Annotated in this window: 45 protein-coding genes, 4 pseudogenes and 1 riboswitch (1 of these 50 running past the window's edge); of the genes and pseudogenes, 29 read left to right on the forward strand and 20 right to left on the reverse strand. The window is 72.2% G+C overall.

What is annotated here, in order from left to right:
• Nucleotides 1–238: 238 nt before the first annotated feature.
• The 10 genes from AB0J21_RS30750 to AB0J21_RS30795 all read left to right on the forward strand — a co-directional run bounded on the left by AB0J21_RS30750 (nt 239) and on the right by AB0J21_RS30795 (nt 10,210).
• Nucleotides 239–847, forward strand: coding sequence for a CDP-alcohol phosphatidyltransferase family protein (locus tag AB0J21_RS30750; RefSeq protein WP_363149443.1), 609 nt, complete (start codon nt 239–241; stop codon nt 845–847).
• Nucleotides 848–916: 69 nt separating this feature from the next.
• Nucleotides 917–3,412 (forward strand): mannose-1-phosphate guanyltransferase, encoded by a 2,496-nt coding sequence (locus AB0J21_RS30755; protein ID WP_363149444.1) that lies wholly within the window; start codon nt 917–919, stop codon nt 3,410–3,412.
• Between the two features lie 112 nt (nt 3,413–3,524).
• Entirely contained in the window at nt 3,525–4,430 is a 906-nt protein-coding gene (locus tag AB0J21_RS30760) for a DUF881 domain-containing protein (RefSeq protein ID WP_363149445.1), read from the forward strand.
• A complete protein-coding gene (locus AB0J21_RS30765) occupies nt 4,427–4,759 on the forward strand; it encodes a small basic family protein (RefSeq protein ID WP_100597644.1) in 333 nt (110 codons plus the stop codon). The genes AB0J21_RS30760 and AB0J21_RS30765 overlap by 4 nt, the downstream gene beginning before the upstream one ends.
• 7 nt (nt 4,760–4,766) lie before the next feature.
• Nucleotides 4,767–5,573: a DUF881 domain-containing protein gene (locus AB0J21_RS30770; RefSeq protein ID WP_363149446.1), complete on the forward strand. Its 807-nt coding sequence runs from the start codon at nt 4,767–4,769 to the stop codon at nt 5,571–5,573.
• Between the two features lie 148 nt (nt 5,574–5,721).
• Entirely contained in the window at nt 5,722–6,579 is an 858-nt protein-coding gene (locus AB0J21_RS30775) for an FHA domain-containing protein (RefSeq protein ID WP_363149527.1), read from the forward strand.
• A gap of 74 nt (nt 6,580–6,653) precedes the next feature.
• Nucleotides 6,654–7,319, forward strand: a complete 666-nt coding sequence (locus AB0J21_RS30780) for a MerR family transcriptional regulator (RefSeq protein ID WP_363149528.1) — start codon at nt 6,654–6,656, stop codon at nt 7,317–7,319.
• A gap of 53 nt (nt 7,320–7,372) precedes the next feature.
• Nucleotides 7,373–7,846, forward strand: coding sequence for a bifunctional nuclease family protein (locus AB0J21_RS30785; protein ID WP_363149447.1), 474 nt, complete (start codon nt 7,373–7,375; stop codon nt 7,844–7,846).
• Nucleotides 7,847–8,143: 297 nt separating this feature from the next.
• Entirely contained in the window at nt 8,144–8,779 is a 636-nt protein-coding gene (locus tag AB0J21_RS30790; protein WP_363149448.1) for a MerR family transcriptional regulator, read from the forward strand.
• Nucleotides 8,780–8,866: 87 nt separating this feature from the next.
• On the forward strand, nt 8,867–10,210 hold the full coding sequence (locus AB0J21_RS30795) for a DNA polymerase IV (protein ID WP_363149449.1): 1,344 nt from the start codon (nt 8,867–8,869) through the stop codon (nt 10,208–10,210).
• A gap of 13 nt (nt 10,211–10,223) precedes the next feature.
• Here the strand turns inward: AB0J21_RS30795 and AB0J21_RS30800 are convergent, their stop codons facing one another.
• Nucleotides 10,224–10,604 carry a PRC-barrel domain-containing protein gene (locus AB0J21_RS30800; protein ID WP_363149450.1) on the reverse strand — a complete coding sequence of 127 codons (381 nt, stop codon included), beginning with the start codon at nt 10,602–10,604 and terminating at the stop codon, nt 10,224–10,226.
• Between the two features lie 224 nt (nt 10,605–10,828).
• Nucleotides 10,829–10,928: riboswitch (glycine riboswitch) on the forward strand.
• A 202-nt stretch (nt 10,929–11,130) separates the two neighbouring features.
• Between AB0J21_RS30800 and gcvP the strand changes: the two genes are divergently transcribed.
• A complete protein-coding gene (gene gcvP / locus AB0J21_RS30805) occupies nt 11,131–14,016 on the forward strand; it encodes an aminomethyl-transferring glycine dehydrogenase (protein ID WP_363149451.1) in 2,886 nt (961 codons plus the stop codon).
• 90 nt (nt 14,017–14,106) lie between these two features.
• Here the strand turns inward: gcvP and AB0J21_RS30810 are convergent, their stop codons facing one another.
• Both AB0J21_RS30810 and AB0J21_RS30815 read right to left on the reverse strand, forming a co-directional pair.
• Complete coding sequence (locus AB0J21_RS30810; RefSeq protein ID WP_363149529.1) at nt 14,107–14,307, reverse strand: DUF5999 family protein; 201 nt, start codon at nt 14,305–14,307, stop codon at nt 14,107–14,109.
• A gap of 372 nt (nt 14,308–14,679) precedes the next feature.
• Nucleotides 14,680–15,279 (reverse strand): hypothetical protein, encoded by a 600-nt coding sequence (locus AB0J21_RS30815; RefSeq protein ID WP_363149452.1) that lies wholly within the window; start codon nt 15,277–15,279, stop codon nt 14,680–14,682.
• A 514-nt stretch (nt 15,280–15,793) separates the two neighbouring features.
• Between AB0J21_RS30815 and AB0J21_RS30820 the strand changes: the two genes are divergently transcribed.
• Nucleotides 15,794–17,308, forward strand: a complete 1,515-nt coding sequence (locus tag AB0J21_RS30820; RefSeq protein WP_363149453.1) for a glutamate--cysteine ligase — start codon at nt 15,794–15,796, stop codon at nt 17,306–17,308.
• A gap of 95 nt (nt 17,309–17,403) precedes the next feature.
• On the opposite strand, the gene AB0J21_RS30825 is transcribed toward AB0J21_RS30820, so the two are convergent.
• Complete coding sequence (locus AB0J21_RS30825) at nt 17,404–19,173, reverse strand: substrate-binding and VWA domain-containing protein (protein WP_363149454.1); 1,770 nt, start codon at nt 19,171–19,173, stop codon at nt 17,404–17,406.
• 255 nt (nt 19,174–19,428) lie between these two features.
• On the opposite strand from AB0J21_RS30825, the gene AB0J21_RS30830 reads away from it, so the two are divergent.
• Nucleotides 19,429–20,229, forward strand: a complete 801-nt coding sequence (locus AB0J21_RS30830) for a CPBP family intramembrane glutamic endopeptidase (RefSeq protein WP_363149455.1) — start codon at nt 19,429–19,431, stop codon at nt 20,227–20,229.
• Nucleotides 20,230–20,239: 10 nt separating this feature from the next.
• On the opposite strand, the gene AB0J21_RS30835 is transcribed toward AB0J21_RS30830, so the two are convergent.
• The 4 genes and pseudogenes from AB0J21_RS30835 to AB0J21_RS30850 all read right to left on the reverse strand — a co-directional run bounded on the left by AB0J21_RS30835 (nt 20,240) and on the right by AB0J21_RS30850 (nt 22,546).
• Nucleotides 20,240–21,142: a PhzF family phenazine biosynthesis protein gene (locus AB0J21_RS30835; RefSeq protein ID WP_363149456.1), complete on the reverse strand. Its 903-nt coding sequence runs from the start codon at nt 21,140–21,142 to the stop codon at nt 20,240–20,242.
• A gap of 136 nt (nt 21,143–21,278) precedes the next feature.
• On the reverse strand, nt 21,279–21,629 hold the full coding sequence (locus AB0J21_RS30840; RefSeq protein ID WP_363149457.1) for a hypothetical protein: 351 nt from the start codon (nt 21,627–21,629) through the stop codon (nt 21,279–21,281).
• 160 nt (nt 21,630–21,789) lie between these two features.
• Nucleotides 21,790–22,029: pseudogene (locus tag AB0J21_RS30845) on the reverse strand (helix-turn-helix domain-containing protein); the annotation flags it as partial.
• A gap of 106 nt (nt 22,030–22,135) precedes the next feature.
• On the reverse strand, nt 22,136–22,546 hold the full coding sequence (locus tag AB0J21_RS30850; protein WP_363149458.1) for a VOC family protein: 411 nt from the start codon (nt 22,544–22,546) through the stop codon (nt 22,136–22,138).
• Between the two features lie 170 nt (nt 22,547–22,716).
• Between AB0J21_RS30850 and AB0J21_RS30855 the strand changes: the two are divergent.
• Nucleotides 22,717–23,289 (forward strand): annotated as a pseudogene (locus AB0J21_RS30855) (HEAT repeat domain-containing protein); the annotation flags it as partial.
• On the opposite strand, the gene AB0J21_RS30860 reads toward AB0J21_RS30855, so the two are convergent.
• Together AB0J21_RS30860 and AB0J21_RS30865 are read right to left on the reverse strand one after the other, a co-directional pair.
• The gene (locus AB0J21_RS30860) at nt 23,284–24,804 is read right to left on the reverse strand and encodes an FAD-dependent oxidoreductase (RefSeq protein WP_363149459.1); all 1,521 of its coding nucleotides are present in this window, start codon (nt 24,802–24,804) and stop codon (nt 23,284–23,286) included. The pseudogene AB0J21_RS30855 and the gene AB0J21_RS30860 sit on opposite strands and share 6 nt — an antisense overlap.
• A gap of 54 nt (nt 24,805–24,858) precedes the next feature.
• Nucleotides 24,859–25,581 (reverse strand): helix-turn-helix domain-containing protein, encoded by a 723-nt coding sequence (locus AB0J21_RS30865; RefSeq protein ID WP_363149460.1) that lies wholly within the window; start codon nt 25,579–25,581, stop codon nt 24,859–24,861.
• Nucleotides 25,582–25,711: 130 nt separating this feature from the next.
• Between AB0J21_RS30865 and AB0J21_RS30870 the strand changes: the two are divergent.
• A pseudogene (locus AB0J21_RS30870) lies at nt 25,712–25,893 on the forward strand (FAD-dependent monooxygenase); the annotation flags it as partial.
• 77 nt (nt 25,894–25,970) lie between these two features.
• Here the strand turns inward: AB0J21_RS30870 and AB0J21_RS30875 are convergent.
• Together AB0J21_RS30875 and AB0J21_RS30880 are read right to left on the reverse strand one after the other, a co-directional pair.
• Nucleotides 25,971–26,861 carry an aminoglycoside phosphotransferase family protein gene (locus tag AB0J21_RS30875; protein WP_363149530.1) on the reverse strand — a complete coding sequence of 297 codons (891 nt, stop codon included), beginning with the start codon at nt 26,859–26,861 and terminating at the stop codon, nt 25,971–25,973.
• A gap of 400 nt (nt 26,862–27,261) precedes the next feature.
• A complete protein-coding gene (locus AB0J21_RS30880) occupies nt 27,262–27,627 on the reverse strand; it encodes a VOC family protein (RefSeq protein ID WP_363149461.1) in 366 nt (121 codons plus the stop codon).
• Nucleotides 27,628–27,720: 93 nt separating this feature from the next.
• Between AB0J21_RS30880 and AB0J21_RS30885 the strand changes: the two genes are divergently transcribed.
• Entirely contained in the window at nt 27,721–28,686 is a 966-nt protein-coding gene (locus AB0J21_RS30885) for a WYL domain-containing protein (RefSeq protein WP_363149462.1), read from the forward strand.
• A 141-nt stretch (nt 28,687–28,827) separates the two neighbouring features.
• Here the strand turns inward: AB0J21_RS30885 and AB0J21_RS30890 are convergent, their stop codons facing one another.
• The gene (locus AB0J21_RS30890; protein ID WP_363149531.1) at nt 28,828–29,643 is read right to left on the reverse strand and encodes a class I SAM-dependent methyltransferase; all 816 of its coding nucleotides are present in this window, start codon (nt 29,641–29,643) and stop codon (nt 28,828–28,830) included.
• 467 nt (nt 29,644–30,110) lie between these two features.
• On the opposite strand from AB0J21_RS30890, the gene AB0J21_RS30895 reads away from it, so the two are divergent.
• The 4 genes from AB0J21_RS30895 to AB0J21_RS30910 all read left to right on the forward strand — a co-directional run bounded on the left by AB0J21_RS30895 (nt 30,111) and on the right by AB0J21_RS30910 (nt 33,985).
• Nucleotides 30,111–30,845, forward strand: coding sequence for a PadR family transcriptional regulator (locus AB0J21_RS30895; protein ID WP_363149463.1), 735 nt, complete (start codon nt 30,111–30,113; stop codon nt 30,843–30,845).
• Nucleotides 30,846–31,117: 272 nt separating this feature from the next.
• Complete coding sequence (locus tag AB0J21_RS30900) at nt 31,118–31,822, forward strand: Clp protease N-terminal domain-containing protein (protein WP_363149464.1); 705 nt, start codon at nt 31,118–31,120, stop codon at nt 31,820–31,822.
• 31 nt (nt 31,823–31,853) lie between these two features.
• Nucleotides 31,854–32,867 carry an EamA family transporter gene (locus tag AB0J21_RS30905; RefSeq protein WP_363149465.1) on the forward strand — a complete coding sequence of 338 codons (1,014 nt, stop codon included), beginning with the start codon at nt 31,854–31,856 and terminating at the stop codon, nt 32,865–32,867.
• A gap of 158 nt (nt 32,868–33,025) precedes the next feature.
• Complete coding sequence (locus AB0J21_RS30910) at nt 33,026–33,985, forward strand: DMT family transporter (RefSeq protein WP_363149466.1); 960 nt, start codon at nt 33,026–33,028, stop codon at nt 33,983–33,985.
• Nucleotides 33,986–34,048: 63 nt separating this feature from the next.
• Here the strand turns inward: AB0J21_RS30910 and AB0J21_RS30915 are convergent, their stop codons facing one another.
• Nucleotides 34,049–34,759: a pyridoxamine 5'-phosphate oxidase family protein gene (locus AB0J21_RS30915; protein WP_363149467.1), complete on the reverse strand. Its 711-nt coding sequence runs from the start codon at nt 34,757–34,759 to the stop codon at nt 34,049–34,051.
• Nucleotides 34,760–34,835: 76 nt separating this feature from the next.
• Between AB0J21_RS30915 and AB0J21_RS30920 the strand changes: the two genes are divergently transcribed.
• Nucleotides 34,836–36,173, forward strand: a complete 1,338-nt coding sequence (locus AB0J21_RS30920; protein ID WP_363149468.1) for an aminotransferase class I/II-fold pyridoxal phosphate-dependent enzyme — start codon at nt 34,836–34,838, stop codon at nt 36,171–36,173.
• 86 nt (nt 36,174–36,259) lie between these two features.
• Here AB0J21_RS30920 and AB0J21_RS30925 read toward each other — a convergent pair whose 3' ends face one another.
• The 6 genes from AB0J21_RS30925 to AB0J21_RS30950 all read right to left on the reverse strand — a co-directional run bounded on the left by AB0J21_RS30925 (nt 36,260) and on the right by AB0J21_RS30950 (nt 43,190).
• Nucleotides 36,260–36,694, reverse strand: a complete 435-nt coding sequence (locus AB0J21_RS30925) for a Rieske (2Fe-2S) protein (RefSeq protein WP_363149469.1) — start codon at nt 36,692–36,694, stop codon at nt 36,260–36,262.
• Complete coding sequence (locus AB0J21_RS30930) at nt 36,691–38,862, reverse strand: prolyl oligopeptidase family serine peptidase (protein WP_363149470.1); 2,172 nt, start codon at nt 38,860–38,862, stop codon at nt 36,691–36,693. The genes AB0J21_RS30925 and AB0J21_RS30930 overlap by 4 nt, the downstream gene beginning before the upstream one ends.
• Before the next feature lie 157 nt (nt 38,863–39,019).
• Entirely contained in the window at nt 39,020–40,300 is a 1,281-nt protein-coding gene (locus AB0J21_RS30935; protein WP_363149471.1) for a DUF2254 family protein, read from the reverse strand.
• Between the two features lie 5 nt (nt 40,301–40,305).
• Complete coding sequence (locus AB0J21_RS30940) at nt 40,306–42,006, reverse strand: SulP family inorganic anion transporter (protein WP_363149472.1); 1,701 nt, start codon at nt 42,004–42,006, stop codon at nt 40,306–40,308.
• A 55-nt stretch (nt 42,007–42,061) separates the two neighbouring features.
• Nucleotides 42,062–42,460, reverse strand: coding sequence for a DUF202 domain-containing protein (locus tag AB0J21_RS30945; RefSeq protein ID WP_363149473.1), 399 nt, complete (start codon nt 42,458–42,460; stop codon nt 42,062–42,064).
• Between the two features lie 49 nt (nt 42,461–42,509).
• The gene (locus tag AB0J21_RS30950) at nt 42,510–43,190 is read right to left on the reverse strand and encodes a GAP family protein (RefSeq protein WP_363149474.1); all 681 of its coding nucleotides are present in this window, start codon (nt 43,188–43,190) and stop codon (nt 42,510–42,512) included.
• Nucleotides 43,191–43,495: 305 nt separating this feature from the next.
• On the opposite strand from AB0J21_RS30950, the gene AB0J21_RS30955 reads away from it, so the two are divergent.
• From AB0J21_RS30955 to AB0J21_RS30990, 8 genes and pseudogenes are all read left to right on the forward strand, one after another.
• On the forward strand, nt 43,496–45,397 hold the full coding sequence (locus tag AB0J21_RS30955; RefSeq protein WP_363149475.1) for an alkyl sulfatase dimerization domain-containing protein: 1,902 nt from the start codon (nt 43,496–43,498) through the stop codon (nt 45,395–45,397).
• A gap of 257 nt (nt 45,398–45,654) precedes the next feature.
• On the forward strand, nt 45,655–48,225 hold the full coding sequence (locus tag AB0J21_RS30960) for a S8 family serine peptidase (protein WP_363149476.1): 2,571 nt from the start codon (nt 45,655–45,657) through the stop codon (nt 48,223–48,225).
• Nucleotides 48,225–51,158 (forward strand): FG-GAP-like repeat-containing protein, encoded by a 2,934-nt coding sequence (locus AB0J21_RS30965; protein WP_363149477.1) that lies wholly within the window; start codon nt 48,225–48,227, stop codon nt 51,156–51,158. The genes AB0J21_RS30960 and AB0J21_RS30965 overlap by 1 nt, the downstream gene beginning before the upstream one ends.
• 102 nt (nt 51,159–51,260) lie before the next feature.
• Nucleotides 51,261–54,629: an AAA family ATPase gene (locus tag AB0J21_RS30970; protein WP_363149478.1), complete on the forward strand. Its 3,369-nt coding sequence runs from the start codon at nt 51,261–51,263 to the stop codon at nt 54,627–54,629.
• Between the two features lie 91 nt (nt 54,630–54,720).
• A pseudogene (locus AB0J21_RS30975) lies at nt 54,721–55,440 on the forward strand (HipA family kinase); the annotation flags it as partial.
• 96 nt (nt 55,441–55,536) lie between these two features.
• Nucleotides 55,537–55,938 carry a DUF3037 domain-containing protein gene (locus tag AB0J21_RS30980; RefSeq protein WP_363149532.1) on the forward strand — a complete coding sequence of 134 codons (402 nt, stop codon included), beginning with the start codon at nt 55,537–55,539 and terminating at the stop codon, nt 55,936–55,938.
• 209 nt (nt 55,939–56,147) lie between these two features.
• Complete coding sequence (gene fabG, locus AB0J21_RS30985; protein WP_363149479.1) at nt 56,148–56,909, forward strand: 3-oxoacyl-ACP reductase FabG; 762 nt, start codon at nt 56,148–56,150, stop codon at nt 56,907–56,909.
• A 68-nt stretch (nt 56,910–56,977) separates the two neighbouring features.
• On the forward strand, nt 56,978–57,671 hold the 5' portion of the coding sequence (locus AB0J21_RS30990; protein ID WP_363149480.1) for an SDR family oxidoreductase. It continues 71 nt past the right edge of the window; the window shows 694 of its 765 coding nt (coding positions 1–694); its start codon is at nt 56,978–56,980; the stop codon falls past the right edge of the window.

A 57,671-nucleotide genomic window follows, 5' to 3' on the forward strand; every position in this document is an offset into this window, starting at 1 on the left:
GGGGGGACCCTGTGGGAGAGTAGGACGCCGCCGAACAATTTTTGCTGGGGAAGCCCCGCACCTTTATGGTGCGGGGCTTTTCCGCGTTCCGGGGGTACCAGCGGTTCCGGAAAGGCCAGGGGAGGCGGACGACCGTCGGCTGAGCCGTGGCTGCGCGGCCGCCCCTCCGTGAGAGCCCGCCGCGACGGAGGGTAAAGTCAGGGGGCAACGTTGGCATTTTCTCTCAGGAGGCCCCCGGGTGGAGGTCCAGGAGACCGCGGTCCAGACGGACCGGGTACTCACCATTCCCAACATCCTCAGCGCCGCGAGGCTCCTCGGGGTACCCCTCTTCCTCTGGCTGATTCTCCGCCCCGAGTTCGACGGGCACAACAGCGACGGATGGGCGCTCCTCGTCCTCGCCCTCAGCGGAATCAGCGACTACCTGGACGGAAAACTCGCCAGACGCTGGAATCAGATCAGCCGGCTCGGCCGGCTCCTCGACCCCGCCGCCGACCGGCTCTACATTCTGTCGACCCTGGTTGGCCTCACCTGGCGGGAGATTCTTCCGCTCTGGCTCACCTGCGTACTGCTCGCCCGTGAGCTGGTCCTTCTCGTCATGGTCGGCCTCCTGCGACGGCACGGCTTCCCGCCTCCCCAGGTGAACTTTCTCGGGAAGGCGGCTACCTTCAACTTGATGTACGCCTTCCCGTTGCTGCTGCTCAGCGACGGGAGCGGCTGGCTCGCGTCCACAGCGGCGGTTTTCGGATGGGCGTTCGCCGGATGGGGTACAACGCTCTATTGGTGGGCAGGAATCTTGTACGTGGTGCAGGTCCGCCGAGTCATCAAGGCGGACACCGCGGCCGATTGAGTCCGTAGCTGATTCCGTGCGGTCCCGGTCGGTAATTCAGTCGTCTCTTTCAAGGAGGACGCTTCCGACATGAAGGCCGTCGTGATGGCCGGTGGCGAAGGTACCCGGCTTCGCCCCATGACCTCAAGCATGCCCAAGCCCCTGCTCCCGGTGGCCAACCGGCCCATCATGGAACACGTGCTGAGGCTGCTCAAAAGGCACGGGCTGACCGAGACCGTGGTCACCGTCCAGTTCCTGGCCTCACTCGTCAAGAACTACTTCGGTGACGGCGAAGAACTCGGCATGGAACTCACCTATGCCAACGAGGAGAAGCCACTCGGCACCGCCGGCAGCGTCAAGAACGCCGAGGAAGCGCTGAAGGACGATGCCTTCCTCGTCATCTCCGGTGACGCGCTCACCGACTTCGACCTCACCGACCTCATCAACTTCCACAAGGAAAAAGGCGCCCTCGTCACCGTCTGCCTGACTCGGGTGCCCAATCCGCTGGAATTCGGCATCACCATCGTCGACGACGAAGGAAAGGTCGAACGGTTCCTGGAGAAGCCGACCTGGGGCCAGGTCTTCTCCGACACCGTGAACACCGGCATCTACGTCATGGAGCCCGAAGTCTTCGACTACGTCGAGGCCGACGTCTCCGTCGACTGGTCCGGGGACGTCTTCCCGCAGCTGATGAAGGAAGGCAAGCCCGTCTACGGCTACATCGCCGAGGGCTACTGGGAAGACGTCGGCACCCACGAGAGCTACGTCAAGGCCCAGGCCGACGTACTCGACCGGAAGGTCGACGTCGAACTCGACGGGTTCGAGATCTCCCCGGGCGTCTGGGTCGCCGAAGGCGCCGACGTCCATCCCGACGCCGTCCTGCGCGGCCCCCTCTACATCGGGGACTACGCCAAGGTCGAAGCCGACGCCGAGATCCGCGAACACACCGTCGTCGGCTCCAACGTCGTCGTCAAGACGGGGGCCTTCCTTCACAAGGCCGTCCTGCACGACAACGTCTACATCGGCGAACACAGCAACCTGCGCGGCTGCGTCGTCGGCAAGAACACCGACATCATGCGCGCCGCCAGAATCGAGGACGGCGCCGTCATCGGCGACGAGTGCCTCGTCGGTGAGGAATCGATCGTCCAGGGGAACGTGCGCGTCTACCCCTTCAAGACGATCGAGGCCGGCGCCTTCGTCAACACCTCCGTCATCTGGGAATCCCGCGGACAGGCTCATCTCTTCGGGGCGCGCGGGGTCTCCGGCATCCTCAACGTCGAGATCACCCCCGAACTGGCGGTGCGCCTCGCGGGCGCCTACGCCACGACCCTCAAGAAGGGGTCGACCGTCACCACCGCGCGTGACCACTCGCGTGGTGCCCGCGCACTCAAGCGGGCGGTGATCTCCGCACTCCAGGCCAGCGCCATCGACGTACGCGACCTGGAGAACGTGCCGCTGCCCGTGGCCCGCCAGCAGACGGCGCGCGGCAGCGCCGGCGGCATCATGATCCGTACGACGCCGGGAGTCCCCGACTCCGTCGACATCATGTTCTTCGACGGCAACGGCGCCGACCTCTCCCAGGCCAGTCAGCGCAAGCTCGACCGCGTGTACGCACGCCAGGAGTACCGCAGGGCCTTCCCCGGGGAGATCGGCGACCTGCACTTCCCCTCCAGCGTCTTCGACTCGTACACCGGCTCACTGCTGCGCAACATCGACACCACCGGCATCACCGAGGCCGGGCTCAAGGTCGTCGTCGACGCCTCCAACGGAAGCGCCGGACTCGTCCTGCCGAGCCTCCTCGGCAAGCTCGGCGTCGACTCGCTGACCATCAACCCGGGGCTGGACGAGTCCAGGCCCACGGAGACCGGCGACACCCGAAGGGCCGGACTGATCCGGCTCGGGGAGATCGTCGCCTCGGCACGGGCCGCCTTCGGCGTGCGCTTCGACCCGGTGGGCGAGCGGCTCTCCCTGGTGGACGAGAAGGGCCGGATCATCGAGGACGACCGGGCGCTGCTCGTACTCCTCGACCTCGTCGCCGCCGAGCGGCGCAGCGGGCGCGTCGGACTGCCGGTCACCACGACCCGTATCGCCGAACAGGTCGCCGCGTACCACGGCACCCAGGTCGAGTGGACGATGACCTCGCCCGACGACCTGACCCGGGTAGGCCGCGAGGACAGCACGATCTTCGGCGGTGACGGCCGCGGCGGCTTCATCATCCCCGAGTTCAGCAGCGTCTTCGACGGCACGGCCGCCTTCGTCCGGCTGCTGGGCCTCGTCGCCCGCACCCAGCTCACCCTCAGCCAGATCGACGCACGCATCCCGCGCGCCCACGTCCTCAAGCGGGACCTCGCGACACCGTGGGCCGTCAAGGGACTCGTCATGCGACGGGTCGTGGAGGCGGCCGGGGACCGGTCCGTGGACATCACCGACGGCGTACGGGTCGTCGAGACGGACGGACGCTGGGTCATGGTGCTCCCCGACCCCGCCGAGGCCGTCACGCACCTGTGGGCCGAAGGCCCCGACGACGCCTCCGCGCAGGCGCTGCTCGACGAGTGGGCCGCGATCGTGGACAGCGCCGGTCGCTGACACCCTGTGAACAACCCGGCAGGCCGGGCGGACGGGACCGTTCGACACGAACGGGACCGCCGCCCGGTCCGTCGGTGGGGCCATTCGGAGGAACGGGCCGCGACATGCGACGATGTGCGGCATGTCGCAGCAGCCCCCCGTCCGGAGCACCGCGCCGCCCCGGCGCCCCGATGCCTCCATGTCGCTGCTGACCAACGTCATGGACCACAGCCTCGACGAGGGCTACGCAGAGGCCGCCGCCCGCAAGAAGGAACAGGGGGCGCAGGCCGGGCTGCCCCGTAACCTGCGGGCCAGGCTCGGACTCGGTCTCGGCCTCGTCCTCGCGGCACTCGTCGTCACGATCGGCGCCTCGCAGGCGCGGGTCGCCGCCCCGGTCGTCGCCAAGGAACGCGAAGAGCTGATCGACCGGATCAACGACGAGAGCGGCAACGCCGACCGGCTCGAGGACCGCGTCGACGCCCTGCGTGAGGACGTGAGCAAGCGCCAGGACGCGGCACTCAAGAACTCCGGCGGCAGCGGTACCGCTCTCGTCAGCCTCCTGTCCGGCGCGGTCCCCGTGCACGGCCCGGGAGTGCGGCTCGTCGTGGACGACGCCAAGGAGGCGGACCAGGGCGGCGGAGGCGGGCCCCGGGAGAGCGCCGGGTTCTCCGACACCGGGCGGGTCCGCGACCGCGACATGCAACGCGTCGTCAACGGCCTCTGGGAGTCCGGCGCCGAGGCGGTGGCGATCAACGGCCGCCGGCTCACCGCCCTCTCCGCCATCCGCGCGGCCGGCGACGCGATTCTCGTCGACAACAAACCTCTCGTGCCGCCGTACACCGTGCTCGCCGTGGGCGACGGAGAACGGCTGAGCACGCGGTTCCAGAACAGTGTGGACGGCCAGTACCTGCACACGCTCAAGGAGAACTTCGACATCCGTACGAAGATCTCCGCGCAGGCAGACGTCCGGCTGCCGGCGGCGCCCAGTGTGACCGTCCGTTCCGCACAGCCGAAGACAGCAGGGAAGGGCACATCGTGATCGCCGTACTGGGCCTCGTCGTGGGAGTCGTGGTCGGACTGTTCGTCCGGCCCGAGGTTCCCGCGGTGGTCGAGCCGTATCTGCCGATCGCCGTCGTGGCGGCACTGGACGCCGTGTTCGGCGGTCTGCGGGCGATGCTCGACGGGATTTTCGACGACAAGGTCTTCGTCGTCTCCTTCCTCTCCAACGTCGTGGTCGCCGCGCTCATCGTCTTCCTCGGCGACAAACTCGGCGTCGGCGCCCAGCTGTCCACCGGGGTCGTCGTGGTGCTCGGCATCCGCATCTTCTCCAACGCGGCCGCCATCCGGCGGCACATCTTCCGGGCGTGACGCGCACGTGAGCCAGACACCGCCTCCCGAGGACGGCACCCCGCCCCCGGCTCCGGTCCCCGCCGAGCCGCCGCAGCCGCCCGCAGAGCCCCTGACGGGCCGTCAGCGGCTCGTCAAGGGCCTGTGGCCGCCACGCGTGACCCGGGCGCAGCTCATCGTCGCCCTGCTCCTGTTCGGTCTCGGCCTGGGCCTCGCGATCCAGGTCCGCTCGCACAACGACAGCAGCGCGTTGCGCGGCGCCCGCCAGGAAGATCTTGTCCGTATCCTCGATGAACTGGACGACCGTACTCAGCGTCTAGAAGACGAGAAGCAGAGTCTGGAAGGCCAGCGAACGGAGCTGGAGAACAGTTCCGACCAGGCCGAGGAGGCGCGGAAGCAGACGGTGGAGAAACAGCGGCAGCTGGGCGTCCTGGCGGGCACGGTGGCCGCCGAGGGACCCGGCATCACGATGACGGTGAGCGATTCCAAGGGGACGGTCGAGGCGGACATGCTGCTCGACGCGGTCCAGGAACTGCGTGCGGCGGGTGCCGAGGCGATCCAGGTCAACGACGTGCGGGTGGTGGCGGACACATATCTCTCCGACGCCTCCGGCAAGGGCATCCAGGTCGACGGAGCCACGGTGCGACCGCCCTACCGGTTCAAGGTCATCGGCAAGCCGCAGGACCTCGGACCGGCGCTGAACATCCCCGGCGGGATCGTGCAGACTCTGGAGAAGGAGCAGGCCGGAGTGGTCGTGACCGATGAGGAGAAGATCGTCGTGGCCGCCTTGCGGCCCGCGAAGGAGCCCGATTACGCTCGGTCGTCCTCGCGGTGAGGGGCCGGGGCATGCGTGGCCGTGGGCCACGGCATGAGCTTGCGGGGGGTCGACGCATCGTCAGAGGTGCGCGTGGTGGAAACTGTCCGGTGGTTGTGGACGTTGTAAAGATGTCCCGGACGGTCAATGTGTGCAATGAGGCTTCGTCCTGCCCCACGGGCGGGTCTGTTTCGGTCAAGGGGAATCGCCCGTGAAGTTTTTTGCGAAGTTGTTCGGCAAGAGCACACGCGAGGACGGTGCCAACCGGCACCGGGCCGGCCGTGGCGCCGAGGACGCGGGGGAGCAGGGCGCGGAACGCCCCCTGTTCCGTGACCAGCTGGGTGGAGCGGGCCCGTCGTCCGCTGACCCCGCCGGTGCGGGCCGCATAGGTGCCGGGGAACCGTCGGCCTCGGGTGCGGGTGGAGGGTTTGCCTCCGGGCCGTACCCCTCGAACGCTCCCGCGGGAGCGCCGCGGCAGGAGGACCCGTCCATGGCCTTTCTGGTCTGTACCAGGTGCGGTCACCAGAACCCGCAGGCCAGCCGCTTCTGCTCCAACTGCGGCGCGCCCCTGCGGCCCGGTGCGACCCCGGAGCGCGCCTCCGAGACGACGTCGACCATCTCCATCTCGGGGCTGGAGGCGTACGACCCGGAGACCACCGGGCAGACCGCTCTGCCGACGCTCTCCTCCGAGGCGCAGGCCGCGGTGGACGCCCTGCCGCGCGGATCGGCTCTGCTGATCGTGCGCCGCGGCCCCAACTCGGGCAGCCGGTTCCTGCTCGACGGGGAGCTGACCACCGCCGGCCGTCACCCGCAGAGCGACATCTTCCTGGACGACGTGACGGTCTCGCGCCGTCACGTGGAGTTCCGGCGCGTGAGTGACGGGTCCTTCACGGTCGCGGACGTGGGCAGCCTCAACGGCACCTACGTCAACCGTGAGCGCATCGACTCCGTGACCCTGGCCAACGGCGACGAGGTGCAGATCGGGAAGTACCGGCTGGTCTTCTACGCGAGCCAGCAGGGCATCTGACCCGCGAGGGAAGGACCGAGGTGAACAGAGGCAGGGGCGGTGCCGGTCTCGACACCGCCGCGGGCGGCCGGCCGGTGAGCATCGGCACGGTGCTCACGACGCTGCGCGAGGAGTTCCCCGAGGTCACGATCTCGAAGATCCGCTTCCTTGAGGCCGAGGGGCTCGTCGAACCGCAGCGGACCGCCTCCGGCTACCGCAAGTTCACCCCGCGGGACGTGGAGCGGCTGAGCCACGTCCTGCGGCTCCAGCGCGACCACTACCTGCCGCTCAAGGCCATCCGGGAGTACCTGGACGCCGTGGAGCGGGGGGAGCGGCCCCCGGCCCCCGCGGTCGGCCGGCAGAGCGCTCCGCCGGCCGCCGAGGAGGTCACGGTGCGCCGCCTGGGGCGTGCCGAGCTGCTGGCGGCGGCCGAGGTGGGGGAAGCGGACCTCCTCGAATGGGAGTCATACGGGCTCGTCGTACCGCTGCCGGGCGGGGACTACGACGCCCAGGCGGTCCGCGTGGCCCGGCTGGTGGCGGAACTCGGCCGGTTCGGCATCGAACCGCGCCATCTGCGGGCCACCAAGGCCGCCGCCGAACGCGAGGCCGGACTGATCGAACAAGTGGTCGCACCGCTGGTCAGGCACCGCAACCCGCAGACCAGGGCCCAGGCGGAGGAGCGGACCACGGAACTCGCCGGACTCGCCGTGGGCCTGCACTCGGCGCTCGTGCAGCTGGCCCTCGGCGTGCGGCTGCCGTGACCGGGACGGGGCCCGACTACCCAAACCCTCGGGTCACGTCCTAGGGTTGGTGTGTGAACGAGCTCGACGTCGTAGGTGTCCGGGTCGAAATGCCCTCCAACCAGCCGATCGTGCTCCTGCGTGAAGTGGGAGGCGACCGGTACCTTCCCATCTGGATCGGAGCGGGTGAGGCGACCGCGATCGCCTTCGCCCAACAGGGGATGTCTCCGGCCAGGCCGCTTACGCACGACCTTTTCAAGGACGTGCTCGACGCGATGGGTCAGGAGCTGACCGAAGTACGGATCACCGACCTCCGGGAAGGTGTCTTCTACGCGGAACTCGTGTTCGCCAGTGGAGTCGAGGTCAGTGCGCGTCCCTCGGACGCCATAGCGCTGGCCCTGCGGACCGGAACGCCGATCTACGGCAGCGACGGTGTGCTGGACGACGCGGGGATCGCCATTCCCGACGAGCAGGAGGACGAGGTGGAGAAGTTCCGCGAGTTCCTCGACCAGATCTCGCCCGAGGATTTCGGGACCAACAGTCAGTGAGCCGACCGGCCGCCCCACCGCCCCGCCTCGACGGGACGGTGGGGCGGCCGTCTGCTGTGCCGCTCATGTGCCCGGCGCCGTCACCGGCCGGTTCGGCCCGGAGGATTCCCGTCCGGCAGGTGGACACGTCCTTGATCCGGCCCCTGTGAACGTGCCATTCGGCTAGCCTTTCCCCGGCACAGGTCACGGAAAACCACTCTCTGGGTGATTATCACTCGGCGTGCCCAGCGTGGCGATCGTTGACGCACCCCGAGTGACTGCCTACCGTCGGGAGGCAGGTCGAGGACGGAGGTCGGCGTGAGAAGCAGCGGCGACAGCAGGGTGGGGGGCGCTCCCGGGCGACGTCCGGGGGAGAGCGGCCCGCTGCCGTTGCGCGGGAGCGCGCCCAGGCCCGCGGCGACGCGGCCAGGAGTGGTCCCCGAGACGCCCGCGACCGGTTCCCCCGGCGTCGGCTACCGGGGTCCCACGGCCTGTGCGGCGGCCGGGATCACATACCGCCAACTGGACTACTGGGCCCGTACCGGTCTGGTCGAGCCGAGCGTGCGGGCGGCCCAGGGCTCCGGGACGCAGCGGCTCTACAGCTTTCAGGACGTGGTCGTCCTGAAAATCGTCCGGCGTTTCCTCGACACCGGGGTCTCGCTCCAGAACATCCGCACCACGGTGCAGCACCTGCGGGACCGCGACGCGCGGGACCTGGAGGGCATGACGCTCATGAGCGACGGGGCGACGGTCTACGAGTGCACCTCCACCGACGAGGTCCTCGAACTCCTCCAGGGCGGCCAGGGCGTCTTCGGTATCGCGGTGGGGGTCGTGTGGCGGGACGTCGAGGCGGCGCTCTCCCAGTTGCACGGTGAACGGATCGACACGGGGGAGACGCTGATCCGCGCCAACCCCGGCGACGAACTGGCCCGCCGCCGCAACCGCGCGGTCTGAGCCCCGCGGCCCGGCGGTCCGGGTGATGCGTGCGGGGCCCAGCGTGGGCCGGGTGCGTTGTCAGTGGCGTGAGGGACGATCGGGTACGTGAGAAGCGCGCCCACCATCATGCATCTGGACATGGATGCGTTCTTCGCCGCGGCGGAACAGGCGGCGAAGCCGAGCCTGCGCGGCAAGGCGGTGGTGGTCGGGGGCCTGGGGCCGCGTGGCGTGGTCTCCACGGCCTCCTACGAGGCGCGGGCCTTCGGGGTCCACTCCGCGATGCCGATGGGCCAGGCGCGGCGTCTGGCGCCGCACGCCGCGTATCTCGTGCCGCGCTTCACCCTCTACCGCGAGATCAGCGAGCAGGTCATGCGGCTGCTGGGCGCTCTCTCGCCCCTGGTGGAGCCGCTGAGCCTGGACGAGGCCTTCGTCGACCTGGAGGCGGGGAAGGTGGCCTTCGACGCGCGCAGCGCGCGCGAGGCGGGCGAGCGGCTGCGCTCCGACATCAAAAGCGTCACCGGACTGACCGGTTCTGTCGGGCTCGCCGCCTCGAAGATGCTCGCCAAGATCGGCTCCGAGCGGGCGAAGCCCGACGGACTCGTCCTCATCGAGCCGGGAACGGAGCGGGACCTCCTCGCGCCTCTGTCGGTGCGCACGCTGCCCGGGGTCGGCCCGGCCACCGGGGACCACCTGCGGCGGGCCGGGATCACCAGCGTCGGTGAGATCGCCGAGGCCGGCTCGGACGAACTGGTCCGTCTGCTGGGCAGGGCGCACGGCGCCTCGCTGTACGCCATGGCCCTGGCTCTCGACGAGCGGCCGGTCGTGGCCGAGCGCGAGGGCAAGTCCGTCTCGGTCGAGGACACCTACGACGTCGACATCCACGACCGGGTACGGGTGCGTGGGGAGGTCGCCCGGCTCGCCGACCGCTGTGTGTCCCGGCTGCGGGAGAGCGGACGCTCGGGCCGCACCGTCGTCCTCAAGGTCCGCCGCTTCGACTTCTCGACCCTCACCCGCTCCGAGACCCTGCGCGGTCCCACCGACGACCCCGCCGTCGTCCGGGAGGCGGCCGCCCGCCTCCTGGAGGGCGTCGACACGACCGGCGGGGTGCGGCTCCTCGGCGTCGGCGTGTCGGGCCTCGCCGACTACACGCAGGAGGACCTGTTCGCGCAGGCCGCCACGGAACGGCTCGCGGCCGAGGTCGCCGCCCGGGAGAAGGAGCCCGCGCCGAGCGCCGAGCCTGCCGCGCCCGAACCCGCGGTGCGGCACTGGCGGCCGGGGCGCGACGTGACGCACCGCGTGCACGGGCCCGGCTGGGTGCAGGGCAGCGGCGTCGGGCGCGTCACCGTCCGTTTCGAGACGCCGCAGTCGCCGCCCGGCCGGGTACGGACCTTCCCCGTCGACGATCCCGACCTGAGCCCCTCCGAGCCCCTGCCGCTCGTGCGGCCGTGAGCATGCCGGGCGCTCAGCTCTCCTCGCGGCCCGCGATCCGGCCGAAGTCGCGGTCGGGCGGCCGGCCCCCGGGTTCCTCCGCGGCCAGGTCGAGGCCGTAGTGCTCGTACAGCTGGAGTTCCTGCTGTGGGGAGAGATGGCGGCCGACGCCGAAGTCGGGGGCGTCCTTGATCAGGGAGCGTTCGAAGGGCACGCGCAGCACCCCGGAGACCAGCTCGCTCGGCTCCAGGGGGACGAAGGCGTCCCTGCTGAAGAGCCCGGTGCGGATGGCGGCCCACTCGGGGACGCCGGTCGCGTCGTCGAGGTAGACCTCGTCCACGGTGCCGATCCTGGTCCCCTCGCTGTCCACGGCCCTGCGGCCGATGAGAACGTGCGGATCGATGTCGGTCTCCACGGTGCCTCCCGTACTCGGGACGGAACAGGGCCGACGGGCCCCGGATCGCGGGGCGCGGCGGCGTGGCGGCCGTGCGGGAAGGCACGGCGCGTCCGTAGACACCACGAAAGAGCACTTCGGGCGACGGGGCCACTCGGGGGTCCCGCCCGCCGTGACCTGGGGGCAGGTACGTCACCTCGGCCCCTACCCCGGGCTGTGCCCGCTGGTACGCTGGCCACGGCTGCTGACCCCGTGCGGGAGAGTGCCCCGGTCACTGCGGACCGGGGACGCCGAAGGAGCAAATCCTCCCCGGAATCTCTCAGGCCCCTGTACCGCGCGGACGAGGTCACTCTGGAAAGCAGGACGGGCTTCGGGCGGTCAGGTCCGAGGCTCTCCTCACCGACGGTGAAAGCCGGTCGGCCCCCTCCGGGTGGCGGACCGGTGAAGCTCTCAGGTAGCGATGATCGCGATGACAGAGGGGGAGGCCGTCCGGGTACCCGCCTCGCGGTATCCGATGCAGGTCGCGCCGACCAGGAGGCCCCCGCAGATGACCGCCCACCGCACCTCACTCTCGCGACTCGAACAGGGCACGCCCTTCGAGCAGCGCCACATAGGGCCCGACGCGGGCGCGCGCGCCAAGATGCTCGCGCAGGTCGGCTTCGGCTCGCTCGACGAGCTGACCGAGGCCGCCGTGCCCGAGGTGATCCGCTCGACCGAGGCCCTCGACCTCCCGGCCGCCCGTACCGAGCCCGAGGTGCTGGCCGAGCTGCGCTCCCTCGCCGACCGCAACCAGGTCCTGCGCTCCATGATCGGCCTGGGCTACTACGGGACCTTCACCCCGCCCGTCGTGCTGCGCAACGTCATGGAGAACCCCTCCTGGTACACGGCGTACACGCCGTACCAGCCCGAGATCTCCCAGGGGCGGCTGGAGGCGCTGCTCAACTTCCAGACCATGGTCGCCGACCTCACCGGACTGCCCACTTCCGGCGCCTCCCTGCTCGACGAGGGCACGGCCGCCGCCGAGGCGATGGCCCTGTCCCGACGGGTCGGCAAGGTCAAGAACGGCGTCTACCTCGTCGACGCCGACACCTTCCCGCAGACCACCGCGGTCCTGCGCACCCGCGCCGAGCCGACCGGCGTCGAGATCGTCGTCGCCGACCTCGGTGAGGGCATCCCCGACGAGGTCGCCGAACGCGGCGTGTGCGGCGTGCTGCTCCAGTACCCCGGCGCGTCCGGCGCCGTCCGCGACCTGCGGCCGGTCATCGAGCGGGCCCACGAGCTGGGCGCGGTCGTCACCGTCGCCGCCGACCTGCTCGCCCTCACCCTGCTCACCTCGCCCGGCGAGCTGGGCGCCGACATCGCCGTCGGCACCACCCAGCGCTTCGGCGTCCCGATGGGCTTCGGCGGTCCGCACGCCGGATACATGGCGGTCCGCGAGCAGTTCGCACGCAACCTGCCGGGCCGCCTCGTCGGCGTCTCGGTCGACGCCGACGGCCACAAGGCGTACCGCCTGGCCCTGCAGACCCGCGAGCAGCACATCCGCCGCGAGAAGGCCACCAGCAACATCTGCACCGCGCAGGTCCTGCTCGCCGTGATGGCCGGGATGTACGCGGTCTACCACGGCCCCGACGGGCTGCGCGGCATCGCCGAGCGCACCCACCGCTACACGAGCCTGCTCGCCGCCGGTCTGCGCGCCGCCGGGGTGGAGGTCGTGCACGGCGCGTACTTCGACACGCTCAGCGTGCGGGTGCCGGGCCGCGCCGACGAGGTCCTGGCCACCGCCAGGGAGCGGGGCGTGAACCTGTTCCGCGCCGACGCCGACACCGTCAGCCTGTCCTGCGACGAGACGACCGACCGGTCCGCCCTCGCCGCCGTGTGGGCCGCCTTCGGGGTCGAGGCCGACATCGAGTCCCTGGACGCCGAGAGCACCGACGCCCTGCCCGAGGCGCTGCTGCGTACCGACGCCTACCTCGGCCACCCCGTCTTCCACGAGCACCGCTCCGAGACGGCGATGCTGCGCTACCTGCGCTCCCTCGCCGACAAGGACTACGCGCTGGACCGCGGCATGATCCCGCTCGGCTCCTGCACGATGAAGCTGAACGCGACCACCGAGATGGAGCCGGTCACCTGGCCCGAGTTCGGCGGACTGCATCCCTTCGCCCCGGCCGGCCAGGCCCAGGGCTACCTCACCCTGATCCGGGAGCTGGAGGAACGCCTCGCCGAGGTCACCGGCTACGACAAGGTCTCGCTCCAGCCCAACGCCGGCTCCCAGGGCGAACTCGCCGGTCTGCTCGCCGTACGCGGGTACCACCGCGCCAACGGCGACACCGGGCGCACGGTGTGCCTCATCCCCTCCTCGGCCCACGGCACCAACGCCGCCTCCGCCGTGATGGCGGGCATGAAGGTGGTCGTGGTCAAGACCTCGGACGACGGGGAGATCGACGTCGAGGACCTGCGCGCCAAGATCGAGAAGCACCGCGAGGAACTCGCCGTCCTCATGATCACCTACCCCTCGACGCACGGGGTGTTCGAGGCGCACGTCGCCGACATCTGCGCCTGCGTGCACGAGGCGGGCGGCCAGGTCTACGTGGACGGAGCCAACCTCAACGCGCTGGTGGGCCTCGCCAAGCCCGGCCACTTCGGTGGCGACGTCTCGCACCTCAACCTGCACAAGACCTTCTGCATCCCGCACGGCGGCGGCGGCCCCGGCGTCGGCCCGATCGGCGTGCGCGAGCACCTCGCCCCGTACCTGCCCAACCACCCGCTCCAGCCGGCCGCCGGACCCGAGACCGGCGTCGGCCCCGTGTCGGCCGCCCCCTGGGGCTCGGCGGGCATCCTCCCGATCTCCTGGGCCTACGTGCGGCTCATGGGCGGGGAGGGCCTCAAGCGGGCCACGCAGGTCGCGGTGCTCTCGGCGAACTACATCGCCAAGCGCCTGGAGCCGCACTACCCGGTGCTCTACACCGGTCCCGGCGGGCTGGTCGCCCACGAGTGCATCATCGACCTGCGGGAGCTGACGAAGACCACGGGCGTCTCCGTGGACGACATCGCCAAGCGTCTGATCGACTACGGCTTCCACGCGCCGACCATGTCCTTCCCGGTGGCCGGCACCCTCATGATCGAGCCGACCGAGAGCGAGGACCTGGGCGAGATCGACCGCTTCTGCGAGGCGATGATCGCCATTCGCCAGGAGATCGACAAGGTCGGTGCCGGGGTCTGGCCCGCCGAGGACAACCCGCTGCGCGGCGCCCCGCACACCGCGAACGCGCTCGCCGGTGACTGGGACCACGCGTACGAGCGGGCCGAGGCGGTCTTCCCCGGAGCCGTCACGCCGACCACGAAGTACTGGCCGCCGGTGCGCCGCATCGACCAGGCGTACGGCGACCGGAACCTGGTCTGCTCCTGCCCGCCGCTGGACGCCTACGAGGACTGACCGCACCCCCGCCGGAAGCGGGAGCGCGCCAGGGGCCGGTACGGAGTCGCACTCCGTACCGGCCCCCTTGTGTACGGGGTGCCCCCGGGCTCAGGCCGCGGCGGTCATGCGGTCCGCCGCGCGGGCCGGGGCGATGATCTGCCCGTCGGGCAGCAGTTCCCCGGTGTCCTCGAAGAGCACCACCCCGTTGCACAGAAGGCTCCAGCCCTGCTCCGGGTGGTGGGCGACGCGCTGGGCGGCGTCCCGGTCGGCGGCGTCGGCGCTGGGGCAGGAAGGCTGGTGCTGGCACATGGCTGGGTTCTTTCGCTGAGTGGTGGTCTCGTGCGCGCGGTGTCCCTCGACGGTCATGACGGCATTCCTCGTCATCCCCCGTATCCGTAGGTCCGGTCTCAGTGTTGCCCTGCGGCACCGCTTCCGCAGGGATTTCCCGGCAGCGGTCCCCACTGGTTCAGGACGCGTCACCCGTGCGGGCGGTTCACTCCCGCCCCCTGCCCCTTCGGAGGGTTTTCCCTGGCCCGTCCGGGCTAGCCCGGACGGGGAGAAAAGCGCGCACACGTACGAGAACGCGGACGGGGAAGCGGTGCGCCGGGAGATCAACCGCGCCCCGGCGCACCGCTGTTGTCGTCAAGCCCCACGCGATCGGCCCGGGGGCCGGTCCTCGGTTCAGGCGATCGGGTCGAGCAGACCCGCCGCCGGCGTCGGCGGCGGGCTGAGCCGGTGGGTCAGGACCGGGAGGAACTCCGATACGCGGTGCGGGAGATAGGCGGCGAAGCCGGGCGGCGCCGGGGCCAGCGGCACCAGCAGGTCCTGCGGGTCCAGCGCGCCCGCCGCGCCGTCGTCCGTGAGATCCGCGTGCAGCCACAGGGTCAGCATGTACAGCTCCGGTACGGACAGCAGCCGCGCCTGGTAGGGGGTGCTGAGCAGCTCCGCCTCGCGCAACGCCCGTTCCGTCGCGGTGACGTAGGGGCCCTCGAAGAAGTGGGAGAAGGCCCAGCCGTCCGCCGTCAGCCGGGTCTCGGCGGCCGCGAGGGAGCGATCGCCGCTGCGAATGAGGAAACGCCACGACGTCAGCCGGGTCCCGGCCGGAGCGTGCGCGGTCCCCCTCTCCAGCACGTGTACCGGCAGCGGTCGTTCCGGGGCGAGCGGGCCCTGGGCGGTGCGCAGGGCGGGGGTACGGGCCTCGTGGACGGCCGTGGGTGAACCCAGGGCGGTGTGGACACTGCGCAACGCGGGCGCGGGGGCGGGCGGAAGATGCAGCGGCATGGTGGGCGCCTCTCTCGTACGACAGGCTGGCGGAGCGGAGCGGGTGCGGACGGCGCTGTCAGCTCGCGGGGCCGGAGGGGCGGTTGCCTCGGCCCTCGGGCCGCGCGGGGCGCCAACTCTCCACCTCGTGCGCAGAGTTTATACGATGCGTGTTCGTTCCGTGTTTCGGCTAGCTGTCCCCACTATTGCGGGCAAGTCACTATTCGGTCGAACACGCAGGCGTTTCACCATTGATTTCTCCGGGTACCCGCCGGTGACCTCGGGATTTGATCACCCGGTGGACGGCCGGTTGTCGTCGGCGTTTATCACCAGGACCGGAGAACGGAATGGCCACCACATTTCAGCCCCGTTCCGGCACCGCTCCATGCCGCGGGAATGTGCCGACCGGGTACAGCGCAGAGGGTATCCCGCAAGGGCCGCTCGCGGGGCGTTATCGATCTCATCGCCGGGGCATCATCCACCGTGGACGTTGTGGCCGGGGTGCCCGGTCGCCCATCCGAGGAGGGACACTTCGATGGGGGAAAAGGTCGTGGCGGGCGTTTTCGACCTGTCCGATCGGCAGCGCTACCGCAGAAAGTTGCGGCAGTGTCTGGACGGTCTGGAGCGGCTTCTGGAGGAACGGCGCTTCGACCGGCCGAAGAACTTGATGGGTCTGGAGATCGAGCTGAATCTCGCCGGATCGGACGGGCTGCCCCGCATGGTGAATGGCCAGGTCCTCGAACGGATCGCCAGCCGGGATTTCCAGACCGAACTCGGAATGTTCAACCTGGAAGTCAATATCGCCCCGCACCGGCTGGGCGGCCGGGTGCTCGAACAGCTCGCCGAGGAGCTGCGCACGGGTCTCGCCTACGCGCACCGGCAGGCCGGGGAGGTGGACGCCGACGTCCTCATGATCGGCATCCTGCCGACGCTCAGCCGCGCCGACCTCGTCGAGTCGAACCTCTCCGACGTGGACCGGTACACCCTGCTCAACGACCAGATCCTGGCGGCCAGGGGAGAGGACTTCCGTCTCGACATCGAGGGGGTCGAGAGGCTCAGCTGCACGACGGCCTCGATCATGCCCGAAGCGGCGTGCACCTCGGTCCAGTTGCACCTGCAAGTGACGCCGGACCGGTTCGCCGACGTGTGGAACGCGGCGCAGGCCGTCACCGCCGCGCAGATCGCGGTGGGCGCCAACGCGCCCTTCGTGTTCGGCCACGAGCTGTGGCCCGAGTCGCGTCCGCCGCTGTTCCAGCAGGCCACCGACACCCGGCCGCCCGAACTCGTCGCCCAAGGGGTGCGTCCGCGCACCTGGTTCGGGGAGCGGTGGGTGAGCGGCCCGCTCGACCTGTTCGAGGAGAACCTGCGGTACTTCCCCGCGCTCCTGCCGATCTGCGAGGACGAGGACCCGGACCGGGTGCTGGCGGCCGGAGGGGTCCCGCGGCTCGCCGAACTCACCCTGCACAACGGGACCGTGTACCGCTGGAACCGCCCCGTCTACTCGGTGGCCGACGGGGTGCCGCACCTGCGCGTCGAGAACCGCGTCCTGCCGGCCGGCCCGACGGTCACCGACGTCATCGCCAACACGGCCTTCTACTACGGGCTGGTGCGCGCCCTCGCGGAGCAGAGCCGCCCCGTGTGGAGCCGCATGCCGTTCGAGGTGGCCGCCGAGAACTTCGACGCCGCCTGCCGGCAGGGCATCGAGGCCCGGCTGCGCTGGCCGCGCCGCGGCAGGACCGGCCCCGCGCTGGTCGAGCAGCCCGCCGTGACCCTCGTACGCGAGGAACTGCTCCCGCTGGCCGCCGAGGGGCTCGACGCGTGGGGCGTGGACCCCGCCGACCGGGACCGCTACCTGGGGGTGATCGAGGAGCGCTGCCGGCGACGGGTCAACGGGGCCTCCTGGCAGTCGGCCACCTATCACCGGGCGCTGGAGAGCGGAATGGACCGGGAGAGCGCGCTCGCCGCCACCACCCGCAGGTACGCGGAGCTGATGCACGCGGGCGAACCGGTCCACAGCTGGCCCGTCGGGCTGCTGGAGAGCGTCGGCTGAACCCCTGGGGCAGGGGGCGGGCCCCGCCTTCCGGGACGCCCGGGGAGGCCGGGCCGCCCCGGCCCCCGGCCGGTCGCCCGGGCCGCCCCGGCGCCTCAGCCGTTCTGCTGGTTCCCGGCCTCCACGATCGCGTTGTTGATGACCTCGTTGATCTGGGCGGGGTCGTCGACCTGATGGCCCGAACCGCCCGTCGCCCGGGCGAGCGCCGACACCTCCTCCAGATCGGCGTCCGGGCCGACGGCTATCGCCACCATCGGCAGCGGATGCGCGGGATCGGCCAGCGACGTCAGCTTCGCGATCAGCTTCTTGCGGGAGATGCTGCCGGGGTCCTCGTTGGCGCCGTCGGTCAGCAGGACGACGGCGTTGAACTTGTCCTTGTCCCAGTTCGCGCGCGCCTTCTCGTACGCGGCGAGCGTCGTGTCGTACAGCCCGGTCGCGCCGCCGGGAACCGGCTGCAGGGCGCCGAACGCCGCGGTCAGCCTGTCCCGCTGCGTCTTCCCCCCGTCCTTGCGCGAGCCGAGCCGGTCGGTGGGCACCAGCTCCTCGTAGTCCCGGTCCCCCTCCAGACGGGTGGCGAACTCCCACAGGCCGATGTCGTCCTGGGGCGTGAACTGCGCGAGGGCCTGCAACAACGAGGACTTGGTGACCTCCATCCGGGTCCGGCCCGTGTCCGGTACCGGCTCGGCCATGGAGGCGGAGGCGTCGACGACGACGGTCAGCCGGGCGCTCTGCACCGTGATCGTCCACAGGCCCCGCGTCTCCTGGAGCGCCTTCACCGAAGGGGCCTCGTCCGGCGGGGACGTGTAGGGCTGGGGGCCGCGCGCACCCGCGGCCTGTGCGACCGGCCGGTCCACGCCCCCGTCCTGCGGCCGGAAACCGTGTTTGCGCAGGATCTCGCGGCCCGCCTCCTCACCCATCAGGGTCATGAAGCGCACCGCCGCCCTGCTGTGCTTCGTGGAGAGCTTGGTGCTGTCGACGATCGTGTACGGGTAGTCCAGCGCCGGGGAGCCGTCCTTCGGATAGAACAGGTCCAGCGTCGAACCGCCCTCCGAGTTGTAGGCGTACGCCGCCTGTTCGGTCAGTACGAGCGCGTCGTTGCGCTCCGGGTTGCCGCCCTCCGCCCGCGAGTCGTTTCGCGCGAGGGTGTCCAGGACCTGGCTGTCGCTGTCGACGGTGCGGTGGGCGAGGATCTTCGCCGCCGCCGCGACCTGCGCGCTGCCCTGCGCCCCCGAACCGGCCGCCGACTGCGTGACCTTGGTGAGGGCGAGGAGCCCGGCGGCGCTGCGCGCCGGGTCGGCGCTGCCCAGACGCGGGCGGTCCCCCGAGAGACCGGCCGCGGCCAGCTGCGCCCACGTGTACGTCTTCTTCGGCCAGCCCAGGGAGGCCGCGGCCTTCTTCGTCATCCCCAGGGCGACCGGGGTGGAGGCGATCGCGCCGGTCGCCGAGGCACGGACGCCCGCCGGTGCGTCGCTCTGCTGATCGACCCAGATGCCGGAGTCCGGCACCCACGCCTGGAAGTCGGGGCGGCGTCCCTCGCGCAGGGAAGCGGTGACCTTCGACGAGTCCCGGGCGCTGATCTCGACGTCCAGACAGTTGCCGTCGGAGGTGATGGCGTGGTCCCGGGCGTAGTCGGCGGCCTCCCGCAGCGCGGGGGCGATGTCGGGGGAGGCGGCCACCTTGAGGTCGACCGCGTCCTTCGCGCAGCTGTCACCGAGCGGGATCAGCCCACCGCGCACCGCGAGTGCCGCACCCGCGAGGACGGCGACCACGAGCGTCGTGGCGATCACCACGGTGCGTCTGCCGCGGGCGCGGGGTGGTCCGGTGCGTGCGCCGGTCTCCTCGTCGGTCAGACTGTGACGTCCCATGCCGGTGGTGCCCTTCTTCCTTCGAACGGTGGAGCCGTGAAGCTGCGTGGAGCCAAGGAAGCGGGGGTGCGGTGCCGTCTCGACGGCGGCCGTCCCCCCGGCCTGTCGCGTGCGGCGGGGGAGCCGAAACCGGCCAGGGTGCCGTCCTGCCGCACCCGTTCGGATGTCGAAACCCCCGTCGGGACCGGGGTCCCGACGGGCACCCTAGCCGGGCGGGGACGATGATGAGGCCGGAACAGTCAACTGGAGGCAGCAGTGCAGGCGGAGGCGGGCCCCGTGGCCGGAACTTTTCCCACCGAAGGGCTCACACGAAGAATTTTCCGGAACGAGACTCTGCTCGTCCTCGCGTTGTCGCTCGGTGCCAGTGGAGTGTCCGCGCTGATCAGCTTCGTCGGTTCGGTCACCCGGCCCGGCGGTCTCAAGGATCAGGCGGCCACCCTGAACTCCTCGGCCGCACCGGGGCGGCCCTGGCTTGATCTGGCGTGGCAGCTCTTCGGGATCGCGACCGCTCTGGTACCTGTCGCACTCGTCCTGCACCTGCTGATGCGGGAGAAGGCGGGGCCCCGCAGCCTCGGTCTCGACCTGAAGCGGCCGTGGCCGGATCTGGGGCGCGGGGCGCTCGTCGCGGCCGTCGTCGGAAGCGTTGGCATCGCCTTCTACCTCGCGGCGCGCGGGCTCGGCTTCAACCTCACCGTGGTGCCCGAGTCGCTGCCCGGCGTGTGGTGGAAGTACCCGGTGCTGGTGCTCTCCGCCGTGCAGAACGCGGTGCTCGAAGAAGTGATCGTGGTCGGCTACCTGCTGCGCAGACTCGGCCAGTTGGGCTGGACCCCCACCGCAGCGCTGATCGCCAGCTCCGTTCTGCGGGGCTCCTACCACCTGTACCAGGGGATCGGCGGGTTCCTCGGAAACCTTGCCATGGGGCTGCTGTTCGTCCTTCTCTACCGGCGCTGGGGCCGCGTGGGGCCCCTGGTGGCCGCCCACTCCCTCCTCGACATCGGGGCCTTCGTCGGCTTCGCCCTGCTCGCGGGCAAGGTGGACTGGCTGCCGACGGGCTGAAACAGCCCGCTCAGAGCAGCAGTTCACCGTCCAGGACGGTCACCGCGCCGCCGGTCACCTGGGTGCGGTCCCCGCGTAGCTCCAGTGTCAGCAACCCCGTGCGGCGGGAGGCCTGGAGGGCGGTCAGCCGCTCGCCGAGCCGGTCCGCCCAGTAGGGGGCGACTCCGGTGTGCGCGCTCCCGGTGACGGGGTCCTCGTCGATGCCGGAGGCGGGGAAGAAGCAGCGGGACACCACGTCGTACTCGCCCTCCGGGTCGGCCGCCCGCGCGGTCACCACGAGCCCGCGACCGGTCGCCCGGATCGCCGCGAGATCGGGCACGAACTCCCGTACGGCCGCCTCGTCGGGCAACTCGACCAGCAGCGCGTCACCGGCCGCGCCCATGTCGTACGCGGGGACCGCGGCGCCGGGACCCAGGCAGGGGCGCAGCGAGGCCGGCACCTCGTCCTCGGTGAGCTTCGCCGTCGGCAGGTCCATCGTCAGCGAGCCGGGTTCGTCCTGCGGGCGGGCCCGGACGGTCAGCGTGCCCGACCGGGTCGCGAACCGGACGCCCCCGGCGGGGAGCAGTCCCTCCGCCCGGAGCACGTGCGCGGTCGCGAGCGTCGCGTGGCCGCACAGGTCGACCTCCGTGGTCGGCGTGAACCAGCGCAGCGCCCAGTCGGCGTCACCGCCGGCGGGCAGTGGGTGGGCGAAGGCCGTCTCGGCGTGGTTGACCTCGGTGGCGATCCCCTGCAGGAGGACGTCGTCGGGGAAGCCGGAAGCGTACGCGCCGCCCGGGGCCCCGGGCACGGAGGCGCCCCGCGGATCGCCGGGGGCGGCAGGGCTTCGCGGGTCGCCGCAGGGGAGCAGGACGACGCCGGCCGGGTTGCCGGTGAAGGGACGGCGGGTGAAGGAGTCGACGACACGCAGACGCAAGGGTTCCTCCGGGCTCGGATGTCGTGGTGCGGCGGCGGAGACAGGATGTCGTAGTGATCGGGGGGGGGCGGGGGACGGAGGCCGCGTACCGGCCGGCGGTCGGTGTGTCGCTGGTGCCGGGGTGTGCGGCAGCGGCTCACAACCAGCGCCGGGCCGCCTCGACGCTGTCGCTGCCGCTCGTGTTGAACGCCAGGGCGGCCCCCGGGGCGTGCCGCCGCACCAGGTTGACGACCTGTTCGAAGAAGGGGAGCAGCGCCTCCGGCTTGCGGATGCCCCCGCCGACGACCACGACGTCCCAGACCCGCTCGCTCAGGGCGGTGACGAGGGTGGGTGCGGCCGTCTCGTCCAGCGCCACCAGCGTCATGGACGCGTCGATGTCCTGGTCCGCGAAGCGAGCCAGTTCCGCGTCGAGGAGAGCGCGCAGGGCGTCCCCGTCCAGGCCGGGAACCGCGTGCGGGTCTATACCGAGTACGAGTACGGAGTTCATGGGTGGAGGGACGCCCGGCGACGGCACGGGGTTCCCGAGGGGGCGACGGGCGAGCGGCGGCGCCCGGGGGCCCGGTTTGCCGCGCGCTCGTCAGGTCGCCTCCCCACCGGTGTCGCTCACCCGTCGTACGTCAGGTTCCGGCGCCGCCCGCGCCGAGCAGCAGCAGCGCCCTCGCGCGTTCGGCGCGGCGTGCCGTCAGGTAGGTGTACGGCGACATGCCGTAGGCGCTCCGGAACTGGCGGCTGAGGTGTCCCGCCGCCATGGGGACGGCGCGGGCCAGCGCCTCGACGTCCAGCGGTCGCGCGTACTCGCGGTCGATCCGGTCGCGGACGCGGCGCAGTCGTACGAGGCCGGTCAGGTGCGCCGCGGTGCGTGCGCGCGCCCACGAGGGGTGACACATGGGAGGACTCCTTCCACTGACGGCGGTGCGCCGCTCCCGGAGGGCAGGCCGGGCCTGCTCGGTGTCGCCGGCCGGCCGGGATTGGTGGCGCGGGCCGGTGGTCCGCTCAGGAGAGTTCCTGGATGCGGATCAGGTTGCCCGCGGGGTCGCGGAAGGCGCAGTCGCGGATGCCGTACGGCTGCTCGGTCGGTTCCTGGACGACCTCGGCATCGGCGGCCCGCACCTTCTCGAACGTGCCGTCGAGGTCGCGGGTGGCCAGCAGAATCCAGCCGTAGGTGCCCTTGGCCATCATCTCGGCGATGGTGCGGCGCTCGGTGTCGGTGATGCCGGGATCGGTGGCCGGCGGGGCCAGCAGGATGCACGTACTCGGCTGATCGACGGGGCCGACCGTGATCCAGCGCATTTTGCCCTGCCCCACGTCGCTGCGGACCTCGAAACCGAGGGCGTCGCGGTAGAAGGCGAGGGAGGCCTCCGGGTCGTCGTGCGGGAGGGAGCTGGTGTGAATGGTGATGTCCATGCAGAGGAGACTGGCACGCCCCCGGTACGCGCGCTTCTCGAATCCTGACCGATCCGGCCGCTCGTGCGCCGAGCGGACCCGGCCGGCGGAAGACGTCCGCCTGCCCGGCGCGGCGCCGCTTGACCTTGGCACAGTGACAAGGGCTTCACTGCGTCGAGGAGGTGGTACCGATGACCGTGCCGGAGGAGGACACGACCACGACGAGCGTTCTCCGGGCGCTGGAGCACACAAACGCGTCGGTCCGGCTGCGGGCGGCGCTGGCAGCCGGCACGTCCCCGCATCCGCGGCTGATCGACAAGCTCGTCGAACGATGCGCGGTCGAGCCCGAGTTCTCCGTACGCGAGACGCTCACGTGGGCACTCACCCGCCACCGCGCGTCGGCCACGGTCCCCAAGCTCCTCGACGCACTCCCCTCGGCACGTACGCAGGCACGAGGCCAGGCCCTGCACACCCTGTCGAAGATCGGGGACCGGCGGGCCTGGCCGGCGATCACCCCGGAGCTGCTGGCCGACGCCGACGCCGAGGTGGCGCGGAGCGCCTGGCGGGCAGCGGTCGTCCTCGTGCCGCAGGAGGAGAAGCCCGCACTGGCCGAGGCACTGGCGACACAGCTGGGGCGCGGTGGGCGGGACACGCGCTTGAGCCTCAGCCGGGCGTTGATCGCGCTGGGTGAGGTGAGCACGCCGGCCCTTCGCGCCGCGATGACGGATGATCCCGACCCCCGCGTGCGTCAGCACGCGCTAGCTCTCCGGCGTGGCGAACCATCGGGCGGCGGACTGTTCGAAAGCGTCGTGATCGGGGGTGTCGCTCGCCCAGGCCACGACGCCGTCTGGCCGGACCAGTACGGCCGCCAGCCCGAGGTCGTCGCGCACTGGACCGGCCGCGTACTGGAGCCGGCCCTCCCACCCCCGGGCCGCCCCTCGCATCGCGCCGTCGGCGGTGAAGTCGAGCGCGAGGCCCTGGCCCTTGTGCAGCAGCTCGCCGAGTCGGGTGCCGTCGTCAAAGCGGAAGTCCGGGGCGCTGCGCCCGACGAGCGGGTGCCCACCGCCCAGGTCGTAGTCGTGGAACAGGCCCGAAGTCCTGCGGTACACGTGGGTCGTTCCGTCCGGGGTGCTCATCAGGTCGTGGACCAGCCGGCGCAGCGCGGGGGCGTTGGGACCCGGCTTCATGGTCGCCACCTGGGCCCGGGACCAGTCGAGCACCGCGGCGCCGACGGGGTGGCGCTCGGTGGTGTAGCTGTCGATCAGGCCCTCGGGTGCGTGTCCGCGCAGGGTGGCGGCGAGCTTCCAGCCGAGGTTCACGGCGTCACCGATGCCGAGGTTGAGCCCCTGGCCGCCCAGCGGCGAGTGGATGTGCGCGGCGTCTCCGGCGAGCAGCACGTGGCCCTTGCGGTAGTCCGTCACTTGCAGGGCGCGGTCGGTGAAGCTGGAGGCGAGATGGACCTCCTCCAGCTTCACGGCGGTGCCGGCGACGCGGGCCAGCACTGTCTGGAGGTGGTCGCGGGTCAGCGGCTGGGAGCGGTCGAAGGTGCCGCCGTCGAAGTCCATCATGCCCAGGTGCCCTTCGAAGGGCGTGCGCAGGTACATGCCGTGCGGCGTCAGATGGAACCCTAGAGGCAACTGCTCGGGGTCGGCGAAGGTGACCTGGGCGACGTAGCCCGTGAACAACGGCTCGGTGCCGACGAATTCGAAGCCCGCGAGGGCGCGCACCGCGCTGCGTCCGCCGTCGCACCCGACGAGCCGACGCGCTTGGTACTGCTGCCCGCCCGCCGTGGTGACGACGTCTTCCTCGTCCTGACTCACGGCCGTGACAGGAGCGCCTCGGACGATCTCCACGCCGAGTGCGGAAGCCTGCTCGGCCAACACCGTCGTGACCGCTTCCAGGCTCGTCATGAAGCCTTCCATCGCCGGACTGGGCAGTCGGAACGGGAGCGCTTCCGTGTCGACGTCGGCCGCGTCGAGCATCATGCCCGCGAAATGGCTCAGCTCACGCGGGGCGGGCGCCTCGATCGCCTCGGGGTCCGCGCCGGCCTTCTCCGCGTCGGCACCGGAGGCCTTAGCCATCGCCTCCAGCAGCCCGCGGCGGTAGAACGTCTCGACCGTTCCCGCGTTCAGTCCCCGCAACCCGAGCGGAAGGGCCTTCCAGGGCGGACAGGGGTCCTGGTCCCGCTCCAGTACGAGGACGGAACAGCCGGACCGGGCCAGCTCGCCCGCCAGGAACAGGCCGACCGGGCCGGCGCCCGCGATGATGACGTCGTGCATGGGAGTTTCCCTTCTGAAACCAGTACGTGGGCGGCCCCGGCCGGATGACGCGGGTCAGCGCAGGCGGGTGAGGCCGTCGAGGATGACGGCGATGCCGGTGAGGAACTGCTCGCGGTCGTCGTGCCCGCGTACCTGGCCGGCGATGGCGTGCATGAACGGGTAGTCCTCGGAGGCGAGTTGCTGCCACGCCGTCAACGTCGCGTCGAAGAACTCCCCGCGGTCCGCCTCGGGGTCCGTCCCCGAGGTGTCCCCCTCGATGCGGGCGTTCTGGCTGACCGCTCCGAGGATGTAGTGCACGAGTGTCGAGGCCGCGTCGAACCAGCGGGCTCGCGGCACACCCAAGGCACCGACCTGTCGGCCGATCCGCTCGAAGATCCCCACCGTCACCGGCCCGACCGGGTTGCGGACGACCTGGAGGGTCAGCCGCGTGGCGAGCCACTGGTGAGCGGCGATCGCGTCGTACAGGGCCAGCGCGACGGAGCGGATCTCCTCTGCGGGCGTGGCCGAGGCCCGTGCGGGGTTCGTGGCCGAGGCCCGTGCGTGCTTCGGTTCCAGAGCGGTGACAACGACCGTCTCGGTCGCCGCGTCCAGCAGATCGTCCCGCTTGCCCACGTGGTACGAGATCGCGCCGGACCCGGTGGACAGGCGCTCAACCAGCGCCCGGACGGTCAGCGCACCCTCGCCGCCCGCGTCGAGCAGCTCGACCGCGGCCTCGATGATCTGCTCCCGGGAGAGCACCTGGTTACGCCGTGGAGACCGGCGTGATCGCGTTGCCATGCGGCCATGGTGACATATTTGGTGCGCCGTGCCAATTTGGTGCGCCGTACCAAAAAGGGCGGGTGTCCGCTTGGCGCACTGCGCCGCACCGGGCCGGCGTCCACGTCGTCCCGCTCATCCGGGAGTCGCCCTGGAAACCGTCTCGATCGTGGGCGCCGCGCTCGGCGGGCTCACGCCGGCCCGCGTCCCGCACGTCCACGGAAGACCGGTCCCGTCCACGAGGTGGAAGCCTCGCCCGAGGCGCGGTCGCAGGGCGGGACGCTCGCCGTCCACGACTGCGACGGGCCGCTCGCTCTTGAGGCCGCCGGTCTGGTGTCAGTGTCAGGGGAGCGGTGAACGCTTGATGTCCCGTCTCAGCCCGATCTGTCCGGCCTGCGACCGGGGCCACGTCACCCCGTCGACTCCAGCATGCGGTCGAGTGTCCGGCGCCCCATTTCGCTCATCGCCGGATTGCTCTCGGCGTAGTACCAGACCACGCCCATCGCCTGCTCGAAAGCCCATGCCCTGCCGCGCTCCCACTCCAGGTCGTCGCAGGCGAGTGTCCGCCGGAGCACTTCCCGCGGGCCCGGCCGCAACAGGTGCCAGGCACTGACCAGATCCAGCGCGGGGTCGGCCGGGCCGAAGCCGCCGGTGTCGAGTACGCCGCTGAGCCGGTCTCCCGAGATCAGTACGTTGCCGGGAATCAAGTCGCCATGGCTCATCACGTCGGCACCCGTGCGTGGCAGCTCCCGGAAGTGGCTCCACATCTGGCGCAGCCGGGGCACGTCGAGCAGCCCCGCACTCTCCTCGAAGCACTTCGCCATCCAGCCGTCGTGGTGAGCGAGAACACCGCCGCGACCTTCGCCGCTGAAAAGCCGCCCCCGCGTATCGGCGCCCCGCAGGGCTGTGATGAAGGCGGCAAGGTCCTCGGCGAACGCGACCGAACGACTCGGGTCGGCATCGAAGGCGACTGTTCCCGGCAGCCATGTCTGGACCGACCAGGGCATGGGGTATCCCGCTCCGGGCTTGCCCAGGGCGACGGGTTCCGGGGCGGGGAACGGGGACGCCTGGGCCAGTTCCGCGCTCGCCCGGGCTTCCTGTTCGAGCACTGCCCGCACCTCGGCGGCCTCGGCCAGGCGTAACGGGAAACGCGCGGAGAGGTCGTTCCCGATACGGAAGACGGCGTTGACCGTCCCGGTCGACGACAGGGGCTGGATCGCCTTGCCGCTCCACTGAGGGAACTGTTCCTGGATCAAGGTCGCGACGATTCCGGTGGTCACGTCCACTTGGTCACCGTGCATGGTCACTTTCGCAGGCCCTCCTCGATCCCGTGCGAAACGCCGGAAGCAGACCAGCTCGACCGGGACGACAGCCAGTATTCACACGCCAGGGCCCAGATCAACCGAGATTCCCGGCCGCCCAGGTGTCTGGCGCTCGTCCAGCCGCCGATGCCGCACATGGGCATCCGCCAGCACGACTTCCGGGCTTCATGCCGGGCCGGTTCCTGGAGGCCGACTTCCAGCCCACACGCAAGGGCTCGCCCTTCGAGAGGAGCCCCATTGAGAAGATGCTGGGCTCTGTCGCCACGATGTTCGCGCAGTTCCTCCCCGGCTGCACCGGTCGCAACACCGACCGCCGCGGTCGGCACCCGGAGAAGGCAGGCGCGACACCTGTCGTGCGCGCCTGCCGCATTGCGGCCTTTCAGGCCCGCGGTGCCACGCGGATACGGTTCCCGTCAGGATCGGCTGCGAGGAAGGTCAGCCCGAACCCCGGATCATGAGGCTCGCGCAGGATCGTGACGCCCTTGGCCTGCCACTGCTTGAAGATCGCGTTGAGCTCGTCGGGTCCACTGTCGATGGCCAGGCACACCTCACTGGTACGCGGGACGTCCGGTGACAGATCCTCGAACTGGCCGGACCACAGAGCGAGGTCAGCGCCTGGCCCGAGGTCGAAGGTGATGTATCCCGGAGTCTCGAACGAGGGGCTCAGGCCGAGGAGGCCGCCGTAGAAACGCGCTGCGGCGGGAGCGTCGTTCACGTAGACGATGGACAGGACGGATGTGGTCATGGTTGTTTCCTTCTCACAGGCCGTAGGTACGCATCCATCAGCCTGACCGGGATATGCGCCGCATCATGTCGCCGTTCCTGAAAAAATCGGTGTGTGACCCCAGACCGCTTCTTCTCCCTGATGCTGCTCCTCGCATCGAGGGATGCCGTGACCACACAGGGACTTGCCTCGGCGCTCGGGGTGTCCCTTCGAACCATCACCCGGGACCTGAACTGGCTCCGTGACGCCGGTCTGCCAGTGACTGCACAACGGGGCCGCCTCGGAGGCGTGACCATGCTGCCCGGGTCCGGGCTCGACCTCACGCGACTCACACCGGGCGAGCGTGATCATCTGTCGCTCGCCGGGCTGGATGAGAGGCAACGTGCGGAGCTCAACGCATCCGTCGAAGGCCGGCGGGCGCTCTCCAAGATCGCCGCTGCACCGTCACGTCGAGTGCATGAGCTCCTGCCGCTCACCGACGTGGTGCACGTGGACAGCCGCCCCTGGCTCCGGGCACATACTTCCGGCACGACTCCGGCTTCGCTGATCGGCCCGGTGCGGCGAGGTCGTCGGCTGCGGATCGAGTACGACAGCTCACGCGAGTCGTGCCCACGCGATCTGGTCGTGGATCCCTACGGGCTGTTCGCCAAGGCCGGCACTTGGTACCTCGTCGCCGACTGTGCCCGAGTGCCACGAATGTACCGACTCGGACGAATCACGACGTGGAAAGAAGTCGACCAGCCACGACGGATCCGCGAGAGCCAGACTCTCGCCACCGTCGCTGCAGCGCTCGTTGATCAGTGGGATCACGACCACGTGACAGAGGTCAGTGCCACCATCGACCAGGCCCAGATGGAGCGAGCGCAACGGATCTTTGGCCTACGACTCGTCCGGGACGACCATCAGGAATCCGCTACCGGCCACAAGGTGACGATCCGTTTCCTGCATCTGCAGGACGTGCGAGCACTACTGCCGTTCGGGAGCGCCATCACTGTGCACGGCCCCACCGAAGCCAGGGCTCACCTCCGCGACCTCGCCACCGACCTCGCCCACCACTATGCGCCGTCACCAACGTCCTGAGCCGCGACAACTAACAGGCGGTCAACCGATCACGGTCGCAGACGCCCGACACGGCAATCAACCTTCACCGCGCAGCTCAACCTGTCCTGTGACAGTGAACCTTGACCGATTGCCACTGAAGTCTGACCGCCGGGAGGCGCTCTACCGGCGGACCGCCGAGATCAGTCCGCCGGGCCGCTCCTCGCGCTGCGGCGGGGTGCTGATCGGGCGGCCGTAGGCGGCAGCGCGCTCGCGCAGGGTGTGGCTGTCGGCCTCCCAGCCGTGGCCAGCCAGCCAGCCCACCGGCTCGTCGGGCATCTCCGAGACCCACATGGAGGCCGCCGATCCCGGCACGGCGTCCGCGCCGAAGCGCTCGATCACGCCGCGCGAGCCCAACGTCAGCCCCATCCGGCTGCCGGCTGCCGACTGCGCGCCGATCCGGGCCAGCAGCAGCTCCACCGCGTCCTCGGGCAGATAGATCAGCAGTCCTTCGCCGATCCACGCGGTCGGCGCGGCCGGGTCGTGCCCTGCGGCGGCCAGCGCGGCCGGCCAGTCCTCACGCAGATCCACCGCGACGGTGATCCGCTCGCAGCGTGCGACGGCCCGCTCCCGGCGCAGCACCGAAGCCTTGAAGTCCAGTGGCGCGGCGGTGTCGACCTCGAACAGCCGGGTGTCCTCGGGCCAGTCGATCCGGAAGGCCCGGCTGTCCATGCCGGCGCCGAGCAGCACGACCTGCCGGACCCCGGACGCGGAGGCCTGCTGCAACAGGTCGTCGAGGAACTTCGTCCTGATGACGATGGAGAACGACACGGCCAGTCGGCGGCGGCGCGCGGCCTCGTCATCGGGCAGCGGCGGCGAGGAGGGCCATAGGCCGCCGGCGGTGGCGAAGGCCTGTGCCAGTGGATCGCGGAACAGGGCGTTCTCCCGCCCGGTCTCCAGCGCCCGCACCCGGGCCACCCCCACCGCCGTGGCCCACACTCCCGACGGCTGCACCCGTTTCTGCTCATCAGTCACCGCGCCAGCCTAGGCAGGGCCAGTTGGGCCTTCCGCTGCCGGTATGCCTTCTGGCGGCAGCGCTGTGAGCACGTCCGGCGTTGTTGCTGGCAGGTCGCCCACCGGAACTCACGCACCGGCTGAGCGCTCTCGAACCGCGTACTCCACAACCGGCCCAACGACCCGCGACAACGCCCACCGGAGTCAAGAAAGTCCAGCTCAAAGGCAGATAACGCTGGATCCCTGTACGCATGAGCCGGTGCGCCCACCACGTCTCCAACCGCAACGGTCAAAGTTCGGTGGCAGGAACATACCGGTGGTCAAAGTTCAGTGGCAATCGAACGAGATTCGCTGTCACAGGTCACCATCGATCCGATCGCCCTTGCCTAACGAACTGTTCCGATATATCGTTGAGGCATCGCGATCCATTGACGATGAAAGGAGTGATCGTGATGCGTACCTTCGGACACGAGCATGAGCACGGACATGGGCACGGGCGCGGGCGTGGTTTCGGTCACGGTCCCGAGGGCCGTGGGCGCGGCGGTTTCGAGCGTGGCGACTTCGAGAGTCGGCGGGCCGCCTTCGGGCCGTTCGGTCCCGGCGGTCCCGGCGGCTTCGGTGGTCCTGGTGGTCCCGGCGGGCCGGGGGGCTTCGGTCCCGGTGGTCCCTGGGGTGGCCGGGGGCGTGGCGGGGGGCCTCGGGGGCGGGCGCGGCGCGGTGATGTGCGCGCCTCGATCCTGGCGCTGCTCAAGGACCGTCCCATGCACGGCTACGAGATGATCCAGGAGATCGCCGAACGCAGTGGCGGCGCCTGGAAGCCGAGCCCCGGTTCGGTGTACCCCACTCTCCAGATGCTGGAGGACGAGGGGCTGATCGTCAGCGAGAGCGAGGGCGGCAAGAAGCTCTTCGCGCTCACCGACGAGGGCCGTACGGCGGCCGAGGCCGGTCCCGAGGCGCCCTGGGAGGAGGCCGGTCGCGGTGTCGACTGGGAGGCGCTCAACGAGGTCAGGCAGGCGGGAGCCGGTCTGATGGAGGCGTTCAGCCAGGTCTGGCGGACGGGGACCAAGGAGCAGCGCGAGAAGTCCCTCGCGGTCGTCAAGGACGCGCGCAAGCGCCTGTACCTGATCCTCGCCGAGGACGGGGAGGGCGACACCGGACCCGCCGCCGGCCCCGGTGACGAGGACTGACCGGGCCATCACGGGCAACCCCGTACGGAAGGGCCGCGAGGCGTCCGTGCGGGGTTGCCCGCGTCCTGCTGGAGGGGCTCCGCAGGCAGTCGAACCTGAACCCGGGCCGCCCCGTTCCGTGCACCCGGCCCCTCCTGACCCCTGACGCCGACTCCGGGGCGATCTCCTCCGTGAGGAGGAGGGATCGCCCCGGTTCGCACACCTCTCGTCGGACCTGGGAACCCTTCCCCCCGGGGACGACGGCCCCAGTGGTCAATGATGGAGTGGAGTACGTGCAACGCCCTATCCAGCAGCCGTACAGCGAGCCGGGCCCCGCCCGTGGGGAGCCCCGTGGCGCGCTCGGCGACGAGCTGGCCACCGTCGTCTCGGGTGCCCGCAGGCGGGCGGCCCGTGACGGCGACCCGCAGATCGACACGGCCCACCTGCTGCACTCCCTGCTGGAGTCCGACCCCCGGGCGAGATCCTTCGTCGACCCCGCGCACCTCGGCCGCCTCCTCGGCTACCTCGTGCAGCGCAGCATCGGCTACGGCCTCCAGTGGCAGGGCACCGTGGAGGACTCGGGCGGGATTCCCGTCCTGCGCGAGGCCGGCTGGTCGCCCGCCGCCTCGCTGGCCATGGAGCGGGCCGTGGAGCGTGCCACGGAGCGGGCCGGGGAGCGTGCCACCGGGTGCGGCGCCGACGCGCCGCCCGGGGGCACCGACCTGCTGGCGGCCCTCGCCGCCGACCCGGAATGCCGCGCCGCCGGGATTCTGCGCCGCGCGGGCGTCGATCCCGGCGCCCTGTGCGCCGCGCTCGTGGCAGCGGACCGCGAGCCGCAGGACGACGGGTGCGAGGAGTCCCACCAGCGTGCCGGGCGGCCGGCGTACGAGGAGACCGCCGGGCCCGGGCTGGTCCGGCCCCGTCCTCCGTCCGAGGATCCGCACGAGTTCGCCCGGGGTATCGACGTCTCGCGACTGCGTCAGCAGCATAGGGAGTGACGCTCCTGTCCCGGCCTGTCATGATGGCGCCGTGCCGGAGACATCGGGGAACAAGGACAAGCGGACCAAGGGGACAGGACTGGGCCTCGCCCTGGTCTCCGCCCTCGCCTTCGGCGGGTCCGGGGTGGCGGCCAAACCGCTGATCGAGGCGGGCCTCGACCCGCTGCACGTCGTATGGCTGCGGGTCGCCGGGGCGGCTCTCGTCATGCTGCCGGTCGCCTGGCGCCACCGTGCCCTGGTGCGGACCAGGCCCGCGCTGCTCGCCGGGTACGGGCTGCTGGCCGTGGCCGGGGTGCAGGCCTGCTACTTCGCGGCGATCTCCCGGATCCCGGTCGGGGTAGCGCTCCTGGTCGAGTACCTCGCCCCGGCCCTCGTCCTCGGCTGGGTGCGCTTCGTCCAGCGCCGGCCCGTGACCCGGGCCGCCGCTCTCGGCGTGGTCCTCGCCGTCGGCGGCCTCGCCTGCGTCGTCGAGGTCTGGGCCGGACTGTCCTTCGACGCGCTCGGCCTGCTGCTGGCCCTGGGCGCCGCCTGTTGCCAGGTCGGCTACTTCATCCTGTCCGACCAGGGCGGAGACGCGGGAGCCGAGGCGCCGTCCCCGCTCGGCGTCATCGCCCACGGACTGCTGGCCGGGGCCGTCCTGCTCACCTTCGTGGCCCGGCCCTGGACCATGGACTTCAGCGTCCTGACCGGTCGCGCGGACATGGGCGGCACCTCCGTCGCGGCCTGGCTGCTGCTCGCGTGGATCGTCCTGCTCGCGACCGTTCTGGCGTATGTCACCGGTGTGCTGTCGGTCCGCCGGCTGTCACCGCAGGTCGCGGTCGTCGTGGCCTGTCTGGAGGCGGTCGTCGCGACCGTCCTGGCCTGGGTCCTGCTCGGTGAACACCTCTCGGCGCCCCAGCTCTTCGGCGGGGCCGTCGTACTCGTCGGCGCGTTCGTCGCTCAGACCACCGCGCCCGCAGCCGCCCCGAGCGAGCCGATCGCCTCGGGAGGACCGCCGACGGCGGCCGCCGAAAGGGAGTTGTCCGCGCGCGCAGACGGCGTCTAGGGTGCCGATCATGTACGCACGCGCCCTCGTCCTGCCGCCTCCCGCCCGCTGAGCGCGGGCACCTGACGATTCGCCCGGCCCCCGGCCGGGCCCTGCCGTGCTGCCCGCAGACGTGAGTCCAGGCCTCTTCCTCCTGACCTGCTGCGGAGAACTTCACTGTGTCGCACGCCGTATCCGGCCTGCCCCTCGGGCGTGGCCTTCTCTTCCTGACCTTCGCCGGTGCCGCCTGGGGAACCGCGGGCGCCGCCGCGGCCCTGCTGTACCGGACGGGTGATCTCGGACCGCTCGCGCTGTCCTTCTGGCGCTACGCCGGCGGTCTGCTCCTCCTGCTCGGCGCCCGCACCTGGCGCGGCGCCGTCCGGTCCCGGCGGCCGGACCGGCCGGTGCCCGCCGCCGCGGGCTTCCGCGGGCGCCGCCTCGCGCGCAACCTCGTGCGGGGCGCCGTCCTCGCGCTGTTCCAGACCACGTACTTCGTCGCCGTGCGCGACACGGGCCTCGCGGTGGCGACCGTCGTCGCCCTCGGCGCGGGCCCCGTCCTGATCGCGCTCGGCGCCCGGTTCGGCCTCGGGGAACGCCTCGGCGGCGGCGGGGTGTGCGCCGTGCTGGGCGCGCTCGCCGGACTGGTGGTGCTCGTACTGGGCGGCGGGGAGGCGACGGTCCGGCCCGCCGGTGTCGGGTGGGCGCTCGTCTGCTCGGCCTCGTACGCCGCGCTGACCCTGCTCACGCGCTGGTTCGCGCGGGAGGACGACGGGCAGGACGCGGTGACCACGACGGCCTGGTCCTTCGCCGTCGGCGCCGTGGCCCTGCTGCCGCTCGCGGCCCTGGAAGGACTGTCGCCGCACACCGGGCAGCCGCTGCGGACGCTGCTCCTGCTCGGCTACATGGCCTCGGTGCCCAGCGCGCTCGCCTACGTCCTGTACTTCGCCGGGGCGGCCGTCGTGCGGTCGGCGACGGTCTCGGTGATCATGCTGCTCGAACCGGTGAGCGCCGCCGTCATCGCGGTGACCCTCCTCGGCGAACGGCTCACCGCGCCCACCGTCCTCGGGGTGCTGCTCCTGCTGGGGGCGGTCACGGGGCTGGCCGCGGCCGAGGCGCGTACGGCCGGCCGGCCCGTCTGAGCGCGGCCCCGGGCCGGTGGGGGCGTGGCGCCTCTCCGCGTGCGCGCCCCCACCGGCGGTGCGTCAGGCGCCCTGCTTCAGGTAGCCGGGCAGGGCGACGGTGTCCGCGAGGTCCTGGGACGGGACCGGGGCACCGGTGCGCGTCGTCACGGGCACGACTCCGGACCAGTACGGCAGGTCCAGGTCCTCGGGGTCGTCGTTGGGGCCGCCGGTGCGCTGCTTGGCCGAGACCTCGGACAGTTCGACGCGCACGACGGCGGTGGCCGCGAGTTCCTTCGGGTTGCCGGGGCGGGAGTCGGCGGACCGGCCGGGGATCGCGTTGTCGACGATCGCGTCGAGCGCGAGGCGCTTCTCCTCGGGATCGGTCACCGTACGCGCCACACCGTGGACCACGACCGAGCGGTAGTTGACCGAGTGATGGAAGGCCGACCTGGCCAGCACCAGCCCGTCCACATGGGTCACCGTCAGGCACACCGGCAGGCCGGGCTCCTCGCGGCCGGCCTGCCGCAGCGGCCGGGAGCCGGTCGAACCGTGTACGTAGAGGTGGTCGCCGACCCGGGCGTAGAGCGTCGGCAGCACCACGGGTGCCCCGTCCCGGACGAAGCCGAGATGGCACAGGTAGCCCTCGTCGAGTATCGCGTGCACCGTCTCGTGGTCGTAGGCGGCCCGGTCGGGGGAGCGGGTCGGTACGGTGCGGCCGGTGGGGGCGTACGCCGGGGAGTCCCCCTCCCCGGCGCGGTCCTGGGTGGTGGCGGGCTGCTCGGAGGCGGTCATCGCTGCGCTCTCCCTCTCTCTGCTCTCGCGTCGCACGGCCTTGCCCAGTGCATTGCACTAGTGCATAATACGTTTTGTGCTAGGAGAGTATCGGATCTCAGGTCGGCGTGCTGCGGATATCGCCGCCGACATCGAGCGCGCGGTGGGCGGCGGTGACCTGTCGCCCGGTCAAGTCCTGCCGCCGCTACGCGAGTTGGCCGCCGACCTCGGAGTCAATCCGAATACGGTGGCCGCCGCGTACCGCACCCTGCGCGAGCGCGGGGTCATCGAGACGGCGGGGCGGCGGGGCAGTCGGGTGCGGCAGCGGCCGGTGAGCACCGCGCGGGAGGCGATCCGTGTCGAGGCGCCGCCCGGGGTCAGGGACGTGTCCACCGGCAACCCCGATCCCGCGCTGCTGCCCGCGCTCGCCCCCGCGATGACCGCCGCCGCGCTGGAGGGGGACCGGCGTCCCGTTCTCTACGGCGAGGAGGCGGTCGAGCCGCGGCTGGCGGAACTGGCCCGCGCGGCCTTCACCGCCGACGGAGTGCCGCCCGGACCGGTCGCGGTGGCCTCCGGCTCGCTGGACGCGATCGAGCGCATCCTCGCGGCGCACCTGCGCCCGGGTGACGCCGTCGCCGTCGAGGACCCCGGATGGGGCAGCCTCCTCGATCTGGTCCCCGCGCTCGGTCTGCGGCTGGTGCCCGTGGCGGTGGACGACGAGGGGCCGGAGCCCGGGGCCGTGGAGCGCGCGCTGTCCGAAGGCGCCCGGGCGCTGGTGGTCACCGACCGCGCGCAGAACCCGACCGGCGCGGTGCTGGGGGAGGGGCGGGCCCGCGAACTGCGGGAGGTCCTGGGCCGGTTCCCGCACACCCTGCTGATCGAGGACGACCACGGGCACGGCATCGTGGGCCCGCCGCCGCACCCGCTGGCCGGGGTCACCGAACGCTGGGCCTTCGTCCGCTCCACCGCCAAGGCGTACGGGCCCGACCTGCGGATCGCCGTACTCACCGGCGACGAGGTGACGCTGGACCGGGTGCGCGGCAGGCAGCGGCTCGGCCCCGGCTGGGTGAGCCGGCTCTCGCAGCGCGCCGTGGTGCGGCTGTGGACGGACGGCGCGGTGGACACGGCGGCCGTCGCGGCGGCGTACGACGGGCGCAGGGACGCGCTGATCGGGGCCCTGGCCGGATACGGCGTCGTCGCCCGGGGCCGCAGTGGCCTCAACGTGTGGGTCCCCGTGCCCGACGAGACGGGAGCGGTGGCCCGGCTGCTGCACGCGGGCTGGGCCGTCGCCCCCGGGGCCAGGTTCCGGCTCTCCGCGCCGGCCGGCGTCCGGGTCACCGTGTCGGGGCTGGAGCGCGCGGACACCGGCGAACTGGCGCGGGCGATCGCCGGGGCGGTGCGCGAGGGCGGGGGCCCGCGGCGCAGATACGGGTGACGGCGGGGCCGCAGGGCGGGCGCCCGGCCGGGAGCCCGCCGCCCCGGGTGTGTCGCGGGGGCGGCGGGCCGCACGAGTTGGACCGCTCAGGCCAGGCTGATCGAGCCGCCCTTGACCTCGATCTTCTGCTCCTCCAGCGCCGAACTCGCGGGCGGTGCCTTCACACTGCCGTCCTCGATGCTGAACTTGCTTCCGTGGCAAGGGCAGTTGATGGTTCCGCCGCTGACCGAACCGACCTGGCAGCCCGCGTGGGTGCAGGTGCTGGTGAACGCCTTGAATTCGCCCTTCCTCGGCTGGGTCACCACGACCTTCTCGTCCGTGAAGATCTTCCCGCCGCCCTCGGGGATCTCCGAGGTGGGGCCGAGCGTGCCGCCCCCGCCGGAGGATCGTGCGGACTGCGAGGACGAGGAGCCGCCGGAGCCACCGCAGGCGGCGAGCGCGACAGCCAGTCCGCTCGCCCCCGCGGCGGCGACGAACGTGCGGCGCGAGGTGGCGGCCCCGGATCCCTGGAGGACGGTCATGACGGATTCCCTTCGACGGACGGGCCGGCGACCGGACGTCCGCCGGTCCCGCTGGAGTGGACGCCGGCCCGGCGGGCGGCTCCTGCGCCCACCGCCCCCTCGCACCCGACGGACGACCTGAGGAACGCCAGCTCGTGCAGCAACAAGGCGCCTCCCACCCCTCCACGCGTCGTCGTGTGGCTCACACCGGACAGCGGCAGCACCTGGTGCGGGCGGCCCGCCGCCAGCAGGGCGGCGGAGAACCGCAGCATGTGCGCCACCGACACATTGTCGTCGGCCAGCCCGTGGACCAGCAGCAGGGGTCGGCTCAGCCTGGCCGCGTCCTGCAGCAGCGAGGAGCGGCGGTAGTTCTCCGGCTGTACGTCCGGGTGACCGAGGAACCGTTCCTCCCAGTGCGTGTCGTACAGCCGCCGGTCGGTCGGCGCGGCCCCCGCCACCGCCGCGTGGAACACGTCGGGCCGGTACAGGACGGCCGCCGCCGCGAGGTAACCGCCGTACGACCAGCCCCGGACACCGACCCGTCCGAGGTCCAGTTCCGGGTACCGCCGTGCCGCCTCCCGCACCGCGTCCACCTGATCCTCCAGTACGGGGGTGAGCCGGTCACCGAAGATTGACTTCTCCCAGTCGGCGCCGCGGCCCGGTGTGCCCCGCCCGTCCGTGATCAGCACCGCGAAGCCCTGCTCGGCGAACCACTGCGCGACCAGCGTCCACCAGCCGCGGGCCCGCACCACGAGCCCCAGCCCGTACCCCCCGTACGGGCACAGCAGGACCGGCAGCCGGCCCGTGCCCCCGGTGTGCCAGGACGGCAGGAACAGTGCGGAGCGCAGGGCGCGCGGGCCCAGCGTGAGCATCCGGGGACGGGGGTCGACCACGGGCTGCTCCGCGTGCGAGGCGATCAGCACCCCGGGTGCGCCCGGGCCCACGACCCGTGCGTACGTCCCCTGCGGGGTCGTCCCGTCGAGTACGAGGGTGTCCGCCGCCCGTACGCCCCGGTGCAGCCCCGGCCCGCTGCTCAGCCGGCGCGGCGGGTCTCCCGGACGGCACTCCCACACGTGGACCTCGGCCGGATCGGTGCCGGCCGACAGCAGCACCCGCTCCCCGTCCACGCCGAGCAGTGCGCGCACCTGGAGGCCCGGCGGCGTCGTGTCCGGGCCGAGCGCGAGGCCCCTGGTGCCGTCGGGCAGCAGCCGGGAGGAGACCAGGGCGCCCGAGGCGGTGCGGAGCGGGGCGCCGGGCAGCAGGGCGACCCACTGCTCGTCGTGCTCAGCGGCCAGTTCCCGGACCGTGCCGTCCGCGGGGTCGACCGCGAGGGTGAGCACGGTGCGCTGGTCGCGGGTCTGCACGCCCACCAGCGGTCCGTGCGCGTCCCAGCCCCCCGAGGTCACGTACTCGAAGGCGCGGTCGGTCCACGGGCCGCCCGCCGGGTGCCCCGCCGCGGCCCGTGCGGGCAGGTCCACGTCGACCCGGCCTCCGTCGAGACGCAGGACGTGCAGCGTGGTGACGGCGTTCGCGGTCCCGGCCGCCGCATAACGCGTCCTGCGCGGCGGGCGCTCCGGGTGCGCCGGGTCGGCGATCCACCGCACCGCCACCCCGCTCACGTCGACCCGCGCGACCAGCAGGGCGTCGCTCCCGGGGGACCACCACATGCCGCGCTCCCGGCCGATCTCCTCCGCCGAGACGTGATCGCAGAGGCCGTAGGCGACGTCGGGCCCCTCCGGCGCCGCGAGCGTCACGTCGAGTCCGTCGTCCACGCCGACCACGTGCAGCGCACCCCCGGTGACGTAGGCGAGCCGGGCGCCGTCCGGGGAGAGCAGGGGCGCGAGCGCGGGCCCCTCGACCGGCACCGGGCGCGGGGTGGCGGGCACCTCCCCGTCGGCCCCGTCCACGAGCCACAGGCCACCGCCCAGTCCGAGGACCACGCGGCGTGCCGCGAGATCCGTGGAGTAGCCGACGAAGCCCTCCCCGGGCACCCGGGCGCGCTCCCTGCGGTCCCGCTCCTGTGGGGGCTCGGCGCCGCCCGCGCCGGCGAGCGCGCGCGGATCGGCGAGGAGCCGTTCGGTGCCGTCCGGTGCGCAGCGCCACAGCAGCCCGGTCGGGTCGTCGCCCGCCGCGGAGCGCAGGAACAGCACGCCGCGCCCGCCGGGCACGACGGTGAAGGAGTGCGGCACACCGAGAGAAAAGCGACGAGTGCGGGCGAACTGGTCAGGAAAAAGGCGGAGTTCTGCCGTGGCAGAGGGAGGGGGAGTCATGGGGCACTCTAGGCAGACGCGCGGCTGTCGCGGTAACCGTTTCCCGGCTTTCCCGCCGCCGGCCCCGCCACCCGGCTCACCCGGTCCGCTCGTCGGCCGCCGCGGGCCCGCCGAGGCCTTGGGCATCGGGGACGCGGGCGCTACGGGTGAGGGCCGCGTCGGGCAAGGTGTCCGCGGCACGGTCCAGGACGGCGCGGTAGGGCGCGAGGGCCGCGGTGCGGGACGGCGGGACGACCCGCGTGAGGGAGTCGAGCAGCGCCCGCAGCCGCCGCTGGATCTGGAGGGAGCCCGCCCCGTAGAGCAGGACCTCGGCGAGCGCCAGGTCGAGCAGCGTCGCCCAGTCGGGACGGGGGATGACGACGCGGTCGACGCCTCGCCGGTCCTGGACCGTGGCCGGCCCCAGCGGCCGGGACGCGAAACGCAGCAGGACCGCCTCGATCTGGTCGAGCGCCTGAACGGCGGTGGTCGGGTCGTTGATACCGGGAGACAGGGCGCGGATGGCGATGTCGACGAGCAGCCGCAGCCCGTAGGCGGGGTCGTGCTCGATGTGGCGGGACGGTCCGAGATGCACCGCGCGGATCAGCCGGCGCGTGACCGGCTCGGACAGCGTCCCGGACGTGACCCGCATCAGCGGGGCGCCGGGTTCGACGAAGCTCCCGACGGCCGTCAGACAGGTGACCCGGGCGCCGCACCCGGCCAGGGCCTCGGCGACGGCGGGGCCGTCGATGTGCTGGACCACTCCGCTGCCGGTCGCGGTGACGACGTCACTCTCCACCCGCGGCGCGGACGGCGTACGGGCCGGGGTGTACCAGGCGTCGTCCAGCGCGGTGTGCAACTGCCGGCCGACCGTACGCACCAGTCCGCCCCCGGTGATCACCTGACGCAGACCGGCGAGGGTGGACAGGGTCGCCCCGGTCGACAGCACGACGAAGACGATGGCCAGGGTGACCGACAGGCGTGGCACGTGCCGCGCACCGACCTGCGCCAGGACGACCAGGGCGTAGACGGCGGTGCCCGTCAGCGCGCCGAACAGCACGAGTGACCGCTCGAAGAAGCCGAGGACCCCGGCGAGCCTGGGCGACGTGCTCTGCACGGACTGGATGACCAGGGTGACCGCGGTCAGGACGAAGCCGGTGAGGGCGATGATGCCCGAGGCGATCGCGCCCAGGGTGGCCTGCGCGGCGGCCGGGTCGTAGGACAGGCCGCCGAGGTCGTGGGACCGTTCGGCGTGCGGCAGCCACCAGCCCAGCAGGACCGCGGCCGCGACCAGCCCCGCCGCGAGGCCGCGGTTGGGCCAGGCGGCACGGGGTGAGAGGTGCGCGCCCTGCCGTTGGCGTCCGCGCCGCACGAATCGCATGGCCCTCACTCCTGTCGTGGCCGGGACGGGCCGGTGAGCGCGCGGACGGCGTCCCCGACGTCGGCGTGCACGGCGTCGGGGCCGAGCAGTCCGGCCAGACGGTGGCGGTCGAAGTCGTGGCGGGCCGCCTCGTGGAGGCGGGCCAGGTGCAGTGCCGCGCCGCGCCGCTCCAGGCTCTCGCGCAGTTCGCCGAGGGTGTCCAGGACGGGGACACCGAGGTGGTAGGTCGCGCTCAGGTCGAGGACCACGGTGTGCGGTGCCGGGTGGGCCGACGCGGTCAGGGCGAGGACGCCCTTCCTGGTGCGGTCGGCGTTGCCGAAGAACAGCGCGCCGTCGGGGCGGGTGACGAGGACACCCGGGACGGAGGTCGCGTCGGGATGCTGAGCGGTGTCGCCCCACAGCGGGCTGGCGGGCAGCTTGCCCAGGACCGCCAGGTGCGCGGTGCTTGCGGCCGCCACGAACAGCACCAGGGACAGCGCCACGGCGAGCAGCAGTCCGGGCAGCAGGTCGAAGAGGAGCACCCCGGCGAGGGCGGTCAGCGCCACCCACAGACTCGCCCGGTCCGCCCGCGCGTAGCGCCGCAGTTGCGCGGGGGACAGGAAGCCGCGCACGGCGACGATCACGATCGCGCCCAGCACCGGTTCGGGCAGTTCGGTGAAGAGCGGGGTGAGGAAGGCGCCGGTGACCAGGATGAGGACGGCGGCGATCAGGGAGGTCAGCCGGGAGCGCGCGCCCGCGGCCTCGGCGGCGGCGCTGCGCGAAGCGCTGCCGGAGACGGTGAAGCCCCGGAAGAGGCCGACGCAGATGTTGGCGATCCCGACGGCGGCCATCTCCCGGTCGGCCCGCACCTCGTCCCCGTGCTCCCGGGCGAAGCGGGAGGCGATGCTGAACGCCTCGGCGAACACCACCAGGGCGACGCCGCAGGCACCGCCCGCCAGTCGCCACCAGTCGGCGGCCGGGATGCCGGGAAGGTGGGGCACCGGTACGGCCGACGGGATCTTCCCCACCACCGCCACCCCGTGGTCCTCCAGGCCGGCCGCGGCGGACACCGCCACCGCCGCGATCAGCACCACGAGCGAGGCGGGAAGCCTGGGCACCCAGCGCTCCAGTGCGAACAGGGCTGCCAGGGCCGCGACGCCGACCGCCAGCGAGGGGAGCGACCAGTCGGCGACGTGCCGCAGGACCGTCCACAGCCGGGGAAAGAACTGCCCGTCCCCACTGGACGTGTCGACGATCTTGGCGAGCTGGCGGACCACGATGGTCAGGGCCATGCCGAACAGGAAGCCGTTGAGGGCCGGTTCGGCGAGGAAGTTCGTCACGAAGCCGAGCCGGGCCACTCCGGCGGCGAGCAGCACTCCACCGGCGATCACCGCGAGCGCCGCCGACAGCCCCACCGCCCGCTTCGGGTCCGAGGAGAGATCGGAGACCGTCGCCCCCGACAGCACCGCCGCCGCGGAGGTCGCCCCGATGATCAGGAACCGGGAGCGGCCCACCAGGACGTAGGCGACCAGCGCGACCGGGGCGGCGTAGAAGGCGTTCTGCGGGGGCACGCCGGCGATCTGCGCGTAGGCCACGCACTCCGGCACGATCAGCGCCCACGCGGTCAGGGCACCCAGCAGGTCACCCCGGGCGTTCCCGCCGCCCTTGGCGCCCAGCGCCCGCATCAGGGACCGGGGGCGGACCGGCAGGTGCCGACGACCTGTCACCGCTCCACCTCCTTCCGGCAGCCGCCGACCTGCCCGGCGCTCCACATGGCGCTCCTCATGGCGCGAAGACGATGACCGCGACGATGAAGGCCGCGAGCAGCAGCATGGCCCCGGTGAGCGCGGGCGGGCTCACGATGCGGCCCAGCGGCTGCCGCGCGCGCATCCGGGCCTGGCGGACGCGCCACTGGACGTAGCCGGCCACCGTGACGCCGCTCGCCAGCGCGATGAGATAGCCGGCCAGTGCCAGCCGCAGGCCGCGCGGGGTGATGTCGGTGAGCTTGACGACGGCGAAGGAGGCGGCCAGCAGGGCCAGCGCGGTACGCGACCAGGCCAGCAGGGTGCGCTCGTTGGCCATCGTCGCCCGGTAGTCCGGTTCCTCGCCCCGCCGCCACCAGGGTCCACCCGCCGGCGGCTTGTCGGCGGTCGGGCCGCCGGGATCCTCGTGCTCGGGCATCAGCGACCACCCCCTCGGGGCGTGACCTCGACGGCACTCTCGCTCCCCGTCACCGGGTCAGGCCCGAGATCGCGTCGCCGAGGTACTTGGTGCCGAGGACGGCCAGCACCGTCGTCATGATCGCCGCGTTGTGCCGGGCCATCCACGTACGCCACTCGCCGAGCACGGCCTCGGCCCGCGCACCGCCGAGGAGGTACGTCCCCAGGGGCAGCAGGGCGCACAGCGACGCGATGAGCACCATGAGGACCGCGGCGCCCGCTTTACCGCCGGCGCCCGCCTCGGAGGCGGCGATCGAGATGGCCCCGCCCACCGCGAGCACCAGGTTCTTCGGGTTGGCCACCGCGAGCACCGCGGCCAGGCCGGCGGACTTCCCGGGGGAGAAGGTGTCGACGGCCCGCATCCAGCGTGGCGGCTGCGCCTCCTGCCCCTCGCGCGGGCGGCCCCGCCACTGCCTGACGCCGAGCACCAGGAAGACGATGCCGAGCGCCAGCTTGAGCCAGTACGTCCAGCGCCCGGGACCGCCGGTGCTCTCTGAGGCGTCCCCGCCCGAGCCGACCAGCACGAGGACCGTCACCAGCACGGCCAAGGACACGATCCATCCCGCGGCGAACGCCGTACCGTTGGCGCGTCCCTTCGGTGTGGCGAGCATGAGGATCACCGCGATCAGCGGCAGCGGACTGATGGCGATCCCCACGGCGGACACGAGCATCTGCCCGACCGCGTCACCCACGGCACGACACCGTCCGGTCCGGGCGATCGCCGCATCCCGTCCCACCGGCCCCGGAACACCCTGCGCGACCTCCTGAAAGAGTCCACCCGGCCATAGCGCCTCCAGTCCTCGGAACGCCTCTCAGGCTCCGGGGGATCTCCGGACGCCGCCACCGGGCGGGCCCACCGGGGTGAGCCGGAGTCGCGCGGCCCCTGGCACCGTGCCTCAAACGGAGCACGTCCGCTCGTGGAAGGCGAGGGCCCGGCCCAAGGTGGAGATGGCCGTCCGGCCCGCCGCCCGGCCCACCGCCACGTGAGGAGACCGCCTTGTCCCGGAACGAGGAACTCAAGTCCGCGCAGCCGACGATCATCGCCGCCAACGAGGCGCTCACGTCGCAGCTGCCGTTCGACGACACGCAGGACCAGGAGGACGCCCGGCGCGGCTTCATGGGGACCGCAGGGGACAACCTGATCAAGGACAGCGCCGGGCGCGCCGTGTGGGACCTCGACGCGTACGGGTTCCTGGCCCAGGACTGCCCGGCCACGGCGAACCCGAGCCTGTGGCGGCAGAGCCGGCTCTGCTCCGACCACGGCCTGTTCGAGGTCACCGACGGCATCTACCAGATCCGCGGCTTCGACCTGTCCAACATGACGCTCGTCGAGGGCGAGCGCGGGGTCTTCGTCATCGACCCGCTGCTGACCGCCGAGACCGCCGCCGCCGGCCTCGCGCTCTACCGGCAGCACCGGGGCGAGCGCCCCGTGACCGGGGTGCTGTACACCCACAGCCACGCCGACCACTTCGGCGGGGTGCGCGGGGTCCTCACCGACCAGGAGGTCTCCGACGGCGTCCCGGTGCTGGCCCCCCAGGGCTTCCTGGAACACGCCGTCAGCGAGAACGTGTACGCCGGTACGGCGATGAACCGCCGCGCCGCCTACATGTTCGGTGCCGCCCTGCCCCGGGGTGAACGCGGTCAGATCGGCGCGGGCCTGGGGCTCACGCTCTCCACGGGCGGGGTCGGCCTGATCTCCCCGACCCTGGACATCACGCACACCGGACAGACCGAGACCGTCGACGGCGTCCGGATGGTCTTCCAGCTCACCCCGGGCACGGAGGCCCCGGCGGAGCTGAACATCCACTTCCCCGACCACTCGGCGCTGTGCATGGCCGAGAACGCCTCCCACAATCTGCACAACCTGCTCACCCTGCGAGGGGCGGAGGTCCGCGACCCCCGTGTCTGGGCCCTGTACCTCACCGAGGCCGTCGACCTGTTCGCGGACTCCTCCGACGTCGCCTTCGCCTCCCACCACTGGCCGGTGTGGGGCCGCGAACGGCTGACGCGTTTCCTGTTCGAGCAGCGGGACCTGTACGCCTATCTGCACGACCAGACACTGCGCATGCTCAACCAGGGCATGACCGCCCTGGAGATCGCCGAGGAGATGCGGATGCCGCCCGCCCTCGAACGCGCCTGGCACACCCACGGCTACTACGGATCGGTCAGCCACAACACCAAGGCGGTCTACCAGCGGTACCTGGGATGGTTCGACGGCAACCCGGCCCATCTGTGGGAACACCCGCCGGCCGAGGCGGCCCGCCGCTACGTCGAGTTCATGGGCGGGGCCGACGAGGTGGTGCGCCGGGCCCGGCAGTCCTTCGCCGACGGCGACTTCCGCTGGACCGTCCAGGTCGTCAACCACGTGCTGTTCGCCGCACCGGACCACGAGGCCGCCCGCGCACTGCAGGCCGACGCCCTGGAGCAGCTCGGGTACGGCAGCGAGAACGGCACCTGGCGCAACATCTTCCTCACCGGCGCCCTCGAACTGCGGCAGGGCTCGGTCGGCACCCCCACCGCCACCACCTCCCCGGACCTGATGGCCGCCCTGACGCTGGACCAGCTCTTCGACTCCCTCGCGATCCGGGTGGACGGCCCCCGCGCGTGGGACGCGGACATCGCCGTGCGCTGGAACATCCGCGACCACAAGCCCGTGACTCTGCACCTGCGCAACGGCGTGCTCACCCACACCACCGGCACCGGTGCGGCCGCGGCCGAACCGGACGTCGAGATCACCCTCGCGCAGGCGGATCTGCGGGCCCTGCTGCTCGGCACGGTGGCCCCCGGCGACCTGGGGCAACGCCCCGGCGTGGAGATCACCGGCGACGCGGGCGCACTGGGCTCGCTCCTGGGCCACCTCACCGCCCCCGACCCCGACTTCGCCATCGTCACCCCCTGACACCAGGGCCACAGACGGCCCGCTCACCTCTCGCCCTCCGTACGCGGAGGAAGGCCCCGGTCACCGACCGGGGCCTTCTCGGTGCCCGCTTCCCCCGTCACGTCACCGCCCGGGCTCGGCGACGTGACGGGCTCCGACCGACGACGTACGGCCTCCGAGGGCCCGGCGGTTTCCGGCCGCGGGCGCTGTAATGCCTGAGTAACGGCGTCTGCCTAGTGTCCGGGCTCCCCCGTACCGTTCCCGGAGGAGCACCCCCGATGCACCTGTCCCGACCGCCCCGGCACAGACGCGCCGCCTGGGCGACGGCCGCGTTCACCGCGACCGCCCTGCTGACCGCCGCGCTGCCCGCGGCCGCCGCCGAAACCGGCACCACCCCCTCGGCCAAGGTCGACTCCGCACTCACCGCCGCCGTCGGCAAGGGCGGCGACGCCTCCTTCTTCGTCCTCCTCAAGGACCAGGCGGACCTGTCCGGCGTCCGCAAGCAGAAGTCGCACGCGGCGAAGGCCAAGGCCGCGTTCAAGGAACTGCGCGCGAAAGCCGCGGACACCCAGGCCCCGCTCACGTCGTTCCTCGACAAGAAGAAGGTCGGCCACCAGGACTTCTGGATCGCCAACACCGTCCAGGTCACCGGCGACCAGCAGCTGGTCGACGAGCTCGCGAAGCGCCCGGACGTCGCCCGGATCGTCAAGGCGCGGCACTACGCGCTCGACGACATCGAGACGGCTGACAAGAAGATCACCTCCACCCGGCTGAACGCGGACGGCTCGGACGCCGACGACGAGGCCACCCCCGAGTGGGGCGTCGCCGACATCAAGGCCGACCAGGTCTGGAAGCAGTACGGCGACCGGGGCGAGGGCATCGTCATCGCCAACGTCGACTCCGGCGTCCAGTACAACCACCCGGACCTCGTCGCCAACTACCGCGGCAACAACGGCGACGGCACCTTCACGCACGACTACAACTGGTACGACGCGTCCGGTCAGTGCGGCACCAGCGGCGTTCCCTGCGACAACAACGGCCACGGCACCCACACCATGGGCACCATGGTCGGCAAGAACGGGGTCGGCGTCGCGCCGGGCGCCAAGTGGATCGCCGCCAAGGGCTGCGAGTCCTCCTCCTGCTCGGACGAGTCGCTCCTCAAGGCCGGCCAGTGGATCCTCGCCCCGACCGACCACAACGGGCAGAACCCGCGCCCCGACCTCGCGCCGAACATCGTCAACAACTCCTGGGGCGGCGACGACACGACGTTCTACCAGGACATCGTCGAGGCGTGGAACACCGCGGGCATCTTCGAGGCCTTCGCGGCCGGCAACGATGGTGACGGCGCCACCTGCTCCACCGCGCACGCCCCCGGCTCGCAGGCCCCCGCCTACGGCGTCGGCGCGTACGACTCCGACGGCAAGATCGCTTCCTTCTCCGGCTTCGGACCCTCCCTGGTGGACGGCTCGATGAAGCCGAACATCTCGGCGCCAGGCGTCAACGTCCGCTCCACCTGGCCCGGTTCCTCGTACAACGTCGAGAACGGCACGTCGATGGCGACCCCGCACGTCGCCGGCGCGGTGGCCCTGCTGTGGTCGGCGGCCCCGTCCCTGATCGGCGACATCGACGGGACGCGCGCGCTGCTCAACGAGGGCGCCCGTGACGTCGACGACACCCACTGCGGTGGCACCGCCGGGATGAACAACGTCTGGGGCGAGGGCAAGCTCGACATCCTCGCCTCCGTCGACAAGGCCCCGCACACCGCGGGCACCGTGACCGGCAAGATCACCGACAAGGCCACCGGCGCCGCCCTGTCCGGCGTCACCGTCAAGGCCACCAATGCCACCACCGGCACCCGTTCGGTCAGCACCGGCCCCGACGGCACCTACCGCCTGTCGCTCAACCCGGGCACGTACGACTTCGCGTTCAGCGGCTACGGCTACGCCGAGGCGAAGACCACCGGCGTCGAGATCGCCGAGAACCAGGACCTGACGCAGGACGCCACGCTGTCCTCGGTCGCCTCGCACAAGGTCACCGGTACGGTCCTCGACGTCACCGGCAAGGCCCTGCCCGGCGCGAGCGTCGAGCTGACCGGCGCCCCGGTCCCCGCGGTCACCACCAACGCCAAGGGCAAGTACACGCTGCCGAAGGTCGCCGAGGGTACTTACCCCCTGACGGTGAAGCCGGCCCAGCCGACGCTGTGCAACGGGGTCTACTCCGGCACTGCCACCGTCTCCGCCGACCTCACCGAGGACGTCCGGGTCCCGGCCCGCGCCGACGCCGCCGGCAACAGCTGCGCCCCGGTCGCGTACTCCTGGATCGCCGGGGCGAAGAAGGTCGCCCTGAGCGGTGACGAGGACTCCGCCAAGGTCACGCTGCCCTTCTCGGTCAAGCACTACGGCGTCTCCTACTCCACCGCCTCGGTCACCACCGACGGCCTGGTGAACTTCCTGTCCTCGCGGGTCGGTGACTACAGCAACACCACGCTGCCGACCGCCGGGGCGAACACCCCGAACGGCTTCGTCGCCCCGCTCTGGGACGACCTGACGCTCGACAAGAAGTCCTCCGTGCAGACCGCCACCACCGGGACCAAGGGCAGCCGCAAGTTCGCCGTCGTGTGGAACGACGCCGCCTACGCCACCGGCACCCCGGGCCGCGCCACCTTCGAGGTCGTCTTCGACGAGGCCACCGGCGCCGTGACCCTCCAGTACAAGTCGGTCGCCGACCAGGGCGCGGGCGCCACCGTCGGCATCCAGAACCAGGCCGGCACCGACGCCCTCCAGTACTCCTACAACCAGTCGGTCATCGCCGACGGTTCGGCCGTCCGCTTCACGCAGGGAGCCAAGTGATGAGATCCGTCCACTCGCGGCGGGGCCTGCACCTCGCCTCCGCCCTGGTCGCGGCCGGGCTCTGCCTGAGCGCCGCCCCGCAGGCCCTGGCGGCCGACGACAGCGGCTCGGCCATGAAGCTGACCAGCGCCGAGGCCAAGACCCTCGCCGCCAACGTCACCCTCGACCCGTACGGTGACGCCGGCGACGCCGAGGCGGGCTCGAAGGCCGACGACGCGACCAAGACGCTCGACGGGACGAAGGACACGCCCGCCGGTTCGAAGGCGGCGGAGGCGACCACCGACGACGCCTCCACCCCGGTCACCTTCACCGCCAAGTCGACGCTGGAAGGCGTACGCGGCATGGGCGCCACGGTGCCCGTCGGCAAGAAGGGCGACTACTTCACCCTCCACAGCCTCGGCAACGTGCAGCGCCACGCCGCCGACGGCAGCGCGGTGTGGGAACGCACCAACACCTCGCTGTACACGGACTGGGGCGTCAAGCCGCAGCGCGTGTGGCAGGGCGAGCCGTACCCGGTCCGGATCCTGATGGGCTACAACGCGGTCTCGCCGTTCTCGCCCAACTCGGACTCGGGGTACTCCACCGGTGACCTGACCGGCGACGGCGTCGACGACGTCGTCTTCACGGCGAGTGTCGGCGCGGTGCCCTACCGCCCGTTCACCTCGCCCGGCTCGACGCTGCCCACCGGCACCTTCGTCACCGTGCTCGACGGCTCCACCGGCAAGACGCTGTGGTCCAAGCTGTACGACTACGCCTCGATGGTGAAGATCGTCGACGGCACGCTGCTCGTCGCCGACGCGCCCCGCATGAACCTCGATGCCCCGGCCACCGACACGGCGAAGCTGTCCGGAATCCGCTTCTCCTCGGCGGACGGCGCGCTGACCCCCTCGTCGACGTGGACGTACGACACCAAGGCCGCCGGCGAGGCCAACTGGGGTGACATCCAGGACCTCGGCAAGGGCAAGGCCGCCGTCTCCTGGGACCTGGCGGCGACCGCGACCTCCGACGGCCGGGGCCGCACCCTCGTCCTCGACACGGCCGACGGGTCCGTCACCTGGCAGACCGACAGCATGCTCTACAGCCGTCAGCTGCGGCTCGACGCGGGGCGCAAGCGCCTGGTCGCCATCGAGGAGGCCGACCCGACCGCCGGAATCCGCTACGAGATCGCCGCGTACGACCTCAAGACGGGCCGGCGCTCGACGCTGGACAGCCGCACCAACGTGATCCCCACCGCGCTGACCGTCGGTGACCTCACGGCCAAGGCGGGCGACGAGTACGCCGTCGCCGAGTCCTCCCTGGACGGCAACCTGTACGTGAACGCCGGCACCGTCCGCGCCCTCAACGGGGACGATCCGAGCAAGGTGCTCTGGTCGAACACCGTCAAGCGCGATCCCGGCAACCCCGCCGACGGGGCCAGCGTCTGGAGCCTGCGGGTGGTGGACGGCACGCTCGTCACCGCCGCCCAGTCCGACGAGAAGATCGGTACGGCGCAGAACTCGGGCGGCGGTCGTCTCGCCTCGCTCACGGTGTTCACCGGCAAGGGCGCGGTGAAGTGGCAGGAGAAGGGCGTCGGCGCCGCGCCGATGTACCAGGACGACTTCGTTGACGCCGCAGGCAGCCACGTACGGGTCGTCGACCAGAGCCAGAACGTCCGGACGTTCAAACTGTCCAACGGCAAGCAGGAGAACCTCACCCCGCTCCAGGGTGACGTCTCGTACGCACAGGCCACCGACCTCGACAAGGACGGCAAGCCCGACGTCGTCATGGCCGGTTCCTCGAACGGCGTGTGGGCCTACTCGGGTCCCTCGCTCGCCGCCGGGAAGCCCGAGAAGCTGTGGCAGGTCACGGTCCCCGGCGCGGTGCACGACATCGAGACCGGTGACGTCAACGGCGACGGCAAGCCCGAGATCGTCGTCGCCGCCGACAGCGCGGTCGTCGTCCTCAACGGCAAGAACGGCAAGACGCTCGCCACCATCGACGGCGGCGGCCAGTTCGTGCACTCCGTCAAGCTCACCGACCTCGACGGCGACGGCGAACTCGACCTCCTCGTCCCGACCAACAAGCTGAACGCCTACTACGGCGACGGTCACAAGATCTGGTCGTACGCCTCCAAGACGCTCGGCGACGACGCCGTCTTCTCCGACCCCTCGGTCCTGGACGGCAAGGTCTACACCTCGTTCTCCAAGGCCGGCTCGATCGGCCTGAAGGACGCGGCGGCCGACGCGGTGGCGCTGAACGCCAAGACCGGCAAGGCCAAGTGGGACATCGCGCCCAAGGCCCCGTCCGTCTCCACCGACGGCGTGATCCACGCCGCCATCACCTACAACGGGACCTTCGCCTCCAAGGAGATCCCGTACGCGGACGGCCACGCGGTCGTCTACCTGTGGGACATCCAGTCGGCGGCCGGCGTCGGCTCCACCGACGCCGACGGCCCGCACCAGTACATGGAGATCCGCGACGGCCGCACCGGTGAGGTCGTGCACTCCACCACCGTCGGCGGTCTGTGGACGCACAGCAACTTCTTCACCGACGGCGGGGTCCTCTACCAGGTGGGCACCTCGTCCTTCCGCGCCTTCAAGGGCGAGGGCAAGGACGACTTCACCATCTTCGCGATCCCCGAGTCCCACAACGCCGCCTTCGCGACCGGCCCCGGCGGCCGCAAGCTCCTGATCGGCGGCGTCGAGGGCGGCGTCTACGCCTGGGACCCGAGCATCTTCAGCTCCACCGATTCCTACGCGTCCAGCGTCGGCAGCGCCGTCGCCACCGGCGGCCGCAACTACCTGGCCGCCGACCTCGACGGGGACGGTGTCAGCGAGGTGCTGTCGCTCAACTCCGACGACTACGGAATGGACCGCGTCGCCGAGAACCTCGGCGGCCGGTACCTGACCACCGACAACGGCATCCACCAGGTCGGCGTGTACAAGCTCTCCTGAGCCGGTCGTCAGTGGTCCTGGACCGCTGACGTGCTGACGTGACACGGACCCCCCGGGCCTCGCCCGGGGGGTCCTCAGCATGTTCGATTACAGTGCGCCTACATGAACGCGCGAGGACCGGAGAGCGACAACCCCGCCGCGCCGCTGCTGCGACTGTGTCTTTTCGGCGGATTCAGGGTGACGCGCGACGGGGGACCCGCGCTCGCCGAACGCTGGCCGCGCCCCGGCGCCCGCGCCCTGGTGAAACTGCTCGCCGTCGTACCCGGCCACCGCCTGCACCGCGAACAGGCCATGGACATCTGCTGGCCCGACGCCGACCCGCAGGCCGCGGCGGGCAGCCTGCGCGTGGCCCTGCACGCCGCCCGCCGCGCCCTGGAGCCCGAACTCGCCCCGCGCGCCGCCTCCTCGTACCTGGTCTCCGACGGGGCACTGCTCCACCTCCACCCAAAGACGGTCAGGATCGACGCCGACGAGGCCGAGACCTCGGCCCGGGCGGCCCTCGAAGCGGGCGGCGTGGACGCGCTGACCGCCGCCCTCGCCCGGTTCACCGGCGAGATGCTGCCCGAGGACCGCTACGCGAGCTGGGCGCAGGACCGGCGCGGACAACTCGGCCTGCTGCGCGAACAACTGCTGCTCCGGCTCGCCGCGGAGCACCTGGAGCGGGGCGCCGCCGCCGAGGCCGCGGCCACCGCCGAACGGCTGCTCGCCGACAGCCCCGCCGAGGAACTCGCCCACCGCATCCTCATCGAGGCCTGGCTGCGCCAGGGGCTGCGGCGGCGCGCCGTGCACCAGTACCACGTGTGCCGTGAGGCCCTCGACACGGAACTGGGCGTGCGGCCCGGCCCGGAGACGGAGCGGCTGCACCGGGCCGCGCTCGCCGCGGCCCCCGCCCCCGTCCCCGACACCCCGCTGCTCCCGGCCCCGCTGCGGGCCGTGCGCGCCACGCCGCCGCTGCGCGGGCGCGGCGCCACCCTCGACCGGCTCCTCGCGGCCGACGGGCCGCCGGTCACCCTCCTCACCGGCGAGGCGGGCGTGGGCAAGACGCACCTGGTGGGCGAAGTGGCGCGACGGGCCACGGCCGCCGGTACCGCCGTCCTGTGGGGCAGCGGCCAGGACGCCGAGGGGCACACGCCCTACGGGGCGTTCGCGGAGGCCTTCGAGGGCTGGTTCGCCGGGCACAGCGCGGCACAGCGCGCCCGGGTCGGCGCCGAGTACCCCGAACTGGCCTCGTTCCTGCCCTCGCTCGGGCAGGTGGGGACGACCGGCGAACGCAGCCCGGAGGAGGAACGGGACCGGTTGTTCCGGGCGGGCACGGCCCTGCTCGGCGACCTCGCCGCGACCCGCCCCGTCCTCGTGGTCCTCGACGATCTGCATGCCGCGGACACCGGCTCGTACCAACTGCTCAGCCATCTCGCCCGGCGGGCCGTGGAGCGGGGGACCGCGCTGCGGTTCCTGGTGACGTACCGCGAGGAGGAACTTCCAGACGGAGACGCGCGCCGCTCCGTCGTGGCGTCGCTGCTGCGCCAGCACCTCGCCGTACGCGAGGAGCTGGGACGGCTCGACAAGGAGGCGTGCCTGGCGATCGTGCGCGACGCGCTCGCGGACGGGCCGCGCGACGGCCAGGTCCACCGCGTGTGGGAACTCTCCCTCGGCAACCCCCTGTTCGCCCTCGAACTGGCCCGCGCCCTGGCCGAAGGCGACACCGGCGACCACGCGCCCGAAGGGGTGCGGGAACTGGTGGCCGACCGGCTCGTGGGACTCGACCCGGACACCCGCAGGATCGTCGAGGCGCTCTCCGTCGCCGGGGTCGACGCCGCGCTGGCCGAACTCCTGGACGTCGCCGAACACGGGCTGCACCCACCGGTGGCCGGCGCGGCGGCGGCCGCCGCCTTGGAGCGGGCCATCGCCGCCTCACTCGTCGAGGAACGGCAGGTCGTGGTGGCGGGCCGCCCGGAGGACGGGGTGGCCTTCCGGCATCCGCTGGTCCGGCTGACCTGCTACGAGCAACTGACCGCCGTCCGCCGCAGGCAACTGCACGCCGCGTTCGCGCAGGCCGTGCAGCGGCGCCGGCCCGACGCCGTGGACGTGCTCGCCTCCCACTTCGCGCGCGCCGACGACCCGCGCGCCGCCGAGCACCTGCGCCGGGCGGCCGAACGGGCCGCCGCGCTGTACGCCAACGACACCGCCGACCGCTACTACCGGGACCTGGTGGCCCGCCTCGACGTCGACGCGGCCCGCACCCGGCTCGCACACGCCCACGTCCTGCGCAGAATGGGCCACTTCGAACAGGCCGCCGAGGCCCTGCGGCTGGCCCTGGCCGAGTTCGAGCGGCGCGGCGCCCACGACGACGCGGTCCTCGCCGCGGCCCTGCTCGCCGAGACACTCGTCAAGACGAGCGCCCCCGCGTCCGGCCGCCGCGCCCTGCGAGAACACCCGGTGACCGAGCGGACCGCGCCGGAATCGGCCGCCGCCCACTTCCTCGCCCTGTCCCTCATCCGCTGCGTCCAGGGCCAGTACGTGGCCGGAGCCGAGGCCGCCCGGCTCGCCCTGACGGCCGCGCGCGACGTCTCCGGAATCCCCGGGCAGGGGCTGGTGGCCCGGGCCTTCGCCCTGCGGGCCACCAACCTCGGACTCGCCGGGCGCTTCGACCAGGCACGCGAGGCGGGCGACCGGGCGCTGGCGCCCGCCGAGGCCTACGGGGACCCGACGCTGCTCGGCTCGGTCCTGTCGACGCTGCGCGAGAACGCGCGGCGGGCCGGCCGGCTGCGCGAGGCCGTGGAGATCGGCACCCGCGCACTCGGCCTCGCCGAGCAGTCCGGCGATCCCACCGCCGCCGCCTTCGAGCGGGCCAACCTCGCCGAACTGCGCCTGATGCTGGAGGAACCAGAGCCGGCCCGCGTGCTCGCCGAACAGGCGGTGGCGGGCGCCGAGGCGTACGAGGCGTGGTGCCTGCCGTACGCCCTCGCGACGCTGGGGCGGGTGCGGGCCCTGTCCGGCGCGACCACCGGCGCCACCGCCCTCCTGGACCGCGCCGCCACGGTCGCCACCGCTCTCGGGGACCGCCAGGCCGGGCACGAGGTGCGCACCGCCCGTGCCGAACTCGCGCTGCACGGCCGCCGCCCGGACGACGCGCTGCGCGCCCTGGAGGGGCACACGGGGGACGCGCCCGTCCTCGTGGCCTGGGCGGAGATCCTGTCGGGGCGGCCCGAGGCCGCGGTGCGCATCGCGCGGGCCGAGGTGTCGCGGACCGCGCACACCGGGGAACGCCTCACCGAGGTCGAGGCCCGCATCGTCCTGGGAACGGCCCTGTCCCGGCTCTCCCGGGCGCAGGAAGGGGCGAAGGAGCTGACGCGGGCCGAGTCGCTGGCGGGAGCGTTGCCGTACCCGGTCGGCACGCGCCGGGTCGCGCGGGCCCGGAGCCTGCTGCGCGAGGCCCCCGACGCGGCCGGCCGAGACCCTGGCACAGTGTGACGCCCCGTTCCCGGACTCCACCTGAGCCGGTGCCCCGTGGGGAGGTGTCCGTCCGCCCGTCGGCCGGCCGGCGCCCGTATAGCCTGGGGAAATGCTGGCAGAAGTCACCGCGACCCGCTACGTCACCCCACTGCGCGAGGGCGGTTCGCTGCCCGGGCTCGTCGAGGCCGACGACCGCGCGTTGTACGTCATGAAGTTCACCGGAGCCGGACAGGGGCGCAAGACGCTGGTGGCCGAGGTGCTGGCCGGGGAACTCGCCCGCGCGCTCGGACTGCGGGTGCCCCCGCTCACCGGGATCGGCCTCGACCCGGTCGTGGGACTGGGCGAACCCGACGAACAGGTGCAGGGACTCCTCAAGTCCAGTGGCGGGCTCAACCTGGGCATGCGCTACCTCTCCGGGGCGATCGGCATGGACCCGCTCGCCTACGCCGTGGAACCGGGCGAGGCGGGGCGCGTCCTGTGGTTCGACGCGCTCATCGGCAACGTCGACCGGTCGTGGCGCAACCCCAACCTCCTCGTGCACGAAGGCCGGTTGTGGCTCATCGACCACGGCGCCAGCATGATCTGGCAGCACAACTGGCCCACCGCCGCGACCGGCGCGCTGCGTCCCTACGACGCCTCCGACCACGTCCTGCTCCCCTTCGGGCCCGACCTCGCGGGGGCCGCCGCCGAACTCGGCCCGCAGGTCACCGAGGACCTCCTGACACAGGTCGCCGCCCACGTCCCCGAGGAGTGGCTGGCCGGTGAACGCGGATTCGACCACCCGGACGAGGTCCGGCGTGCCCATGTCGAGGCGCTGCTCGCGCGCGCGGACGGACTGGCGGGACGCGTCGACTTCAAGGCCGCGCCGGTGGGCGGCCACCGGGTCACCGCCTCCGGCTGGGACCCGGCCGGCGAACGCGAGCCCGTGCCGCGCAGCGCCGCGACCGAGGAACCGCACGTCTTCGAGTACGCGCCGCTGCGCCTCGTCCCGCGCGTCGAACGCGGGGAACACCTCAACGCCGGGGTCCTCGTCTACAGCCGCGCCACCGGATTCGTCGCCGCCCGCACCCGGCTCGACGAGAGCCGCCTCAAAGCCCTCGACCCGGACGCGGACGTCGAAGGGGTGCGCGCCGCCCTGCGCGCCGTGGAGGCCGTGTGCCACGGCGGGGCCGCGGCCGGTCCGGTCGCCCGGGACGACGCGGGCCGCCGCTTCCGCTGGCTGGTGGCCCCCCGCTCGGCCCTCGTGCAGCCCGGCCCCGTGCACACCGGACTGACCCGCTCCCCGCAGGCCGAACTCGACCACCTGCTGGACCTGCTGGTGCCGTGAGCACGGCGCGGACGCGGGCCGCTCCACGCGCCTGAAAGCGGGATCACACCGCCGGTCGCGGCCACGCCGTTGACACCCGGTGCCACGCCTTCTAGCGTCACCTACACCGAAGGTACTAAGCGGTCGCTCACCCGTGAGCGGTACGGTGAGGGCGCGTACGGCACCGCCGTACCGAGGCGATGAGGCTTCCCTAGGGCGAGGAGAACACCATGTCCACCACCGAGCAGCGCGTAGCCGTCGTGACGGGAGCCGCGCGGGGCATCGGCGCGGCCACCGCCGTGCGTCTCGCGCGGGAAGGCCGTGCCGTGGCCGTCCTGGACCTGGACGAGTCGGCGTGCAAGGACACCGTCGAGCAGATCACCGCGGCCGGCGGCCGGGCCGTCGCGATCGGCGCCGACGTCTCGGACGAGGCCCAGGTGGAGGCCGCCGTCGCGCGCGTCGCGCAGGAGCTGGGCGCGCCGACCATCCTCGTCAACAACGCCGGGGTGCTGCGCGACAACCTGCTGTTCAAGATGAGCGCGAACGACTGGGACACCGTCCTCGACGTGCACCTGCGCGGCGCCTTCCTGATGGCCCGGGCCGTCCAGAAGCACATGGTGGACGCGGGCTTCGGACGCATCGTCAACCTCTCCAGCTCCTCCGCGCTCGGCAACCGCGGCCAGGTCAACTACGCGGCGGCGAAGGCCGGTATGCAGGGGCTGACCAAGACCCTCGCGATCGAACTGGGCAAGTTCGGGGTCACCGCCAACGCCGTCGCCCCCGGCTTCATCGCCACCGACATGACGGCCGCGACCGCCGAGCGTGTCGGCATGGGCTTCGAGGACTTCCAGAAGGCCGCCGCGAGCCAGATCCCCGTGCAGCGCGTCGGCACGCCCGCCGACGTGGCCAACGCCATCGCCTTCTTCACCGGCGAGGCGGCCGGGTTCGTCTCCGGCCAGGTCATGTACGTGGCCGGTGGCCCGCTCAACTGACCCGGGAAGGACCCTCGCACGATGAGTTCCCGCACGACGAACCCCCGCACGATGAGCGAGCAGACACGATGAGCGAGCAGAACCGGCCCGACAGCGGCAAGGTCGCCCTGATCACGGGCGCCAGCCGGGGGATCGGCTACGGCGTGGCCCAGGCACTGGTGGCGCGCGGTGACCGGGTGTGCATCACCGGGCGCGGCGAGGAGGCGCTGAAGGAGGCCGTCGAACGGCTCGGCTCCGACCGCGTCATCGGCGTCGCGGGCAAGGCGCACGACGAGGCCCACCAGGCCGCCGCCGTCGAGGCCACGATGGACGCCTTCGGCCGGATCGACCACCTGGTCAACAACGCGGGCACCAACCCGGTCTTCGGCCCGATGGCCGAACTGGACCTGAACGTGGCGCGCAAGGTGTACGACACCAACGTGCTCTCCGCGCTCGGCTTCGCACAGCGCACCTGGAAGGCGTGGCAGGCCCACAACGGCGGGACGATCGTCAACATCGCCTCCGTCGCGGGCCTGTCCGCGTCCCCGTTCATCGGGGCCTACGGCATGAGCAAGGCCGCGATGATCAACCTGACCGTCCAGCTCGCCCACGAGTTCTCCCCGGCCGTACGGGTCAACGCGATCGCCCCGGCCGTCGTGAAGACGAAGTTCGCCGAGGCCCTGTACGAGGGCCGCGAGGCCGAGGCCGCCGCCGCGTACCCGATGGGCCGCCTCGGGGTCCCCGAGGACATCGGCGGGGCCGCCGCATTCCTCACCTCCGACC

Source organism: Streptomyces sp. NPDC049954, from assembly GCF_040656295.1.
GTDB lineage: Bacteria > Actinomycetota > Actinomycetes > Streptomycetales > Streptomycetaceae > Streptomyces.

Excerpts from the sequence above, each read along its gene's own strand:
- AB0J21_RS30925 (WP_363149469.1), bottom strand. The coding sequence starts at position 36,694 with ATGACCGTCCTCCAGGGATCCGGGGCCGCCACCTCGCGCCGCACGTTC.
- gcvP (WP_363149451.1), top strand. The coding sequence starts at position 11,131 with ATGACCGCCCACCGCACCTCACTCTCGCGACTCGAACAGGGCACGCCC.
- AB0J21_RS30945 (WP_363149473.1), bottom strand. The coding sequence starts at position 42,460 with ATGCCCGAGCACGAGGATCCCGGCGGCCCGACCGCCGACAAGCCGCCG.
- AB0J21_RS30815 (WP_363149452.1), bottom strand. The coding sequence starts at position 15,279 with ATGCCGCTGCATCTTCCGCCCGCCCCCGCGCCCGCGTTGCGCAGTGTC.
- AB0J21_RS30865 (WP_363149460.1), bottom strand. The coding sequence starts at position 25,581 with ATGGCAACGCGATCACGCCGGTCTCCACGGCGTAACCAGGTGCTCTCC.
- AB0J21_RS30915 (WP_363149467.1), bottom strand. The coding sequence starts at position 34,759 with ATGACCGCCTCCGAGCAGCCCGCCACCACCCAGGACCGCGCCGGGGAG.
- AB0J21_RS30825 (WP_363149454.1), bottom strand. The coding sequence starts at position 19,173 with ATGGGACGTCACAGTCTGACCGACGAGGAGACCGGCGCACGCACCGGA.
- AB0J21_RS30755 (WP_363149444.1), top strand. The coding sequence starts at position 917 with ATGAAGGCCGTCGTGATGGCCGGTGGCGAAGGTACCCGGCTTCGCCCC.
- AB0J21_RS30895 (WP_363149463.1), top strand. The coding sequence starts at position 30,111 with ATGCGTACCTTCGGACACGAGCATGAGCACGGACATGGGCACGGGCGC.
- AB0J21_RS30860 (WP_363149459.1), bottom strand. The coding sequence starts at position 24,804 with ATGCACGACGTCATCATCGCGGGCGCCGGCCCGGTCGGCCTGTTCCTG.
- AB0J21_RS30760 (WP_363149445.1), top strand. The coding sequence starts at position 3,525 with ATGTGCGGCATGTCGCAGCAGCCCCCCGTCCGGAGCACCGCGCCGCCC.
- AB0J21_RS30820 (WP_363149453.1), top strand. The coding sequence starts at position 15,794 with ATGGGGGAAAAGGTCGTGGCGGGCGTTTTCGACCTGTCCGATCGGCAG.
- AB0J21_RS30960 (WP_363149476.1), top strand. The coding sequence starts at position 45,655 with ATGCACCTGTCCCGACCGCCCCGGCACAGACGCGCCGCCTGGGCGACG.
- AB0J21_RS30810 (WP_363149529.1), bottom strand. The coding sequence starts at position 14,307 with ATGTGCCAGCACCAGCCTTCCTGCCCCAGCGCCGACGCCGCCGACCGG.
- AB0J21_RS30970 (WP_363149478.1), top strand. The coding sequence starts at position 51,261 with ATGAACGCGCGAGGACCGGAGAGCGACAACCCCGCCGCGCCGCTGCTG.
- AB0J21_RS30875 (WP_363149530.1), bottom strand. The coding sequence starts at position 26,861 with ATGCACGGTGACCAAGTGGACGTGACCACCGGAATCGTCGCGACCTTG.
- AB0J21_RS30850 (WP_363149458.1), bottom strand. The coding sequence starts at position 22,546 with ATGGACATCACCATTCACACCAGCTCCCTCCCGCACGACGACCCGGAG.
- AB0J21_RS30840 (WP_363149457.1), bottom strand. The coding sequence starts at position 21,629 with ATGAACTCCGTACTCGTACTCGGTATAGACCCGCACGCGGTTCCCGGC.
- AB0J21_RS30965 (WP_363149477.1), top strand. The coding sequence starts at position 48,225 with ATGAGATCCGTCCACTCGCGGCGGGGCCTGCACCTCGCCTCCGCCCTG.
- AB0J21_RS30880 (WP_363149461.1), bottom strand. The coding sequence starts at position 27,627 with ATGACCACATCCGTCCTGTCCATCGTCTACGTGAACGACGCTCCCGCC.
- AB0J21_RS30935 (WP_363149471.1), bottom strand. The coding sequence starts at position 40,300 with ATGCGATTCGTGCGGCGCGGACGCCAACGGCAGGGCGCGCACCTCTCA.
- fabG (WP_363149479.1), top strand. The coding sequence starts at position 56,148 with ATGTCCACCACCGAGCAGCGCGTAGCCGTCGTGACGGGAGCCGCGCGG.